The following is a 55,353-nucleotide window of genomic DNA, read 5'->3' on the forward strand; positions in this document are numbered from 1 at the left end:
CTCAACAATGAACGCAACCTTGTGAAAAGATGAAAACCCGCGAGTATGAAGCTCAATGGAACTCACATAAACAGGTTCCGAAAGTTCTAGATGGCTCCATTCTCGGCGAGTTTTTATCGTGTTTTGGCCATCGTTGACGCCCACCAGTTTTGTAGTCTTGTTCCCTCTTTTTCGAAATAACTCGATGGGGACTTCTTCAAGGGAAGGAGGGGAGGGGAGTTCGTCGTTCATGGTAATTGCCTGCGAAATCAAATGAGTTCTCATAAGCGTAGGGTTGTTTCAGGTGGTAGGCAATCACCTTGTGGGCCACTGACAACAAATCTCCCTCAAGGTTCCACTTTTAGGAGTTGAAGGGGGTGTCGGAGTTTGAAGGGAGAAGTGTCCAGAATTTACCCTGGTTCCCTTTATTGGTCACTTTGCCGGGTTTGAAAGACAAAATGCCTGGCGTGCTAGAAAGCAGATTGCCCTCTAGAATAACCTTATTTTCAGGGCTCTATCCGAGTTCTTCCGGGATCATCCGGCCTCTTCCGGTTACTGCAAAATCAAGTGTCTCCTAACAGCTGTAGCTGTAGCTGTAGCGGGACACTTCGCGTTGCAGCAAAATATCCGTCTACCGCATCTTGTCCTGTATCCTCTCTCGCAACTGTACGATTGCAGCTGCCCATTCGTTTTGAAATTCAGTTTTCTCGCTGTTTCTCTTAATTCCGTCCTTGGTTAAGGTTTCGCAGGCCTCTCGACGCTTGGATACGTTTCTTGTCCCGACCACTGAGCGGTAAGAGTCCGGGGCAGGATCCAGGGCCCAAATTGAGAATGTCAGGAACTGAAACAACTCACTCTGAAGCTTTAAGATCGTTTCGGGCCATTGTTGAACCCCAAAAGGCCAGAGGATCTCGGCTTCATCAAGCAAAGATCTAAACTCCGCTAGCGCTTCGTTCACTCTTTTTTGCTGTGCTTCGTAATCAGCCTCTGCGGCGATCAACGATGCCCTACTTATATCGTCTGCGGTAGAGCCCTTTGGTAAGGTCAAACCAGCGAACGAACGTCCAAGCGTGTGCATGGGATCCATTAGGTTTTCAAATTCATGTTCATAGGCTCTAAGCGCTAATAATAGCCTTTTGCCCAGTTCCTGAGAACGCTCCCAAGTTCTATCCGACTTCCACCTACAGACCGCGTACAAAGCGACAAGCGCCGTTAAAGTAGATGCCAACGGGGTCAAAAAATTCGAAAAGTTCTCCAATCCAGCTCTCCAGAACTCTGTATCGTCCAAATCAGGCCTCATTCACAAGTAGCGCATCAGCAATGGACCGACGTCTGTCTCCCGCGTCAACACCAAGCTAATGAAAGCGCAACTTGAGCCCTAGATCCGACATTTGTTGGCCAGCCGTGAACGGCAGCTTCGTCCTGTAGTTTCAACTGGCCGCCGCAACGCTAGCTTTCGATTATGTTTGGTGGCTGCACTTGTGGCGAAGGGTGACTTTTCCCAGTACGCCTAAAGCAAGCCCATTCATGCTCTCGCCAGATTCGGCGGCTTTGCAAAGCCCGCGTCTTGAGCATTGCTGCCTTCCATAGCGACATTTGACAGTTGTGGCTCCTGGCTCAGGCCAGGAACACCTTTTAACTGCCCAGCGGCTGACGGGGGCAAGGGGGGCACCTCTGCGCTCCCTTAATGTGGCCCGCCGCGATAGATAGCAATTCGACGCCCAACGGTGCCAATGACCGTTTCCAGAGCTGCAGGGCCGTCTCCCCCGGTAAGATCTGGACGCGCTCCTGGATCTTTGTCGCTTTGTGGATCTCAATGTTAGGAATGATGCATCCGGCTTTTTTGAGAACCTTTAGGAGAGCGGGTTTCAATGTGCTCCGGTTCGGCCCAACAGCGCTGCACAAAAGCGCGCCTTCCCAACAGAAGACGACAATGATATGTCGCCATCAGGCACTCTGGCGATGGCGTCGCCGGGGATTGTTTTGCCTTTCCCCAGATCCTGTACGCCGGGACTTTCAATCGGGAGATTGAAGGCCCTGCCTTGTCTCCCTCACAACAGGAGACGGTCATGGCCTGGTCACCAGACAAAACTGAAATCAAGAGCTGGAATGAATGGGATACGCTGCGCCACGTGATTGTGGGACGCGCGGATGATTGCCACATTCCTCCGGAAGAACCCGCGCTGGACGCCAAAGTGCCGGAGGACAGCGATATGCGTGGCCAGTGGGGACGCCGCCCGCAGGAAACAATTGATCGCGCCAATGAACTGTTGGACAATTTTGCCAGTCAGCTGCGCGGACGCGGTATTCGTGTCGACCGTCCCGTCTCGATTGACCATTCGCAGCCGGTGACCACGCCCGATTTTCACACCGAAAGCCAGTTTGGCTGTATGCCGCCGCGCGATGTGCTGCTGACGGTTGGGCGTGAAATGCTGGAGGCCACCATGTCCTACCGGTGTCGCTGGTTCGAATATTTGAATTATCGCCCCCTGCTAAAACAATATTGGGAAGAAGATCCAAAGTTCCGCCATGAGGCAGCGCCAAAACCGCGACTGACCGATGCGGATTACCATCCGGACTATCTGAGCGACAAAATCGGGGATGAAAAGCGCCTGCAATGGGCCGCTGAAAAGTTCTTTGTCACCACCGAAGAAGAGCCCTTGTTCGATGCGGCGGATGTGCTGCGATTTGGGAAAGATCTGGTGGTGCAGCATGGCTTTACCACCAACCTCAAGGGCATCGAGTGGCTGCGCCGTCACTTCCCCGACCACCGCGTGCATACGGTGAACTTTCCCGGTGACCCCTATCCGATCCATATCGACGCAACGTTTACCCCTCTGCGCCCCGGCTTGATCCTCAACAACCCGCAGCGTCGTCTGCCAGAGGAGCAGCGCGAGATGTTCACCAAAAATGGCTGGGAAATTGTCGATGCGGTGCGCCCGGCGCATAACACGCCGCCGGCGCTGTGCTATTCCTCGACCTGGCTGTCGATGAATGTTCTGGTGCTGGACCCCAAAACCGTCTGTGTTGAAAAGTCAGAGGTCTATCAGGCCGAGCAGATGGACAAGCTGGGCATGGAAGTAGTCGAAGTCGAACTGCGCGACGCCTATGCCTTTGGCGGCGGGTTGCATTGCTGCACGGCGGATGTTTACCGCGACGGGGAATGTGAAGATTACTTCCCGAACCTCTAAGTTCAAAGCGTTGCATCAGGCCGACCCGCGAGGGTCGGTCTTTTGGTTGTGGCGCCGCGAGAGGTGGGCGCAATTCAAGGCCAGGTTTTTCTGCCCTTGAAAACTCTTTGACCTCTGATCATCGGGGCGCGATAGCTCGTCCTGAGCCGCCCATAGGCAAAGGACCCAGAGCAGATGATTGATACAGATACGGCTTTTGCCAGTTATGAGGACCTGCGCGCAGACCTGCCGCAGGCCAGTTTTCCCAAGCGGTCGCAAACGGGGCGGGATCTAAGCGATACCCTGAGCTGTTTTGATGCCTATGTACTGGATGCCTTTGGTGTTTTGAACCGGGGTGAGGCAGCAATCGCAGGGGCAGTGGAGCGCATGGCGCAGCTGCGGGGGCTTGGCAAGCGTTTGCTGGTTCTGACCAATGCAGCCAGCTATACGCGAACGCAGGTTTTGGCTAAATATCACCGACTTGGCTTTGACTTTTCAGCTGATGAGGTGGTCTCCAGCCGGGATGTGGCCCTAGCGGCATTGCCGCCGTTGCCAGCGGGGCAGGTCTGGGCGGCTGCAGCCGCCGAAGGGGATGATTTTTTGGATGCGTCGCAAGGCCTGCGGATCTTACCATTGGCGGAAAACCCCGAACTGTTGGAAACCGCCGGTGGGTTTATCCTGCTGTCCACGGCGCGGTGGGGGGCGGCTGACAGTGCGGTGCTGACGGCTGCGTTGCAGGCCCGGCCGAGGCCACTGGTGGTGGCCAATCCAGATCTGGTTGCCCCACGTGAAGAGGGGCTGTCGCTGGAGCCGGGTATGTTTGCCCATCAGATCCTACAGGCAACGGGAGCCAAGGCGGGTTTCTTTGGTAAGCCTTACCGCAACGCCTTTGAGGCCGCCTTGGCCCGGCTGGCTGGGGTGCCGCGCGACCGTATTGCCATGGTGGGGGACACGCTGCACACCGATGTGCTGGGTGGGGCCGCTGCGGGCATCGGTACCGTTTTGATCACGGATCACGGGTTGTTTCGCGGCCATGATGTTGGTCCCTATATTGACCAATCCGGTATTCGCCCAGATTGGATCATCGCAACGACCTGACAGCTTTGGCCCCAGATGTCAGCGCTTGCGGCAGGCGGAGGGGCTAAAACAGGCGGAGGGGGTGAAAGGGGGACAGGGCAGCAAAGGATCAGTCCTCGAACCCCAGAAAGCGGGTGGTGTTTTCCACCGGGCGGCGGCGTGAGATCACGGAGTTTGCGACAAAATCCTCATCCGGGTAGCCCAGAGCAACACAGGTGAGAATAACCTGGTCCTCCGGGATCTGGGCGACCTCGCGCACCACCGGGCTTTGCATGATACCCTGGCCATTGATCACCGCGCCAATTCCCTTGCTCCAGGCCGCCAGCACCAGCCCATAGGTCATGGCTCCGGTGTCGAAATGGGCAATCGTATTGTCGAGCAACGCGCGATCAAAACAGACCACAATGGAGACCGGCGCGTCAAACTGGCGAAAGCCACGCATCACCCAATCCTGACGGCGCTCTTTGTCGTGGCGCTCGATGCCCATGGCTTCAAATAGCTGCACGGCAATTTCGATCTGGCGGGCGCGGTGTTCGCCTTCATAGGCGGCATAGTCTTCGATGTCGCGGCTCGGGGGTGTTCCGTCGAGCATACGCTCAGTATTGCCGCGCCGCACCTGTTCCAAAGGCTCCCCAGTCAGCACATGCAGGTGCCAGGGCTGGGTATTCATCGAGGAGGGCGCTCGGTTGGCCAGCGCGATGATCTCTTGCAGGGTCTCTTTGGGGATGGGAGCCTTGGTAAACCCCCGGATCGAGCGCCTCTCGGCTAGTGCCTGTTCAAGTTCCATGATCTCCCCCAAATATTGCCCGGCCAGTTTCTGGCTTGCTGGAGATGATATTAGGCCCCTAGAACTTTGCTTTATAGATGCTTTTGCGGATGTGCCGCAGCGGAACGATTGGTCTTTTTGAGTCGCGGTGTTCTCTGCAGTGGGAGGGCGCAGAATTCGCTGAGCTGTCAACCGCCAGCTTTGAGCCGCTCCAGAAAGCTTGCGGTGGCCGCGTCAAATGGGACGAGGTTGGCGCTGCTGCGCGCTACCAGTTGCGCCCCTTCGACCAGAGCCAGCGTCGCTGCGGCCTCGGCCTTTGGCTCCGCACTCCAGCCGGTGTCACTCCCCTCGGCGCGCAGCTGTTCAAAGCGCAGCTCTAGCCAGCTTTGCACCGTTGCGCGAAACTGGCAGATCTCTTGGCGGGTTTCGGGTGACAGGGCATCCCGCCCAACTGTAAACGCAACGCAGAGACATAGGCCGTGCCCCTCTTGCAGGGCCTGGCGGTAAAACCTGACAAAGGCGATCAGCGCCTGGCGCGGCAGAGGCATTGCAATTGCATAGCGCTCCAGCGTCATCGCCACCTGTTTTGCATAGCGGGCCATAATCGCGTGCAGGAGATCTGATTTGGCCGGAAAGTGATAGTGGATGCTGGCCTTGCGAATGCCGACCTCGGCGCTCAGGTCAGAGTAGCTGAAGCCATCGGCCCCTTTTTGCCGCACCTGCCGTTCCGCGGCGTCCAGGAGACGGCTCCGGGTGTCGGGTTTGGTCATTTTGCGCGCTCCCATAGACGCTTTCATAGACAGGGTTCATCTGGTGGCCCGCACGGTCGAAAGATCCGTCGTGAAGACGCCGACCCCGTTGCATTAGGCGGTGGGCGATCTGGCATAGGGCAGATGGCCCGTTTTCATCCAGACCCGTGCGCCGTCAGGCCCGGTCCGTGCGGTCAGGGGCGACCCCTGGGGCAGCCGTAGCCAGGATCCGGTTTTTAGGAGGTCGCCGCCTTCGCTCAGGCTGCCTTCGAGAACCAGGAGCTCAATGCCGCCGGGGTCGTTTACCTCAAAATGCGTCTCAGCTGCGATGTGATGATAGGTGACGACCTCGCGCGCATCTCGGTGCAGTTCCAGCGTGGCAATGTCTTCAGTCACGGGGCTGCCTGCGACGGACATCTCTTTGCGAAACTGCGTCCGGTCCTCCATGTCAAATTGCCAGAGTTTGACAAAAATGGTGCAACCCTGGTCGGATCCCGGCGTGTGGCTGGTGGTGGGCGGGTTTCGCACATAGCTCCCCGCAGGATAGTCGCCATGTTCGTCCTGAAACACCCCTTCGAGCACAATGAATTCTTCCCCACCGGTATGGGTATGCGCAGAGAAGTGGCTCCCTGGCGCATATCTGACAATAGAGGTTGCACGGGCCACTTCGGCACCAATGCGGTCGAGCATCCGCCGATCAACTCCCACCATCGGAGAGGCAACCCAAGGCTCATCTGCGGAATGCACAAGGGCACGTTTGCTGAAATCTGCGTTAATTTCCATTTGCTTGTCTCCAAGTGTGACGATCATGTGCCGTAGGGTAGAGCCAGGTCGGCCTGAGGCTTAGCAGGAGGGTAGTTATCTACTAGTTGGTAGATAGCCTGGCATAGCCCAGGGTAAAGATGGCGGCAGTCACGTTTGTGTCATTCTGGGGACTGCCAGACCGTAAGCCACGCCACATGAGCTCGTGGCACAGGGATGCGCAGATCACTTGCGAGGGGCATATCGTCACGAATTCTACTGGGGGGGGCGGTTTTCTGGGGTTGGGCGCTGCTATGATCTTCCCAAAGGGAAACACCTAAACAATACACTGGTCACTCTATTGCAGCATGGAAAAATACCCCAGGCCAAGAGCGCCTTAAAACTTTCACTCGTTAAGCGTTGAAAAACAAAACAAATGGAAGAGCATAGCAGCAAGATTATCTTAATGTTTCTGGCCCCAGTTGTGGAGGCGGGTATTCCTTACCTCAGAATGAGACTTGTGCGCACGGGTCGCACAGACGGGCCGCGATTTCTTGCCACGCTTAGGTGCTTCGCGGATTGACGCCGCTGGTCAGGCGGAACAGTGTTCGGCATGTCTGATCACCTGTACATCACCCGCCTTCCTATTGCCTATGATCCTGATCTCGGCGCCGAGTCCCGTGACCTGGTTTCTGGGCTCTCATCCGAAGCAGGACAGTTGATCGCCGGAGCCGCTGGCTCCAGCCCTTATCTGCGCAGTTTGATTGAGCAGGAGGCAGCTTGGATCGGCGAGGCCTTGAGCGCTCCAAAACAAGCGCTGGCGGGCGTTTTGGCAGAATGCCGGGCACTGGCGCCTGATCAGCTGAAACCCGGGTTGCGGCAGGCCAAACGGCGGCTCGCACTCTTGACGGCGCTGTGTGATCTCTGCGGTGGCTGGTCGCTGGAAGAGGTGACAACGGCCCTGACGGATTTTGGCGCTCTGAGCGCGGATGTGGCGATCAAGGCCGAAATCGCCAGGCTGATCCGCCGCAAGAAACTGCCGGGCCTCACCGAGGCGGATATCGAGACCGCAGGCGGGCTCAGCATTCTTGCCATGGGGAAAATGGGCGCACATGAGCTGAACTACAGCTCGGATATCGACCTGATCTGCCTGTTTGACGAGACCCGCTTTGATCCAGACGATTTTTTCGAAGCGCGGCAGGGTATGGCGCGGGCGACCCGCAATATGTGCACGACGCTGAGCGAACGCACGGCGGATGGCTATGTCTTTCGCACCGACCTGCGGCTGCGCCCCGATCCGGCCGTCACCCCCGCCTGTCTCGCTATGGAGGCGGCTGAGCGCTATTATGAAAGCCTGGGGCGAACCTGGGAGCGGGCGGCCTATATCAAGGCGCGACCCTGCGCCGGGGATATCGCCGCGGGCGAGGCATTCCTCAAAACCCTGCGGCCCTTTGTTTGGCGTCGCCACCTGGATTTTGCCGCCATTCAGGACGCCCATGACATGCGCCTGCGGATCCGCGAAAACAAAGGCACAGGTGGGCCGATCACCGTGCCCGGGCATGATATGAAACTGGGGCGTGGTGGTATCCGCGAGATCGAGTTCTTCACCCAGACCCGGCAGCTGATCGCCGGCGGGCGCGACGAGGAGCTGCGCCTGCGGGGCACCGTTGAAGGGTTGGCGGCGCTGGCGCAAAAGGACTGGATCCCATCTGATGTGGCAGCCCGGCTGAGCGAGCACTATCGCGCCCACCGTGAGGTGGAGCACCGTATTCAGATGGTGCATGACGCGCAGACCCACAGGATGCCAAACTCCGCCGAAGGCATCGCGCGGGTGGCCTGTCTGATGGGGGAAGATCCAGCAGATCTGCAGGCGGTCATCCGCAAACGGCTGGTCGAGGTTCATGACTTGACCGAGGATTTCTTTGCGCCCGATGCGGTGGCCCAAACCAAAGCTGCGATCCCCGATGGCTTTGACAAAAACGTCATTGCGCGCTGGCGCGGCTATCCTGCGCTGCGGTCTGAACGGGGCGCGCAGATCTTTGACCGGCTCAAGCCGGAGCTACTGGATCGTCTGTCACGCACCGCCAAACCTGCCGAAGCGCTCTTGGCCCTAGATGGTTTCTTGGCGGGCCTGCCTGCCGGGGTGCAGCTGTTTTCCCTGTTCGAGGCCAATCCACATCTGATGGATCTCTTGGTGGATATCGTTGGCACCTCGCATGCGTTGGCAGGTTTCTTGTCGCGCAACTCCGGTGTTTTTGATGCCGTGATTGGTGGCAGTTTCTTTGAGGACTGGCCGGGCGGGGACGTGCTGCGCCAAGAGCTGGAGGCGGTGCTGGCGCAGGAAGATGACTATGAAACGCAGCTCGATGCCGCGCGCCGCTGGTGTAAGGAATGGCATTTCCGCATTGGGGTGCACCATCTGCGGGGGCTGTTGGATGCCAGGGCTGCAGGGGCACAGTATGGCGAATTGGCCGAGGCTGTAATCCAGGCGCTGTTTCCACGTGTTGTCGCCCAGTTCTCTGTCAAACATGGGCCGCCTCCGGGAAAGGGACCCATTGTCATTGCCATGGGCTCCCTGGGCGCTGGGCAGATCAATGCCCAGTCAGATCTCGATATCATTGTTGTCTATGATCCCGAGGAAGCAGAGATGTCACAGGGGCGCAAATCGCTGGCCACGCGCCCCTACTATGCCCGGCTGACCCAGGCGTTGATCACAGCTCTTGCGGCGCCGATGTCACAGGGGCGCCTGTATGAGGTGGACATGCGGCTGCGTCCTTCGGGCAATAAGGGACCGGTGGCCACCAGCTGGTCAGCCTTTACTCACTATCAGGAAAACGAAGCCTGGGTCTGGGAACATCTGGCACTGACACGGGCGCGGGTCATTGCTGGTGAAACGGGGTTGATGCAGGCCTTTGAGAGCTTCCGCCATAAAGTGCTTGGAACACCCCGGCAGACCGTAGCCGTGCTGGGTGAGGTGGCGCATATGCGCGACCGTCTGGCAGCGGCAAAAACGCCTTCTGGTGTCTGGGACGCCAAGACTGGTGCAGGGCGGATGATGGATATCGAGCTCCTGTCGCAGGCTGGCGCCTTGCTGGCGAAATCGCTGCAGCGGGATGTGGCCAGCGGGCTGGACAGCGCTGTCGCTGGTGGTTGGCTCGATGCCGCAGATGCAGTGGTTTTGCAATATGCCTATAGCCTATACTGGTCTGTGCAGACGGCGGCGCGCTTGCTGTCTGGCGCTTCTCTGGACCAAGAGACGCTGGGTGAGGGCGGCGCGCAGTTTTTGAGCCGCAGTGCCGCGTTTGAGAGCCTGCAGGAACTGGAAAAGGCTCTGGAGAGGGCCTATGGCAACAGCGCTGCGATTATTTCGCAGACCCTAGAAAAGGAAGCGGCGGATGCAGAGCCTGGCGGAACTGGATCATAAACAGCTCATTCGAGAGGCCTACCGGATTGAGGGCATCACCGCGAGCCAGTGCCGGAGTATCTTTTTGGACTGGGCGCTGAGCCTGCCTGTGCATCTGGAGAACAGGCAGGCCATTACGGATTTGCTGGCGCATTACGGCGGTGAACCGGCGGACCACCCGATGACCCTGGTGCTGCGCGAAGGGTTGGAAGAAACCGTGAAGCCGCGCCGTCGCGGTGGTTGGCGCTCGCGGCCGCGTGACTGAGTGTCTGCAAGCTGCTGCTGCGCCGAACGCGTGTCCCGCTGCAGGCAGTCTTGCCCTGATTTGGGGCCCGTCCAGGAGGGCAAAGCTGCAAGAGTGGCGGTTCGCGAGGCATAGACGGGATTCTGAAATAGATTTCGATTTCGTTAAATTGGACTAAATTTGTCGCAATCCTGCCCCGTTTACGGATCAGATTGGCTTTGAACCACAGCGCCGGGTGTCACCGGTGATTGGCAAGGAGCAGAGCAATGATGACCCTTCGCAGACTTTTCCTCACAGCAATGGCCTGCAGCCTGTCGGCCTGTGCAACGGTAGATATCCCTTCGCGCAACGCGCCCTTCGAAAGCCTGCCGGACAGTTACGGAGCAATTGCTCCGGGCTATGATCCCATCGATACGCAATTGCTGCAGATTCAGCCCCAGTCGGTCACGCCCGTCATTGCGGTCGATACCTTTGCCAGTGAACCTAACCCCGGTCCCACGGCGGGAGTGCTGGGCAATGTTGCCGGTTCTGATATGACGATCTCCAAGGTGACTGTGCGTGTGCCACGTACTTTGGAGGTTTCTGAAGCGAACCGCTATCTGCCTCAGGGCGATATCGTCTGGCGTGAGGATCCTCTGGGGGACCGTCATGCTCAGGTTCAGGCCATCGTACAATCGGCACTGGAGGCAGGTGTGCGCCCCCTGTCTGGTCCGGTACAGGCTGAACTTGATGTCGAGGTCCTACGGTTTCACGCCCTGACCCAAAAGGCGCGCTATACCACCGGTGGGGTGCATTCGATTGCCTTTACCATGGTGCTGCGAGATGTGCAGACCGGAGAAGTCCTCACACAGGCGCGCGAGGTCGAGGCCGATCTGACGGCCTATGGCGGGCGACGTGCTTTGGTGGCCATCGCCGAAGGCCGGACCCAGAAGGTGCGGATCACCGGATTTCTGGCCAAGGTGATCCAACAGGAAATCCTTGCTCCTGGCAGCCGCGAGCCACGGCGTGGTGGGCTGATCCAGGCACTGAACAAGCTCTAAAGAGTTTCTGAGCTCTGCTACTGGTTTTGGGGTCGCATCACGGGTGCTGGCCCCTTTCCCTGTTGACAGGATAGGGCTAAGAGGGGGCATGACAGCCACATCCCCTGCGCCAGAGCGCCCCCGTGTAAAACTCCTGCCCAAAGCCAATGCCCGCGCCCTGCGCCATGGCTTTCCCTGGGTCTATTCCAACGAGCTGGTGACCGACCGGCGCACCCGCAAGCTGGAGCCGGGCAGCCTGGCCGTTTTGCTGGACGAGGCGCAGACCCCCATGGGGACCGTTGCGGTGAACCCAACCAGCAAGATCATCTGCCGGATGTTGGACCGCGATCCAGAGGCGGTGATTGATCAAGCCTGGTTTCAGACCCGGATTGCGCAGGCCTTTGCCCTGCGCTCCCAGCTCTATGATGCGCCTTTCTATCGTCTGATCCATGCCGAAGCAGACGGGCTGCCGGGCGTGGTGATCGACCGCTTTGGAGATACCTGCGTTGTCCAGCCCAATGCGGCATGGGCTGAGACCCATCTGGCTGAGCTGGCGGCGGCGCTGGCAGAAGTTACTGGCTGCAGCACCATTTTGAAAAACGCCTCTGGGCGGACCCGCGGGCTGGAAGGGCTGGATGACGAAAGCCAGACCCTGCTGGGCGCGACACCAACCGCTCCGGTACCCGTTGAAATGAACGGCGCCACCTATATGGCGGATCTGACAGGCGGGCAAAAAACCGGCTTGTTTTATGACCAACGTGAAAACCATGCCTTTGCGGCCCGTCTGGTGCCCGAGGGCGGCGATGTGCTGGATTTGTTTTCTCACGTTGGCGGCTTTGGCCTGGCGATGCGGGCCGCCGGCGCCGGCACCGTGACCTGTGTTGATGGCTCGGCTGCAGCGTTGGATCTGGCCGGGCAGGGGGCGGCTGCTTCGGGCTTTGGCGATAGTTTCACGGCCCGTCAAGGCGATGCCTTTGACCAACTGGCGGCCCTAGCGGAGGAAGGGCGCAGCTTTGATGTGGTGATCTGTGATCCCCCGGCCTTTGCCCCGTCAAAGCAGGCGCTAGAGGCTGGTCTGCGCGCCTATGAACGGATTGCCAAACTCGCGGCGCCCTTGGTGAAACCCGGCGGCTATCTTGGCCTGTGTTCTTGCTCGCATGCCGCAGATCTGGCGCGGTTCCGCAATGCCTCGGCGCGGGGCATTGGTCGGGCAGGGCGGCGCGGCCAGCTGATCTACACCGGCTATGCAGGCGCAGATCATCCGCAATTGCCGCAACTGGCAGAAAGTGGCTATCTGAAAGCCGTCTTCTTCCGGCTGGACTGAACCTGCACATGAAGCTGCTGCTGGATACCTGTGTGCTATACCCTACCGTGATGCGGGAAATGCTGATCGGCGCGGCAGCACAGGGCGCTTTCACACCGCTGTGGTCGGCACGGATTCTGGAAGAGTGGAGCCGGGCCGCGCTAAAACTCGGTCCCGAAGGTGCAGCCCAGGCTGGTGCCGAGGTGGCGTTGCTCAAGGCCAATTGGCCTGGGGCCATCGTCGCTCCGGCCCCAGGGGTCGAGGCGCGACTTTACTTGCCGGATGCCGCCGATGTGCATGTGTTGGCCGCCGCCATCACGGGCCATGCAGATGCCATTGTGACGGTCAATAACAAGGACTTTCCACGCCACACCTTAGCCGAAGAAGGCTTGCAACGTATTGGCCCTGATCAGCTGCTTTATGATCTCTGGCTAAAAGACAATGCGGGATTAGAGGCGCTGGGGCAGAGGGTGCTGGCCGAGGCAAACCGCCTGTCGGGCGGTGGCTGGGAGATCCGGCCCCTGTTGAAAAAGGCGCGGCTGCCGCGCCTTGCAAAGGCACTGGCAGGCCTGTGAGCCGCTACAGGGCCTTCAGCGCTTCAGCTGCAATCTCAAACGAGCGTAGTCGGGCCGTATGGTCATGTATCTGCCCGGTGATGATCACCTCATCCGGGTCAAAGCGCGTCAGGATTGCTGACAATTCACGCTTTACCGTCTCAGGATTGCCGGTGGCAGAGACCGTCAGGGCCTCGTTCACACCCGCCAATACGGGCGGCGGCAGCAGGTTTTCTATATTGTCCACTGGGCGCGGCAGTTTGCCGGGTTGGCCCAAGCGCAGGCGCGCAAAGGCTTGCTGCATGGTCGAGCGCAAACGGATGCCTTCGGCGTCGGTCTCAGCGGCAAAGACATTTACGGCGATCATTGCATGAGGCTTTTCCAGATAGGCCGAGGGGCGGAAGCTGCCTCGGTAAACCTCTAGTGCCTCTTTGAGCGCCTGCGGGGCAAAATGCGAGGCAAAGGCATAGGGCAGCCCCAACTGTGCTGCCAGTTGCGCGCCATAAAGGCTGGAACCGAGCAGCCAGACCGGGACATTGCTGCCCTGGCCGGGAAAGGCGCGGACCTTTGCCTCTGGATCTAGCGGCCCAAGAAAGCCCATGAGTTCAATCACATCCTGTGGAAAACTGTCAGCAGCACTTGGCGCCATACCGCGTCGCAACGCACGGGCGGTCAGCATGTCGGTGCCAGGCGCACGTCCGAGCCCCAGATCAATGCGGTCGCCATAGAGTGCTGCAAGGGTGCCAAAGGCCTCTGCCACCATATAGGGCGCATGATTGGGCAACATGATGCCGCCAGCCCCGATGCGCATGGATTTGGTCTGGCTGGCGATATGGCCAATCAGTACGGCGGTGGCAGCAGAGGCGATGCCGGGCATATTGTGATGCTCCGCCAGCCAGTAGCGGTGATACCCCCAGCCCTCGGCCCGGCGTGCCAGATCAGCACTGTTTTGAAAACTCTGCGGGATTTCGCTGCCCTCAGGCACCGGAGCAAGGTCAAGAAGAGAATAGCGCATGGGGATCCAATCAGGCTTCCAGTCACGGCAAGTTGAGATCTGGGTGTTTATTGCCCGGATGGCAAGAGGCAGAGGTAAAATGACGTGATGTCAGGCGCCGTGCCAGCTGGCCTCCAGTCGTTCCAGTGCCGCGATGCGCTCATCTGTCTTGGGGTGCGACATCAACCAGGCCGGAGCCATGCCCGCCCGCGCCTGGGTCAGCTCTTCGAGCTTGCGAAACAGGCTCTTTTGCGGTTCCAGCCCAATGCCCGATTTGGCCAGCAGCGCAGCGGCATATTCATCGGCTTCATATTCGTCGCTGCGCGACAGGCGTGCCGCCAGCAGATTGGCCAACAACCCGGCAATCCAGGGGCCGACAATAGGAATATAGCGCCCCAGTACCATCATCAGTGCAGTGCGCAGCGCATTCTGGCCTGAAAAATCAATGACACGTTTCTTGGCATGCCCCAGCGCCACATGGCCCAGCTCATGGGCAATGACAGAGGCAAGCTCGGCCTCGGTGACCTCGCCGTTCTGGTATTTGCGGTAAAACCCGCGGGTGATGAAGATCCGCCCATCAGGTGCCGCCAGCCCATTCACCGGGTCGACCTCGTAGATGAACACTGGAATGCGCTCGATCTCCAGCGCGGCGGCCATGCGATCGGTCAGGCGTCGCAGCTTGGCATCGGCCAACTCGGTTGAGCGCGCATCCAGCTCGCGGTGGGTGCGCCAGACGGAAATCCGGTAAGAGATAAGGCCATAGATCACAGCCAGCAGGATAGGGGTAAAACGCAACATCTCTCAGATATGGGGCGGATTGGGCGGCAGGGCAAGAGAGCTGCGCCGGATCTCAAAGGGAATGTCGCCCAAAACGGACCTCGCCTGTCGTTCTCTGGTTGCAGATATCACTTCTGTGTTTCAGGATGGGGGAAATTGCCAAACCGTGAGAATGCAGTGTCAGACCCAGAGAACATCGATGGCCGTTTACACGGCGACCAGTTTGAGCCCGAGGAAAAGGACAACCTGCTAACGCGGCTGATCTATATGATTCTGATTGCGGTGATGATTTCTTTCGCCCAGACGGTGCTCGCAACCGCCACTGTGCTCCAGTTCATTGTCATGGCGATCAGCAAGGAGCCAAACGAGCGGCTGGCGGATTTTGGCACCGACCTCGGCATCTGGATCGCCAAGGCCGCGCGCTATCAGATGGCGGCCAGCAACGTCAAACCCTGGCCTTGGACCGAACTGGACTAAGATCACCCTCGGGTTTGGCCAAAGCCGGACCTTGGCCTAATCCGCTGCCCTGATCCCTGCCATCTGCGCCGCAGGGATACACTGCTATCATCTTTCCAAAAATATTCCCGCCGGAGGCCTTGCCCAAAGGGCAATCCCTTAGGAGGTCGTTTCCAGTCAAGCGGGGCAGTGGAGGATGAGTTTCTAACGCGTCAATTCTTTCATGCCGCGCTCTAACCCGTCCAGGGTCATCGGCACCATGCGGTCCTCAAAAATCTCGCGGACCATGCCAATGGAATGGGTGTAATCCCAATGCTTCTGCGGCACCGGATTGATCCAAAGGTGGCTTTGCCACTGATCCCGGGCGCGCTGCAACCAAACCTGACCCGCCTCTTGGTTCCAGTGTTCATTGGCGCCCCCCGGATAGGCTATTTCATAGGGGGACATCGAGGCATCGCCAACAAAGATGCATTTGTAATCCGGCCCATAGGTGCGCAGCACCTCATGGGTGGGCAGCTGCGCATCCCAGCGCCGCCGGTTGTCGCGCCATACACCCTCGTAAAGGCAATTATGGAAGTAGAAATACTCCAGATGTTTGAACTCGGTTCTGGCAGCTGAAAACAGCTCTTCCACCACTTTGATATGGGGATCCATTGAGCCGCCCACGTCAAGAAACAGCAGGACCTTCACCGCATTGTGGCGCTCGGGACGGGTTTTGACGTCCAGATAGCCATGTTCGGCAGTGGCGCGAATTGTGTTGTCGAGGTCCAGCTCCTCATGAGCGCCCTCGCGCACCCAGCGGCGCAGGCGTTTCAGCGCCACTTTGATATTGCGGGTGCCCAGTTCCACATCGCCGTCGAGGTTCTTGAATTCGCGCTTGTCCCAGACCTTGACCGCGCGCTGGTGGCGGCTTTCCTTCTGGCCGATGCGCACACCTTCGGGATTGTAGCCATAGGCGCCAAAGGGCGAGGTGCCGCCGGTCCCAACCCATTTATTGCCGCCCTCATGGCGGCCCTGTTGCTCTTCGAGCCGCTGTTTCAGCGTCTCCATCAGTTTCTCGAACCCACCCATGGCTTCGATCTCGGCCTTTTCTTCGGCGCTCAGGTGTTTTTCCGACATTTTGCGCAGCCAGTCTTCGGGAATGTCCACCGCCTCCATCACCGCTGAATGCGGGATCGCCTCCAGCCCCTTGAAGGTCGCAGCAAAGGCGCGGTCGAACTTGTCGATATTGCGCTCATCCTTGACCATGGCGGCACGGGCCAGAAAGTAGAAGGCCTCGATGTCATAGGTCACCAGCCCCTTTTTCATCCCCTCCAGAAAGGTGAGGTATTCCCGCAGGGAGACCGGAATCGACGCCTTGCGCAGGTTTTCAAAAAAGGGCTGAAACATAGAAGAGCCTTTCGCGACGGGTTAGGCCAGCATGCGATGGAGCACGATGGTGGCGATGACCCCCACAATAGCAAAAGCGATGGCATAGACAGTGGCATATTGCAGTAAATCAGCTGTATTGCCGCCACGTTTTCGCGCCGAGTAAAGCCCCCATAGAATGCCCAGCAGGACTGCGCCAATTACGATCATGTTTGTTCCGCCTGTTTTTGCGCCCCCCACGGGGGTGCCGGTGTCAAAGGGATCAGGGGCGCAGCTCAGCGACTTCGCGGACCTTTGATTGCACCGCCCAATCCGGGCCAAATCCGTAGCGTGCCCATCCCAGACTGTCCAGTCTGACCCTATTGGCAGTGGCAAATTGGCCCAAAAGATCCAAGGCTTCGGCTTTGATTAAAAGCGCTTCGGCGAGGAGGGCGGCGTTTTCATGCCGCGCCGCCTGCACCAGAACGGGGTTGATCCGTTGCAGGGCAATTTCACCCTCGCCACGGGCGATGTCATAGGCGGCCATACGGGGGCGAATAATCGCTTCGTGTAAATCGGTTCTGGGGTTTTGGTGTAGAAAATCAAGCGCGGTTTGGAAATGGCGCTGCGCCAAATCCGGGTCTGACGCCTGGATCATTCGGCCCAGAACGTAGTGGCTATAGGCGCGGCGATGGTCGGACCATCCAAGATCACGGGCAAGAATAACCGCCTGGTTTGCAGCCCGTTTTCGGTCGTTGAGAAGACTGCCGGGACCGAGGGCAGTTTCGATCGCATTGATCCAGCTGCGCGGGGTCGCGGGCAGGGCGCGCGCGGCAATGGTGTCGCCAGCAGGATTCAGCCGCGACAACAGCGCAGGCAATTGGGCCGCGACCTCGCTGCGGCTCATGCCGGTGCGCAGCTCAGGCGCATAGGTGGTGCGCAGAACCAGCATATCAAAACCGGTAAGCACGGTGTGGACGTTGTCATCATTAAAAACCGAATCCGACAGGCGGTAGAGATCATTGAGCGGGCCAATGGCCTGGGCCAGTTCCTCATGCAGGCAATCGCGGGCCTCTTGGGGGCTGATGTCATTGGGGACAAACACTGCCAGCCGCTCCCGGTGGCGCAGATTGGACCAATTGGTCTCGGGGTTGCGCCGATTGCGGTGCAGATCGGACAGCGAGTCGACATTTGGCACCACAAAACAGGCGGCCTTGGGCAGGGCGCGGTGGATCGCCCGGCTGGATACGGCCTGAACGGTAATCTCAACCGGGCCGCTGTTCACCCGCTGAATGTCGATCCCCGCTTCTGTCCTGAACCGCTTCAACAATTGGTCCAGGTCGCGTTGGAACCCGGCACCGGGGGTGCCGACCACTCGCAGGCGGATAGGCCGCTCAAATCGCGTCAGGACAGGGAGCTGGGTGCCACCTTCGAGCTGAAAGTGCAGATCCAGAAAATCGTTTGCGATATCCCGGTTGGAGCGTTGCGGTGGCTGGGGGCGGGGCGTGGAGAAGCTCTTGGCCGGTGGCAGGCTGTTGCTGGCCAGGGCGGCGCGGCTGGGGGCTTTCTGGCTTTCGGAGACTGCGCAGGCGGAAACCAACGTCGCCAAGCCCAGCGATGCCAACAGACGGCCGGGCCGCGCAAGACGACGGACCTTAGCCAAAACAGCACGCGTTTCGCAGCCTGCAAGGGAACGACTTAGAAAATTCATTGCTCTCACTCAGGGTTCCGGCATGCGTCATGAAAATCGGCGCCAAATAGCACCCGGTCAGTAGACCCCTTTTACTGTGATAGGGCAATGGGGCGCAAATTTGAAGAGATGTGGGCAAGCGCGAGAAACTTGAGAGTTGTAGGCCTGGACTGCTCAAGAGCAGACCAGGCTGCCCCAGGCGCTGGGGCACAGATCGGTGCCAATTGTCGCTCGGTGCGGCTCATCTGAGGCGGCCTTGGGGACAGTTGTCCACCGGTGGTGGACCGCGGCCCCAGAGCCACGAGCCAGAGGCGGCGGTCAGCGACGGCTGCGTGCCATAAAGGCCAGACGTTCAAACAGATGCACGTCCTGCTCGTTCTTGAGCAAGGCACCATGTAGTTTTGGCAGCGCATCCGCTCCGTCGCGCGCGAGGTCTTCCGGGGTCAAGTCTTCGGCCAGAAGCAGTTTTAACCAGTCCAGAACCTCCGAGGTCGAGGGCTTTTTCTTCAACCCAGCCGTGTCGCGGATCTCATAAAACTGGGTGAGCGCGGTGGTCAGCAGGGCTTCCTTGATGTCGGGATGATGCACTGCGACGATCTTTTTCATGGTCGCGGCATCCGGGAATTGGATGTAGTGGAAAAAACAGCGACGTAGGAAGGCGTCTGGCAGCTCTTTTTCATTGTTTGAGGTGATGATCATGATCGGGCGGTTCACCGCGCGTATCGTCTCACCGGTCTCGTATACATGGAACTCCATCTTATCGAGTTCCTGCAGCAGATCGTTGGGAAATTCGATATCTGCCTTGTCGATCTCATCGATCAACAGGACGACTTTTTCATCCGATTCAAAGGCTTCCCAGAGTTTACCCTTTTTGATGTAGTTCTTCACGTCATGGACGCGTTCTTCACCCAGTTGGCTGTCGCGTAGCCGGCTGACAGCGTCATATTCATAAAGCCCCTGCTGGGCGCGGGTGGTGGATTTGACGTTCCACTCGATCATTTTCAGCCCCAGGGACTCAGCCACCTGACGGGCCAGTTCAGTTTTGCCGGTTCCGGGCTCGCCCTTGACCAGAAGCGGGCGCTCCAGTGTGACGGCTGCGTTGACAGCTATTTTCAGGTCGTCGGTGGCGACGTAGTCTTTAGTGCCTTGAAACTGCATAATTTATACACATCCCCTGCTTGCTTACTCGCGATCTGGCGCATTTAGCACGGTTTTAACCCGGTCTCTTTACTATTGTGTAGTGACAATCGGCCTGTCAGGGGATAAACGCAGCGGCATGGGGAGCCAGGATGTATGGCGAAAATTAAAGAGACCTACAGAATGGGCGAGACCGAAGGAGCCGAAATGAAACAAGAAATGTTTCTGCCGGAAGATTACCGTCCGGCCGAAGATGAGCCTTTCATGAATGAACGGCAGCTTGAGTATTTCCGTCGCAAACTTCTGAACTGGAAGCAGGATCTGCTCGCGGAAAGCCGCGATACCATCGAAGGGTTGCAAGACAATACCCGCAATATCCCTGATGTTGCGGATCGGGCCAGCGAAGAGACTGATCGGGCCCTGGAATTGCGGACCAGAGACCGCCAGCGCAAGTTGGTTTCCAAAATCGACGCGGCGATCCGCCGGATTGATGAAGGGGAATATGGCTACTGCGAAGTGACCGGAGAGCCAATTTCGCTGAAACGGCTGGACGCACGTCCCAATGCGACCATGAGCTTGGAAGCACAGGAACGTCACGAACGCCGCGAAAAAGTACATCGCGACGATTGATTTCAGACCAAATATAAAAAACCATCACGCCGGGGCCTTTTGCTCCGGCGATTTTCGTTTATGCACAGATCATGATCGAAAGACAGCGGGCCGCAATGACTCTGAGACATCTCAATATCACCATTGTCGGCGCGGGCATTGGTGGCCTAGCAGCGGCTTTGGTTCTGCGGCGCAAAGGAGCGCAGGTCACTGTGTTGGAACAGTCCGAGGCGGTGTCGGAAGTTGGGGCGGGCCTGCAGATCACCCCCAATGGTATGGCCGTTCTGACAGCGCTGGAGCTGAATGACGCCCTGGCTTGGTGCTCGCAGCGCGCCAAAGCCGTGGTGCTGCGCGAGCACCGACAGGGGCGTGAGGTTTTGCGGTTGGATCTGGACCAATATGCAGCCGATCTGCGCTACTATTTTGTTCATCGGGCAGATCTGATTCAGATCTTGGCTGAGGCCGCGCGCGAGGCGGGCGTTCAGGTGCGGCTTTTGCAAAGGGTCGAGCGGGTTGAGGCTGGGTCAAAACCTGTGGTGCATCTCGCCAATGGCGCCCAGTGTGGTGGCGATCTGGTGATTGGCGCGGACGGGCTGCATTCGCAGGCACGACGGGCGCTGAATGAGACAAACCAGCCTTTTTTTACTCGCCAGGTGGCCTGGCGGGCAATTGTGCCAAACCACAGCAAGCTGCCTGCCGAAGCGCAGGTCTTTATGGGGCCGGGGCAGCATCTGGTGGCCTATCCCTTGCGCGACGGCTCTGTCGTCAATCTGGTGGCGGTGCAGGAGCGTCGCGCCTGGGCCGAGGAGGGCTGGCATCTACCGGATGATCCGGAGAACCTGCGCCAGGCCTTTGCCGGCTTTGGCGGTGAGGCCCATCAGCTTTTGTCACAGGTGCAGGCCTGCGCGCTCTGGGGGTTGTTTCGTCACCCGGTTGCCGCGCATTGGCATCGCGGGGGCCTTGCCCTATTGGGGGATGCTGCCCATCCGACACTGCCCTTTATGGCGCAGGGCGGCAATCTGGCGCTGGAAGATGCCTGGGTGTTGGGAGAGGCGCTGGAGGCCCATGTCGGGGATGTTGCAGCGGCTCTTGCCAGCTATCAGAGCCGCCGACAGGGGCGGGCAGAGCAGGTGGTTGAGGCCGCCAGCCGCAATGCCTGGAAATACCACCTACGCGCCCCTTTGAGCTGGCCTGCACATCAGATCCTGAAATTGGGTGGACGCTTGGCCCCGCAGCGGGTGGTGTCACAATTTGATTGGATCTACCGCCATGACGTTACACAGCAAAGCTGAGATCCACTAGAGCTGCGCGGCAGCCTGGCACCGTAAGGCATGGGCTCAAGGATGAGCGGGGGGCTCCCGCCCGGAGTTGGGCCGCCTCGCGGCCCGGCCTCCCGTTGGGCCCGGCGCCGAGCTGGCGCTCGGCGCGGTTGCGCAGTCCGCAAAGCTGTTGAAACCAGACAGGGCGCGGCCCGGGAGAGTTTAGTCCTGATGGAACGCCGGGCATCTGCCAGAGAGGTTGCGGTGTTACAGGTCCAGTTCCACCCAGATCGGCACATGGTCGGAGGGCTTGTCGCGACCGCGGATTTCTTTGTCGATCTGACAGTCCTGCAGGAGATCTGCGGCCTGTGGTGAAAGCAGGAAGTGGTCAATGCGAATGCCGTCGTCCCGGTTCCAGGCGCCGGCCTGATAGTCCCAGAAGGAGTAATGACCCGGCCCCTGGTGACGGGCCCGAAAGGCCTCGGTGAAACCGAGGTTGACGATACGCTGAAAGGCAGCACGGCTTTCGGGGCGGTGCAGGGCATCTTCGCGCCAAGCCTCGGGGCGTTTGGCGTCTTCGGCCTGCGGGATGATATTGTAATCCCCAGCCATCAGCGCGGGCATTTCGCTGGCCAGAAGATCGCGGGCGCGGGCCTCGAGCCGTTCCATCCAGGCAAGCTTATAGGCGTATTTGCCGCCGGGAACCGGCTGCCCCTCTGCGGTAAGTTCCACCGGGTTGCCGTTTGGCAAATACAGACCACAGATGCGCAGGGCCTGTTTGCCGATCACCGTGGCTTCGATCCAGCGCGCCTGGAGATCCTCGTCATCACCGGGCAGGCCACGGCTCACGTCTTCCAGCGGCAGTTTTGACAGGATAGCCACGCCGTTGAAGCTCTTTTGCCCATGGGTTTCGACGGTATAGCCGCGGTCTTCGAGCAAGTCGCGTGGGAAGGCTTCGTCGACGGATTTGATTTCTTGCAGCAGCACAACATCGGGTTGAGCCTCATCAAGCCATTGCGGCAGTGCGGCAGCACGGGCCTTGATGCCGTTGATGTTGAAACTGGCGATCTTCATGGTGCGTCTCCTGCCGCGGCGGTTTGGATGCTCTGGCTGATCTATCGCTGAATAGGGGGGCGGAGCAAGGGGCGGTTGAAGAGGCGAATCAGAATGTGATGTTTTCTTCGCTTGGATCGCCCGTTTTGCAGCTCTGCGGGGTGCAATCCTGACGAGAGATGATTGTCTTGCATCTACAGAGGTGTGGATAAAGCGGTCTATAGCCTGGGGATCGAATTAGATATTTGAAAAGGAACAATTAAATCTATTTATAAGTTAAGGTGAGTATCTTTTGACTGGCAACTTAAAATTGAATTACTGTGTTTTCAGATAGCAAATGTCGTGCAAGCGTCGAGGGGTGATTATTCATTTCTAACGGAGGTTCCGATGACTGCTTTGCATAAAACCGATACGGCGACACTTTCCCCGGCTCAAACAGCGGGTGAGGTGGAAACACAGGGCTGCAGCCTGTTTCATGGCGACGGGGTCGAGCTCTATTCGTCCGGCTCCGCACCTGAAATGACCAGCTGCTGGACCGGCGAGAGCACAGCTTTGTTCTCATCTGGCTCTGCGCCAACGGCGCGCGGGGATCAGGCCTCCGGCGCTCTGGTTGAGCTCTTTTCATCCGGTTCTGCACCCACTGCAGAGGCCAGGGTGGTGAGCGGCGATCTCTCTGGGTTGTTCTCTTCGGGCAGCTAAGAGCACCAAGAACACTGGCGCGCCCGAATTGGGCGCGCTGCTTTTCGGGCAAGAGGGGGCGCGATGAAAGGCCCCGTGGCTCGGATGAGGTTGAGGCTTGAGGAGCAAAACATGGGGCAAATTCTGCAGTTTCCGGGACGCAAGCGGTTGCCAGGCCGCGCGGAGAACCTATCAAATCTGCTACACGCCCTGTCTTGCCAGCGCCATAGGCAGGAGGATGTCTACTGGCTGAAAGAAAATGCTGAGCTGCTGAATGTTCTGGAATGTACCCGCCTCGTCCCTCACGCTGCAGGGGGGGATGTCAGCGATCGGCAAGGCAGTCAGACGCGCGACCTCGCCGAAATCAGCCCGGTAGCGCTGGCCCCCTTGCGGGCCTTTTATCAGGCGACTGACCGCCATCTGTGCTTTTTTCGCCAATATTACCGGTTCATTCTTTCCATGGCTATGGATCTCGAAGATCTGGGTCTGGTTGACCCCGCGCCGGCGGGGGAGGCAGGCCGGGCAGAGATCTTGGCCGATTGGGTGGTACAGCAGGATTTGCCAGGTCACGAGCTGTCTGACCTGCAGCGCGCCGAGGCCCGGCGATTGCTGGCACGGCGCGGCATCGCCGCGGATTTCCCTGGGCTGGATGCGCGGCTGCATCAGTTTATGGACAATACTGCGCAATTTGCGGTGCCCAATCGCAAAGCGGCTTATGAGCTCACCCATATCGTGTTCTATCTGAGCGACTACGGGCGCCGGGACCCGGCGGTGTCACGCGCAGCAATCCAGAGCCTCACCCATGTTGGGCTACTTGCCTATCTGGACCAGGACGCGGATCTGCTTTCCGAGATCTGTATCGCGCTGCGCTACTGTCAGCTCCATCCGCCTCAGACTTGGGAAGACTGGTTGTTCCGCCAGCATCATAGCTTTGCAATGGTGGATGCCGAGGAGGCCACAGCCCCTGGCCTGCATCACGACGGGTACCATATGTTCCTGGTCAGCAGCTGGTATCAGGAGTTGAGCACAGGATCCGGTTTTGACAGGCGCATTCCGGCCGCCGCTCTGCGGTTCCGACGCCCTGACGCAGGGGGGATTTTGCACCAATTGTCCGAGGCGACTTTTCGGGCGGGAGCGCAGGGCGGCGATTGGCAGGCCATGCGGGCGCAGGTCGCTGCGGGGCTGAGCGACAGTGGCTATGAGATTCTATGCGCGGCTGAGGGTAGCTCTGCCTCTTTTGACAGCTTTTTTGTGGATTTTGCACGCCACGGGACTGTTGGACCGCTGCTTGCGCGGATGGAAACCGCATGAGGTGGTCTGCCTCTCCTGTTCTGGGCGCAGTGATGGTCATCGCCTATACCGGCTTTGTCTCTTCGGCGGATGGGATCATCAAGCTTCTGGCGGGGGGCTATGAGGCGGCGCAGATCTACGTGCTGTCGGGCGGGTTGGTGGCGCTGTTGTCGGTGCTGGTGAGCTGGGGCTGCATCTGGGGGCAGGCTTATCGGGGTAACAGAGGGGTATCACTGCCGCCAAGAGGAGCTGTGTCAGCCCCATGTCGGCCGCCAGAAGTGGTGCCCTGGCGTACCGCTTGCCCGCGCGCTATGGCGCTGCGAAGTCTCGCGGCCCTGCTGGGGGCCATTTGCTTTTTCTACGCCTTTCGCCTGCTGCCTTTTGCGCAGGTTTTCCTGTTTATTGGACTGATGCCGCTGCTGGCGGGGGTTATGTCTGGGCTGATCCTGAAAGAGCGGATTGGGTTTGGGGCATGGATTGCGCTTGGTCTGGGTTTTGTGGGGGTGTTGTTTTTGTTTCCCAGCGGCGTCTCTTCTGTATCGGGAGGGTATATTCTGGCGCTATTGGGGGCGGCGTCGGGGACATTCTCCATGGTGATGGCGCGGTACATCAGTCGCTATGATGCAAATCTTCTGCCGCAGGTTTTTTATCCCAACCTACTGCTCTGTCTTGCGATGCTGCCGCTGTTGCCCTTTGTCTGGCAGCCGATGCCGCTGGGCAATCTGGCCTGGGTCTTCGGGTATGGTGTGCTGCTTTTTGCCGCCCGCTGGCTAGCGGTGTCGGCCCTGCGTCTGCTGCCTGCCTATGTGGTGACGCCTTTGATGAACCTGCAATTTGTCTGGATGCTGACAATCGGGGCCTGGATCTTTGGAGAGATGCCTAGCCAAGGCACCTGGATTGGCGGCTGCATCGTGATCGGGTCAGGCCTGTTCCTGCTCTGGGGGCAGGTACTGAACCCCAGAGGGCGTCAGCGCATGGCCGCATAGCGCACTAGGTTTAGGGAGATCAGTTGGAGGTCGCCTCTGACAGCGGCAGGGCGAGGGGCCTATTTGGGGTTTACCCCTTACATCGAAAACGATGTGCCGCAGCCGCAGCTGGAGGAGGCATTGGGGTTTTCGATGGTAAAGCGCGCGCCGATCAGCTCTTCGGTGAAATCAATCACCGCGTTTTCCAGAAACGGCAGTGAGACGGTGTCGACCACCACCTTTTCGCCCTGACCTTCAAGCACCAGGTCGTCTGCGGCTGGTGCATCCAGGGCGATCTCATATTGAAAGCCTGAGCAACCGCCGCCTTCGACCGCGACACGCAGGGCCAGGCCCTGGGCTGCAGCGCCGATTTCGGTCAGTCGAGCAAAGGCCCGGTCGGTCACTTTTGGTGGCAGGTTCATCTGGTCTCTCCCGATGCTGTATTGCAGCGCATCCCATTATATAGAAAGGTGCAGGCAGATCGACAAGATTTCACGGGAGAAAGATTAGTCATGCATGCCTCTTATGCCACCAAACCGGATCAAAGCCGGGGCAGGCTGATCGCTGAGGAGGAAAGCAGCTTTCGCTCGCCCTATCAGCGCGACCGTGATCGGATCATCCATGCCAGCGCCTTTCGGCGGCTCAAACATAAGACCCAGGTCTTTGTTGAGCATGAGGGGGACAACTACCGCACCCGGTTGACCCATTCGATCGAGGTGGGACAGGTCGGGCGGACCATTGCCGCCGCTTTGGGGCTCAATCAGGAGCTGACCGAGGCGGTGGCCCTGGCCCATGATCTGGGGCATACGCCCTTTGGGCACACCGGCGAGGATGCGCTGCATGCGCTGATGCAGCCCTATGGTGGCTTTGATCACAACGCCCAGGCGATCCGTATTGTGACCAATCTGGAGCGCCACTATGCCGAGTTTGACGGGCTGAACCTCACCTGGGAAACCCTTGAGGCTATTGCCAAACATAATGGTCCGGTAGTGGGAGAGCTGCCCTGGGCCCTGGCGGAATGTAACGCGGCGATGGATCTGGAGCTGCATACCCATGCCAGCGCTGAGGCGCAGGTCGCTGCCCTGTCCGATGACATCGCCTATAACAATCATGATCTGCATGACGGGCTGCGCGCTGGGCTATTCAGAGATGAAGATATCACCCATCTGCCAATTATTGGCGCCGCCTATGCGCAGGTTGACGACACCTATCCTGGCCTTGATCCGCTGCGTCGCCGCCATGAGGCCCTGCGCCGAGTTTTTGGCGTTATGGTCGGGGATGTGATCGACACGGCTCGCGCCAACCTCCGGGACAGCGGTGTTCAAAGCGTCGAAGAGGTGCGGTCGCTGGGGCGCCCGGTGGTGGCCTTTTCGCCGGAGTTGTGGCGGGATCTGAAAGAGATCCGTGCCTTTTTGTTTCGCCATATGTACCGGGCCCCTTCGGTCATGGAGGTGCGCATTCGCATGGCGGCGATTGTCGAAGATCTGTTTCCCTACCTCTTGGCCAATCCGCTGCAAATGCCCGATCGCTGGCATGAGGAAATCAAGGCGGCATCAGATCAGACCACCCTGGCGCGGATTACCTCTGATTACATTGCCGGTATGACGGACAGGTTTGCACTGCAGCAACATGAACAATTGACCCGAGAGGGGAGGCTCTCCTGATCAGCAAGCGGGATCTGGCGCAGATTTATCCCGGGGGTGGGCTCTGGCTGTATTTCTGCTGAAATCTGGCCCTATGCTCCGGCCTGCTGTGGCTTTTTCTTTGGGAAATCGCAGGACAAGACCGGGGCGCGCTATGAAACAATGGACAGTTACTTTTCTTGATGCCCCAGGCATGTCGCGTATCCGCAGTGATAGAGCGCGGCGCAATGCGCATATTGCCTTTGTCCGGAACCGACCCGAGTTGCAGATTGGTGGGCCTTTGGCGATGGTGCCGATGCAGGATTTTCCGGGTGCCATCTGGACAGTTCAGGCAGACTGCCGCGCCGATGTTGAGCGGTTAATCCTGTCGGATCCCTACTATGTCGCCTCGTTGCGTCGCTACACAGTCAGCGCCTGGGGAGATGCCGCCGTGGGCCAGGCGGCGCTTTGACCGCTGCTGGTGTTGCGCTGGGCGCAAGATCGGGGCGATAAAGGCCTCTCGGCCCGTTTATACGCTGGTCTTGTTTCATAGAATGGTTGACCATTGAGCTAGGCATGATAAGCCGCAAAGCCGAACCAATGGGACGCCAGAGATGAACCTTTTTTCCGATATCCGTGCGCTTGTCATCGACAGCCTGACTGCAATGACTGCTGAGGGCGCTCTGCCCGAGGGGCTCGATTTTGCCAATGTCGCTGTTGAGCCACCGCGAGATTCGGCGCATGGGGATATGGCGACCAATGCCGCCATGGTGCTGGCCAAGCCCGCTAAGATGAAGCCGCGCGATATCGCCGATGCCCTGGCCGCCAAACTGGCAGAGGATGAACGCATCACCTCGGCTGAGGTGGCAGGCCCTGGGTTCCTGAACCTGCGGCTGGCGCCGGTGGTCTGGCAGGGCGTGCTGGGTGCGGTTCTGGAGGCCGGGCTGGACTATGGGCGTGCCGATCTGGGCCAGGGCAAGCGGGTCAATGTTGAATATGTTTCGGCGAACCCCACCGGGCCTTTGCACGTGGGGCACACCCGCGGTGCGGTCTTTGGCGACGCATTGGCTTCGCTGCTGAGCTATGCGGGCTATGACGTCACCCGCGAGTATTACATCAATGATGGGGGTGGGCAGGTCGACGTCCTGGCGCGCTCGGTCTACCTGCGTTATCTCGAAGCCCATGGCCAGGAAATCGCCTTTGCCGATGGCACCTATCCCGGTGACTATCTGGTCCCCGTGGGCGAGGCGCTGAAGGACAAGGTGGGCGACACCTATGTTGATCAGCCCGAGGATGTCTGGCTGGCCGAGGTGCGGGAGTTCTCCACCGATGCGATGATGGAGCTGATCCGTGAGGATCTGGCGATGCTGGGCATCAAGATGGATGTCTTCTATTCTGAAAAATCGCTCTATGGCACCGGCCGGATCGAGGCTGCCTTGGCAGAGCTGGAAAGCAAAGGGCTGATTTATCAGGGCGTCCTGGAGCCACCAAAGGGCAAGAAGCCTGATGATTGGGAGCCGCGCGAGCAGACCCTGTTCAAATCTACCGATCACGGCGATGATGTTGATCGGGCAGTGAAAAAATCCGATGGCGCCTGGACTTATTTCGCCCCGGATATCGCCTATCACTATGATAAGGTCTCCCGCGGCTTTGACGAGCTGATCGACATCTTTGGTGCTGACCATGGTGGTTATGTCAAACGGATGAAGGCCGCTGTTTCGGCGCTCTCCGATGGCAAAGTGCCGCTGGACATCAAGCTGTGTCAGCTGGTGAAGCTGTTCAAGGATGGCCAGGAATTCAAGATGTCCAAACGGGCAGGGACCTTTGTCACCCTGCGCGATGTGGTTGATGCGGTAGGCCCCGATGTGACCCGCTTTATGCTGCTCACCCGCAAGAATGATCAGGGCTTTGACTTTGATCTGGATAAGGCGCTGGAGCAATCCAAAGACAACCCGATCTTCTACGTGCAATATGCCAATGCGCGGATCTGTTCGACCCTGCGCAAAGCGGGTGAGGCTGATATTGCCACCGATGACGCGGTGCTGGGCGCGGCGGACCTGGCGCAGGTCTCCCATCCGGCGCAGCTGGCTGTGGTTAAGAAACTGGCAGAATGGCCGCGCCAGATCGAAATCGCAGCCCGCACAAACGAGCCGCACCGGGTTGCTTTCTACCTCTATGATTTGGCGTCAGAGCTGCACGGGCTCTACCACCTGGGCAAAACCGAGTTTGGTTTACGTTTTGTTAACGAGAGCAGCGAAACGGCAACACATGCCAATTTGGCGCTGGCGCGCAGCGTTTCCATTGTTATTTCCGCCGGTCTTGGTATTCTAGGGGTGAAACCGGCGCAGGAGATGCGGTAAAAAACCGCGCACAACCGTCGGACTGAGGCAGTTCAAGAGACCCAAATGCAGTCAGGTGAGAGTTGTCTCGCCTGGCGCTAAGGGCAGCAAGGCGGATTATGGCGTATTTTGCGCAGGCGGGCTCCGGTCAGCCCAACTCCCATAATGGCTCCCCGGATGGGGCGGCTTCTGATGGCTTTGGGCAGCAAGGCGCAGGCCCCAGAGTGACGGTGAACCCGCAGGTTACTGCCCGTCCGTTAGCAGCAGTTCAGCACCCCCCGAGCTTTCAACAGGCGCCTCAGCCTGCGCCTCAGGTGGCTCCAGTGCAGCCGCAGGTGTCGCGCTCTGTCAGTCCCTTTCCCGCGGAAGGGCCTGATCTCTATACCAATTACCAACCCCCTGCGTCAGAACCTGAGGTCGAGCCACAGCCTGTGTCCTTTGCCGCTGCAGCGCCAGTTCAGCAACCCAAATTGCAGGACTATGTGAGTGAAGACTACGCGGTCCCGGGGATTGGCTCACAGACCTACGCTGCACCGGGAGCAGTTTCTACAGGAGCAACGGTTTCGCATCCTGAAGCCACTTCTAGCTATGCGGAGCCAGATTATCTGGCTCAGGGCAGTAGCAGTGAAAGCGGCGCCTATGGCGCGGCCTATGGGGCTGCAGCCGCACAGAACTATGGGTATGAATCGCAGGAAGATGCTGCCGACGATTACGGCTATGACGACGGCAACAGCTTTGCAACACCGATAGCCGCATCGGGCCTGGCCCGTATCACCGGCCTGGTCGGAGCTGCCGCCTCGCTTGCCCTGGTGGTTGGGCTGGGGGTCTGGGGCTATCAGCTGGTCATGCGCGATGTCAGCGGGGTTCCCGTGGTGCGCGCAGTAGAAGGCCCGATGCGGACGCAGCCCGAGAACCCTGGCGGCAGCCAGGCAGACTATCAGGGCCTTGCGGTGAATTCTGTAGCCGCAAATGGCACCGCCGAAGCCGCCGCTGACCGGGTGACCCTGGCTCCGCAGCCTATCGAGCTGTCGCAGGATGATCAGCCCATGTCGCGCCTCTCGGCCCCAGAAGCGGATGTTCCCCCACGGGTGATCGGCCAAGGCGCTGAACCCGCAGCTCCCCAGGTTTCCGAAGCCTCTGTCACCGCCTATCAGAATGGCGATATCGATGCCCTGGTGGCTGAACTTACCGATGGTGTGGCGCCGATTACTGGTGACCCGGCCCAGGACGGGGCTGTAGCAGCGCCGTCGATTGTGCAGCCTGAACCCTTGCAACCTGTTGAGATCGCTGCAATTGGCTCGCCAACTGCGCCCTCTTCAGCTCTGCGGAATGCGCCAGGTGTCAAAATCTCGTTGCGCCCAAACCTGCGGCCCGCACGGTTTAGCCCTGCTGTGGCCCAAACTACCCCCGGGAGTGGTCGCGCCACTTTGGAGGTGGATCCCAATAGTCTTCCGGTCGGCACCCGCCTTGCGCAGCTCGGAGCCTATGAAAGCGCCGCCGTGGCGCGCGCGGAATGGGACCGGATCTACAATCGCTTTGAGGACTATCTGCAGGGCAAGACCCGGGTGATCCAGCGTGCTGAAAGCGGTGGGCGCACCTTCTATCGTCTGCGCGCCATGGGCTTTGACGGGCTTTCGGATGCACGCCGGTTCTGCTCGGCTCTGGTCGCGGGTAAGGCGGACTGTATTCCGGTGACAACTCGTTGATGACCTGCGGTGCTACCATTCTGGATGCCACTGGGCTGGCCCTGACTGCGGAAGAAAAGGCCTTCTTTCGCGACGCCGACCCCTTTGGCTTCATTCTCTTTGCCCGCAATATCGAGAGTGCCGACCAGGTTCGCGCTCTCTGCGCCGAGCTGCGCGAGTCTGTGGGTCGTGATTGCCTCATCACAATCGACCAAGAGGGCGGCAGGGTTCAACGCCTGCGCAGCCCACTCGCCCGTGACTGGATGGCGCCATTGGACCATGTCAAACAGGCGGGCGACGGGGCTGAGCGGGCGATGTATCTGCGCTACCGTCTTATTGCGCAGGAACTGTTGGATCTTGGGGTTGATAGCAACTGCGCCCCCGTTGGCGATCTGGCAACACCGGACACGCATCCGTTTCTAAGGAACCGCTGCTACGGTGACCGCCCCAAACAGGTGGTCCGTCTGGCGCGCGCAGCCGCCCAGGCGCATCTGGACGGTGGGGTTCTTCCGGTTCTGAAACATATGCCAGGCCACGGCCGCTCGGTACTGGACAGTCACAAAGATCTACCGCATGTCACGGCCCCGCTTGATACACTTCAGGAGCATGATTTTGCCGTTTTTTCCGGCCTTTCTGATTTGCCCTTGGGGATGACAGCACATCTGGTCTTTGAGGCGCTGGATGATCAACCTGCCACGGTTTCGCACAAGGTTGTGCAGATGATCCGCCGCGATATCGGTTTTGGTGGTTTGATCATGACCGATGATATTTCAATGAAAGCCCTGGCTGGAACTCCGAGTGAAAAGGCCGCAGCCGCGCGTCGTGCGGGCTGTGATCTGGTGCTGTTTTGCAATGCGTCCCTGGCAGAGCGGCGCGCCGTGGCAGAGGCTGCAGGCAGGCTGGACCAGGCAGGGCAGGAGCGTGCCAATGCGGCCATGGCGCAGCGCCAAGCCCCCATCGCGCTTGACACCGAAGCCGCCGAGGCCGAACTTACCGCCTTGATGGGCGGAAAGGTCTATGTCTGAACAAAATCTGTTTCACGAGGTCACGGCGCAGTCTGTGGAGGAACGGCTAGCAGCCGAAGCCTTGATTGTTGATGTCGATGGCTTTGAAGGGCCGCTCGACCTGTTGCTGACGCTGTCGCGGACGCAGAAGGTAGATCTGCGTCGGATCTCTGTGTTGGAGCTGGCCCGGCAATATCTGACATTTGTCGATCATGCTAAGGAGCTGCGCATCGAACTGGCGGCTGACTATCTGGTGATGGCGGCCTGGTTAGCCTATTTGAAATCACGGCTGCTGCTGCCGCCTGATCCCAGCGAAGAGGGGCCGTCGGGGGCCGAACTTGCAGCGCATCTGGCCTTTCAGCTGGAACGCCTGCAGGCGATGCGCGATGCGGCGGCCCGCCTGATGGGGCGGGATCAGCTGGGGCGTGATTTCTTTGTGCGGGGCCAGAACCAGGATATTCAGCGGATACGGACCGTGACCTATTCCGCCAACCTTCTGGACCTGATGCAGGGCTATGCCCGCATCCGCACCAAGGATGATTTCCGCCCCTTTGTGATGGACCGTGACAGTGTCTTTACCATGGAAGAAGCGCTGGAGCGCATGCGAAGTTTGATAGGTTTTACAGGAAGCTGGACCGATATGCTTAGCTATTTGCCCGATGGCTGGCACAAGGACCCGGTCAAGCGGCGGTCGGCTACGGCGGCAACCTTTGCCGCCTCCTTACAGCTGGTCAAGGAAGGGCGGCTCGAAATCCGCCAAAGCGATAACTTTGCGCCCATTCAGCTGCGCAGTCTGGATGAGGAGAGCTGATGCAACCCGAAAGCCCCCGAGCGGTCAGTGAGCCGCATAGTGACAGCGACAGCCTGTTTGATGCCCCGCCAATCGCGGAGCAGGAGCGCATGGTCGAAGCAGTGCTTTTTGCCAGCGCCACCCCGGTGACCCTGCGCGATCTTGAAGGGCGGATGCCGCATGGGTGCACCCCGGCAGCGGCACTGGAACATCTGCGCAAACGCTACGAGGGGCGCGGGGTGCGGGTCGTGCAGGTGGGCGAGGCCTGGGCTATCCGGACCGCACCTGATCTTGGGTTTTTGATGCAAAAGGAAATCGTCGAGACCCGCAAGTTGAGCCGAGCCGCGATCGAAACCTTGGCGATTATTGCCTATCACCAGCCGGTGACACGTGCCGAAATCGAGGAAATTCGCGGGGTTTCTGTGTCGCGTGGCACGGTGGATCAGCTGCTAGAGATGGAGTGGATCCGCATCGGGCGCCGCCGGATGACGCCGGGGCGACCAGTGACCTTTGTGGTGACGCCAGTGTTCCTCGATCATTTTGGCCTGGAAAGCGCCCGAGATTTGCCGGGGCTCAAGGAGCTGCGTGCAGCTGGCCTGTTGGAAAACAGACCACCTCCGGGCAGCCTGCCCTTGGGGCAGGGCGGTGATGACGGCGATGAGGATGCGGATCAGCCCGAACTGTTTGGCGAGTAAAACTGCCTGAGGCGCCATGTCGCTTGTATCAGTGTGCGGCGCCAAGGAATTGCCAGATTGTTCTGTTAGGTAGAGACCGACGCGGGGCCACATGCGGTCTCGCCCTGGGGCGACCATGAAAGCGCTGGAGTGGGAAAACGGGTATGAACCTTGATATGATTGTAAAAATGGTGATGCGGCGTCTTTTGGGTAAGGCGGTGAATGCCGGAGTAGATGCGGGGCTTGGGGCTCTTTCCGGGCGTAAGTCACGTCGGTCTGGTCACGAGGGCCGCGCACAGGCGGAAACTCCGGCCGAAGCTGAGGCCCGCGCTGAGCGCGAACGGATTCGCGAAATCAGGCAGGCGCGTCGGGCACGGCGGAATTCCTAACCTCTGATCTGGGAAGGTGGCGCAGACTCACAGCGGCTTCAACCGCTTCGAAGAGGCACAGCAGTGCTGATAGAGCCAAACAGCCCATGAGCCCCCAAAGAGGGAAAATCAGCCCGCCCACGAAGGGGGCGGTAAAGACGCAGAGATAGGTGATCGTGCTATAGAGCCCCATGATCGCGCCGCGTTGCCCCGGATCCAGGATTGTCAGCCTTGCCACCAACAGGTTGAGGCCAAGATGCTGAAAGATCCCCCAGATCAGCGAAAAGATCAGCAGCAGCAGGTAATCCGCTGAGGTGGCAAGCATTCCCAGATAGGTCAGCGCGATCAGTACAAAGACGGGTGGTGTCGCCCGCGCCAGCCCCAGCCGGTCCAACAGCGGATCAAAGAGCACAGCCAGCCCAAAACCAATGCCATAAAACAGCGGCAGCAGCCCGGCCTGCGCGGTGCTGAGACCCAGAGTAAGGGTTACATGTGCGCCGGTGAAAAAATAGGTGGCATAAAAGCTGAGCATCAGCAGGCTGGAGGCCAGAAGGCCGCGGCGCATTCCCGGCACCCGTAGGGCCGTCAGTGGCGAGCTGGCTTGCGAGCCAAGGCCAGAGGCCATCCGCCCCATCCGCGCCGAACTGAGCCAGAGCAGGGCGGCCAGCCCTGCGAGCGCGAGATAGACCAGACGCCACCCCGCGAGATCCGCGAGCCAAGCGCTGAGACTGACGCCCAGCACCATGGAAAGCGTCCAGCCGGTGAGCACCAATCCGACAACCCGCGCTTCACGTCCGCGTGGCGCGATGACGGCGGCGAGCGTATAGATTGACGGCAGCGCTGCGCCCCCGGCCAATCCGCATAGAACCTGTGCCGTGATCAACCCCCAAAGACCGGGCGCAGCAGAACTTGCCGCAAGCCCCAGGGCTAGGACCAAAAGTGCATAGCGCAATAGCCGCCCGGCTCCAATGCGATCTCCCAAAGGGGCCAGCGTCAGCGCGGCGGCAGCAACGCCCAGCCCATAGGCGCTGGCAGCCTGCATGACCTCACTCGGATTGGCATCCACTTCACTGCCAACAGCCAGAACCAGCGGCGACAACAACAGCGAATTTGAACCGACAATGCCGATGGCGCTCATCAAGATCGCGATTGACTGCCAGAGCGCTGGTTGGGTCGAGGATGAAGGGGAAGTGGTCATAGGGAATGGTCCGATACATCTATTCTGTTTTTCCCCTTAAATGCCTTATAGTATTCTGTGAAGGCCGTTCTGAAAAGAGATGTGAAATTACAGATATCATTCGGGCGGGTGCTCAGGAGGCTGCAGATGGATGCCATAGACAGAAGAATATTAGGTGAGCTGAGCCGAGATGCCACGCAATCCTATGCTAGAATCAGCGCCAGCGTTGGCCTCTCTGCTCCGGCTGTACACGAGCGGGTCAAACGGATGCGCGCCGCGGGGGTAATCCGCTCCACCGTCGCGCAGTTGGACGGTGCTGCCGTCGGCAAGCCGCTCCTGGCCTTTATCCATGTTGACACCATCGGCTGGGGCAAGACTGCGGAGCTGATGGCGTTGGAGGGCTGGCCAGAGGTTGAGGAAATACATACATCAACCGGCGATACCTGCCTGATCCTCAAGGTGCGCGTGGCCTCACCGCAGGCACTGGAGGGGCTGTTGGCGCAGATCTACGATGTCCAAGGGGTGCGGGGAACGCGCACCTATATGACGCTCTCCACGCGTTTAGAGCGCAGTGTGCAGGCCGAGATTTCACCGGATCTATCAGAAGGGGTGTTTGTAAAGTGAGTTGGGATCAGTCGAGTAGACCCGTGTTCAGGAGGGTATTGATCTCGGCATGGCTGCACAGCGTGACAACGGGCACCTGGGGACCAAAACGATCCAGGGCCTGTTCCAGTCGCGGTGCTTCGCAGCGTTCAAAGTTCCAGATGTAGGAGAGAAATGCGCGGTCCGGGAGCCTCTCTGCACAGCCCTCTGCCATGCCCATACGGGTCCTGCCATAGTTTTGAAGGACCCGCTTGGCGATGCCAACAAGGGCGATACGGCGCGGCACCCGGACCCAGAGCACCAGGTCGGTTCGGGGCAGGCGTAGATCGAGGCTGGAGATGCTGATACCGTCCATGATCCAGCGTTGGCCCCGAATCTTTTCGGCGATCAATCTGCGCTGACTAGGTTTGTCGCGTTGTTTCCAGCCGGGCAGCCAGCGGATGTCACGATCAATCGAGATATAGTCGAAGCTTCCCTGCGTGCAGAGCTGCCGGGATAGGGTGGTTTTGCCACCGCCGCAGCAGCCAACGACCAGAAGGCGATTGGCTTGCTGCAACAGGGCTTTGGCATCAGAACGGGAAACATGGTTTGGCATTAGGTCCTCGGGGTTTTTGAAAATGACGGCAGAGCCCGGTTGGGTCGGCAGTCACCTGGCGAGGAACAGAGGCAAGGCGGCGCCTGTGCAGGCGCTGCCTTGAACCCGGTTTAGCTGGGTGATTTGAAATGTTTGGAGAGCTTGAGCCCTTGGCCCTGATAGTTGGAGGCAATCCCGGAGCCATAGAGCTGCTGGGGAAGCTCAGACATGCGTTCATAGACCAGACGGCCAACCACCTGGCCGTGTTCGAGCACAAAGGGCGCCTCGTGGCAACGCACTTCCAGAACGCCGCGTGAGCCTTTGCCGCCCGCAGCATCATGGCCAAAGCCGGGGTCAAAGAAGCCCGCGTAATGCACCCGGAACTCGCCCACCATGGCCAGATAGGGCGCCATTTCGGCAGCATAGGCCGGTGGGATCTGAACCGCTTCGCGGCTGACCAGAATGTAAAAGGCGCCAGGGTCCAGGATGATGCGACCAGAGGTGCTCTGCACCTCCTCCCAATAGTCCTGCGGGTCGTATTCGCCGATTCGGTCCAGATCAATCACGCCAGTGTGTGGCTTGGCGCGATAGCCCACCAGATCAGAGCCCGGCAGGCGCAGATCAACAGAGAAGCCGAGCCCGTCTTCGATCAGGGCTTTGCCATCCACCAGCGGGCTTTGCTGGTGCAGCTCCGCAAGTTCCGCATCGCTCAGCACCGCCTGGCCCTGACGGAAACGGATTTGGTTCAGGCGCATGCCCGGGCGCACTAGGACCGAAAAGGAACGCGGGCAGATCTCGGCATAAAGCGGGCCAGTGTAGCCGGGTTTGATCCTGTCGAATTCGACACCCCCATCGGTGATTGTCCGGGTGAGCAGGTCGAGCCGCCCGGTGGAGCTTTTGGCATTGGCCACTGCGGATACGTCTTTGGGAAGCGCCAGCCCCTCCATCAGGGGCACCAGATAGACGCAGCCTTTTTCCAAGACCGCGCCATTGGTCAGCTCAATACGATGCATCTCAAACTCGCCGATCCGGTCGGCAACGCTGCAATCCTGCCCGGCCAGAAAGGACGCGCGCACCCGGTACGCAACGCTGCCCAGCCGCAGATCCAGGCTGGCGGGCTGAACCTGACCTTCGACCAGGGGCTCCGCGAGAGTGATCTCGCCCCGGGTGAACATTTTTTCAATCGCTTGGCTGGGTAGAACGCCGGTCATGGTCCATTTCCTTTGGCTTGGAAGTGCCTATAGTGCTGACCGATATCATCTCTTTAGGGTTTTGGCAAAACGGCAAGTGGGAGGGGCAGAATGCAAAAAAACCGTTTGAATGCAAAGCACTCAAACGGTTTTTTTGGTCGGGCTAGCAGGACTCGAACCTGCGACCTTCCGTCCCCCAGACGGACGCGCTACCAGGCTGCGCCATAGCCCGCTGATGACGGGTTCTACTGTATTTCCCGGCGGGGGCAAGGGGGTATTTCCGGTTTTTTTCTGTGGCAGTAGATTTTTATCCGGCAGCCAAGATCGCGCGCAGCTCTGCGGCGCAGTCCGCGACCTCAGCCTTCACATGCGCGGGCAGCCGAGATGTATGTTCGAGAAGAGAGAGAACATTTGTGACGGGATCGGCAGAGGCCTGCGCGGCAATTGGCTCGGGATCCGCTGTCGTGATCTCTGGCGCCTCTTGCTGCACGACAGGCGGGGTCATCTCCTGAGCGAGTTCTGCCAAAGGCGGCTCAACAGCCGCTACATCAGCGGTCTCAGCCTGAGGCGGCGCGGGCTCCAATGTGGCAAGCGGTTGCTGGGGAGCCCCTACTGTTTCTGTTTCGGCCGCAGGGGAGTCGCTTACTGTCGCCACGGAGGGGGCGGTGTCCGCCAGAGAAGGGGCAAGCGGCTCTACCGTATCCTGAAGAGGGGCAGCCGCGCGAGCGGGACCTGATGATTCCGCGGTGGTTTCTTGAGGTGCTTCTTCGGTGTCCAGCGGCACCTGCGCGTTTGGAGCGGCCTCTGCAGGACTGTCGAGCTCCATATGCATCTGCTCAGGTTCCGGCGTGGAAGCTGCCAGTACCGGTTCTGCAGGGGCTACGACCTCTGGGGCAGCATTGGCGACAGGCTGCTCCGTCTGCGAGGGGGTTACCGTTGGCTCAACCACTGAAGCGGCTTGGGCGGCTGCGGGACTCTTTTGCGGCTCTGCGGCAACCTGTGCTTCGGCAGGTGGGGAGGACTCAGCAACCACTTCCGGAGCCGGAGCCGGAGGAGGGGATGATTCGTTTTCAATTCCGGCGGAAACGTCGGGCGCTACTGGTTCGGACTGTGTGGCTTCGGGCTCGGAGGAGGGCGCAGGAGCGGTAACTTCAGGCGGTGCAACTGCAGTTTCCACGCTGGGTTCTGGGACCACCGCGGCAGGAGTTTCAGATTCGGGTGCTACTTGAACTGCTTGCGGCTGCGCAATTTCGGGGTGGGGTTGAGCGGGGGCGGTCGGTTCAACAAATGCGACTTGCGCGCTGGCCACATCGGCCTCGGGTGCGGCAGCGGGGACCTCCTGCGGGGGAATGGCTGCCGGGTCGACTTTTTCCACGGAACGCGCTTTTGGGGCTGCCTCCTCGACCGGAGGGCCGTCTGACTCGAGATCATGGGACATCTGGCTCACATGGGCGATGCCATGATCGCGCAGAATCGCCTGGACCTCTTTGATCGACAGCCCGTCTTTGTGGAGGAGTTTCCGAATGCCCCCCAGGAGCAGCATATCTGCAGGTCGGTAGTAGCGGCGGCCGCCAGCCCGTTTTACCGGCTTAATCTGGGTAAACTTGCTTTCCCAAAAGCGCAGAACATGTGCCTGCACGCCGAGCCAGTCCGCGACTTCGCTGATGGTGCGAAAGGCGTCCGCTGATTTTGACATAGTGATCGTTCCAATGTTCGCGCTCTGGGGAGGCGCGGAGTTTGCTGTTCCCAACCAGGGCGTTGCAGGCAGGCAACGCCGGGCGGATCAGGCAGAAAGAGACAATGCTGGACGGTGCCGCCTTACTTTCGGTTTCCGTCGGCCACCCGGTCCTTCATCAAATGCGAAGGGCGGAAAGTCAGAACGCGGCGTGGCTGAATAGGAACTTCCTCACCGGTCTTTGGATTGCGGCCAATACGAGCGGATTTATCCCGAACGCTAAAGGTGCCAAAAGACGAGATTTTCACCTGTTCGCCTTTTACCAGGGCATCGGACATGTGTTGCAACATGCTCTCTACCAGCTGGGCACTTTCGTTTCGAGACAAGCCCACCTCACGGAAGACCGCTTCGCTCAAATCCATGCGTGTAAGAGTTTTTTCGCTCATGCTTAATCCCCGTTGTTTGTCAAACAATAGGGGCAGGGGAATTTCCCTGTCAATATCAATGAATTGCAAGAGCCTTGTTTCCGGGGGGCGGCGCTACCAGCGCAACACTACCGCGCCCCAGGCCAAGCCGCCGCCAATGGCTTCTGTAACGATCAGGTCGCCGGGCTTGATTTGACCGCGCGATTTCCCGACAGAGAGTGCCAGGGGGATCGAGGCGGCAGAGGTGTTGCCATGGTCCTGAACAGTGACAATCACGTTGTCCATCGGCAGGCCCATCTTTTTGGCCGTGCCCTGAATGATGCGGATATTGGCCTGATGAGGCACGATCCAGTCAACATCTGCGGTGCTCAAATCCGCGCGTTCCAGTGCGGTACTGGCTGTTTTTGCAAGCTTTTCTACGGCGTGGCGGAAGACTTGGTTGCCCTGCATGCGCAGATGGCCGGTGTTTTGCGTGGCAACGCCACCATCCACATAGAGCAGATCCTTGTAGCGACCATCGGAGTTGAGGTCGGTGGACAGAATGCCACGATCCTCTTTGCTGCCGGCCAGGGTCTGTGCCTCCAATACCAGCGCACCAGCGCCATCACCAAAGAGCACACAGGTCGCGCGATCCGTCCAATCCATGATTCGGCTAAAGGTTTCGGAGCCAATGACCAAAACCCGCTCAGCCTGGCCGGAAACGATCAAGGCATTTGCATTGGTCAGCGCGTAAACGAATCCGGCGCAGACCGCCTGGACGTCAAAGGCAAAGCCGCTTGTCATGCCCAGTTTGGCCTGAACCATGGTTGCGGCAGAGGGGAAGGTCAGGTCAGCGGTGGAGGTCGCAAGCACGATGGCGTCGATATCCGAGGCTTCCAGTCCGGCGTCTTTCAACGCGGCCAGGGCGGCTTCGGTTGCCATATCCGAGGTGGTTTCCCCCTCGGCGGCGAAATGGCGCCGCTCAATGCCTGAACGCGAGCGAATCCATTCATCGCTGGTGTCCAGAGAGGCTTCGAATTCCGCGTTTTCCACTACTCGCTTGGGGAGATAATGTCCTGTGCCAACCACTACTGCACGTCGCGTCATTCGATGTCTGCCTTTTGGAGTTATTTGATGGGATGCTCAGCATCCTGGGGAACGATGTCATCTTGGGTAAGCTCGACGACAGATGCAACCCGTGCGGCCAGTTTTTCAGCAAAGCCTTGCTGAGCCAGGAGGAAGGCGAGTTTGACCGCAGCCGAGATTCCGGTGGCATCGGCGCCACCGTGGGATTTGACCACTGTACCATTCAGCCCAAGGAACACGCCACCGTTGACCCGGCGCGGGTCAATCCGTTTGGCCAATCGCGCCAACGAGGTATAGGCCAGAACTGCGGCAATCCGGGAAAGGAACGAATATTCAAAGGCTTCACGCAGGGTGCTGCGCAGCATGCTGGCGGTGCCTTCCCCGGTCTTGATGGCGACATTGCCAGTGAACCCATCGGTCACAATGAGATCAACTGCATCGCCGGGGATATCGCTGCCTTCAACAAAGCCAACAAATTCATACTCGGCCGTTTCCGCATGGGCCGCGATCAGGGCATGGGCTTCTTTCAGCTCTGCATGGCCCTTGTGCTCTTCGGTGCCGACATTGAGCAGCCCAACGCGTGGGCGGCGAATATCCATCGAATTGCGGACATAGGAGGTGCCCATGAGGGCATATTGCAGCAGATCCCGCGCATCGGCGCGCACATCGGCGCCAACGTCCAGCATCACATTGAACCCCTGAGGGTTACGTGATGGCCAGAGAATCGCAATCGCCGGACGGTTCACACCAGGCACTTTGCGCAGCCGCAGCATCGACAGCGCCATCAAGGCGCCGGTATTGCCGCAGGAAACCGCCCCTGCGGCCTCACCTTTCTTGACCGCATCCAGCGTCGACCACATCGAGGTGCCCTTGCCATTTCTCATGACCTGGCTGGGCTTATCCTCCATCGTGACGACTTTTTGGGCGTCCCGAATCTCGACACGCCCGGCCAGAATGCGCCGCTTGGCGACCAAAGCCGCCAGTTCCTCGGCGGGACCGTGCAGCAAAAAGGCGAGCTGGGGATTCTTTTCGGCAGACATGGCAAGACCGGCCACCACAACTGCGGGGCCGGCGTCTCCGCCCATGGCGTCAACCGAGATCACAATGCGGTCGGATTTTGTCACTGATTGATCGGGTTTACCCGTCATGCAAAAATCCGCCCCGCAAATTGTGTGATCGTCGCGATCTTATGCCGCGTCTTCGTCGATTTCGACTTCGTCGTTGATAGCAACAACTTCTTTGCTGTCATAGTGGCCGCAGGAGGGGCACACGTGATGGGGACGCTTCAACTCACCGCAGTTCGAGCATTCGTTCGGGTTTGCAGCAACCAGAGCGTCGTGCGCGCGGCGGTTGTTACGGCGCGACTTGGATACTTTATTCTGTTGGACGGCCATGTCTCAACCTTCGTCTATTGGGGCCTTGGGGTTGATGCCCGCGGCGCGTTTCACATTCGTTCGTTAGATCGGTAGGCGAGCGTTTAGGCCGCAGCCTCTCCGATGTCCAACCAAAAATTCCGATGAGCGCGCGAAAATACTGAGAATCTCCGTCTGCGCAAGCGGTTTTTTAAGCCAGGCGGCCCGGTGATACCACCCGCAAAACCGGTTTTTCGTGAGTTTTTTAACCTTAGCTCTTTGGGTCGAGCTGTTTCTTGAGGGCTGCAAGCCCAGCAAAGGGCTTGGTGTCCTCTTCCCGCATCGGAGCGACCCCCGGTTCAGCGTAGACCGCTTCGCCCAGTTCTGCGCCTTCTTTGCGCGGGTAGGTGGGGATCAGCAGCGACAGGGCTTCGATCATCACAACCGAAGGATCGATTTTGTCCTGGAGGGGTTCAACGCGCTCATCTTCCTCCATTTCGACCTCAGGGTCATCGGGCTCTGACAAGCCAGAGACAAAAATACGCTCGACCTTTTCATCGATTCGCGTGGACATGGGCTCCAGTGTCACCACACAGTCCTGCTGAACCGTGGCGCCCAGGCTGGCAGAAAGTTGCCAGTCGCGCTGGCCCTTGGCCGTGATCTTTCCGGTGAAGCGAAGTTTCTTCAATCCCTTGATTTCCAGCTCCTGTGCCAGTGTTTCAAGCACTTTGGCATCGGGCTGTATGTCAAAGGAAGTTGCCCTGTTCTGTGGCAGATCGGACACCTTAAAGGCGGTGCTGTCAGTCATGATGGCTACTTTCGTTTCTTGAACCGGAGGCTTGCATTAGGTAATCGGGTTCAAAGGCGTGTTCAAGCCAGAGGCAATGCAGTGTTGTGGGGATCATCATGAATGCACAAAAAGACCAGCTGAAGGCAGCGGTGAAATATGCAGCCTGGGCAGTCGCGGCGCTGGCAGTGGCTGGGTGTACAGCGATTTACAAAAAACACGGCTATGTTCCCAGCGAAGAACAGCTGGCAGAAGTTGTTGTCGGCATTGATACGAAGGATTCGGTTGCCGAAACGATTGGCGTGCCGACGGCCTCGGGCGTGTTGAACGATGGCGGCTACTACTATGTCTCAACCCTGATGCGGACCCGTGGGGCAGGGGCAACCAAACCGGTTTCGCGGTCTCTGGTCGCGATCAGCTTTGACTCGCGCGACGTGGTTTCGGGAATCGAACGCTATAGTCTGGAAGACGGCAAGGTGATTCCGCTCGCGCGCCGGGTGACCAGTTCCAGTGTTGAAGACAAAACATTCCTGCGCCAGCTTCTTGGTAGCCTCGGCAACTTTAACCCAGGCTCCTTGTTGGAGGAGTAACATCCGAGATCCGGCCCGGGGCCAGACGCTGCTGGCCGGATTTGTCTGAATTGTGAGTGATTGGTCGCGTGGAGCGGCTACTTCGAGAGGCAAGGAGGGCTAAAGTGAGGGGTGCAAGCGACGGAAAGTCTGTGGCGGATGCGCCAGTTTCAGCTGTGTTGCTGGAACGGGGCGGCTACCGGGCCCGGCTCGCTCAGACTGCGCAGGATCTTTTACAGGCGCAGCAGTTGCGGGGGCGTTGCTTTCGGACAGAGGTTCGGGACCAAGACCCCTATGATGCGGCCTGCCTGAATGTCTTGATCGAATCGCAGGCCAGCGGGGATCTGGTTGGCTGTTTCCGGTTGATGGTGCTGGAGAGTGGTCAGGCGATCGCTGAGAGCTACTCTGCTCAATTTTACGATTTGTCGCGGCTTTCAAAATTTCCAGAGCGGATGATGGAGCTGGGTCGCTTTTGCATTGATCCTGGTGTTCAGGATGCGGATATTCTGCGCCTGGCTTGGGCTGCGGTCACAGACATGGTCGACCAGCAATCTGTTGCCCTGCTGTTTGGCTGTTCGTCTTTTGCCGGAACCACCCCCGAGACCTATACCGAGGCCTTCGCTTTGTTGCAGCGCCGCCATTTGGCGCCTGACCGCTGGCGCCCGGGTCACGCAGCGCGCGAGACCCGCTGCTTTGACGCTCTTCTGCACGACCGCGCCGAAGGGCAGAAACCGGATCTGAAACTGGCCCAGGCGCAGCTGCCCCCCTTGCTGCGCAGCTATCTGACAATGGGGGGCTGGGTGAGCGACCATGTTGTGATCGACGCGGATCTCAACACCTGCCATGTTTTCACCGGTCTCGAAGTCAAGGCAATTCCGGCAACGCGCAAACGGCTCCTGCGGAGCGCTGCGCAACAGTCCTGAGCGTTGACCTTACCGCCTGCGCGGTTTAGCTGGCTCCTATGGCACGTATTCCTCTTTTGCAGATGACCGGGATCTCCCTCACCTTTGGTGGCGATCCCATCTTTTCAGATCTCGATCTGGTGGTTCAACCCGGCGACCGGGTCGCGCTTGTTGGGCGCAATGGATCGGGAAAATCCACCCTTATGAAGGTGATGGCGGGGCTTGTTGAAGCTGATACCGGCAGCCTGGTGGTACCTTCGGGGCGCTCGGTTGGCTATATGGAGCAGGATCCGCAGATGACCGGATTTGCGACCTTGGGCGATTTTGCAGCAAGTGAACTGGACCCGGGCGAGCTCTATAAGGTGGAACGCGCCGGTGAGGGGCTGAAATTCGACCCCGATCGGCCTGTGGCAACAGCTTCGGGCGGTGAGCGGAGGCGGGCGGCCCTGGCCAAGCTGATGGCGGAAGCCCCTGACCTGATGTTGCTGGACGAGCCGACCAACCACCTGGATATCGAGGCAATCACCTGGCTGGAATCCGAGCTGAAATCCACGCGGGCCGCCTTTGTGTTGATTTCACACGACCGGGCCTTTTTGCGGGCGCTGACACGGGCCACTCTTTGGGTAGATCGCGGGCAAGTGCGCCGCCAGGAAAAAGGCTTTGAAGGCTTCGAAGCCTGGCGGGACAAAATCTGGGAAGAGGAAGACCAGCAACGCCACAAACTCAATCGTCTGATCAAAAGCGAAAGCCGGTGGGCGGTTGAGGGCATCTCGGCCCGACGCAAGCGCAACATGGGCCGCGTGCGCGCTCTGCATGAGCTGAAAGACCAACGTGCCAGCCAGATCAAGCGCCAGGGAGCGGCAGAACTGGCCCTGGAGGCGGGACCAAAATCCGGTCGCAAGGTGATCGAGGTCGAGGGGCTGAGCAAGACCTATGGCGACAAGCGAATTGTGCAAGATTTTTCCCTGAAGGTTCAACGCAGTGACCGGGTGGCCTTTGTCGGTCCTAACGGCGCGGGCAAGACCACATTGCTGAAGCTGATGCTGGGGCAGGTCGCGCCGGATGCCGGATCCGTCAAGCTGGGAACCAATCTGGAAATCGCGCTCTTTGACCAGACACGTGACCAGCTGGATCCAGATGCCAGCCTCTGGGAGAACCTGACATCTGACCCCTTGCTGGGGATTTCTGGCAAGGCGGATCAGGTCATGGTGCGGGGCAACCCCAAGCATGTTGTTGGCTATCTCAAGGAGTTTCTGTTTGACGAGAGTCAGGCCCGTGCGCCTGTCAGATCCCTGTCTGGGGGCGAGAAGGCGCGGCTGCTCTTGGCCCGGCTAATGGCGCGACAAAGCAACCTTCTGGTGCTGGATGAACCGACCAATGATCTGGATGTGGAAACCCTGGACCTGTTGCAGGAACTGCTGGATTCTTACGATGGTACCGTATTGCTGGTGAGCCATGATCGGGACTTTTTGGACCGGGTTGCCACCACAACCATCGCCATGGAGGGCGATGGCAAGGTGACTGCCTATGCAGGGGGCTGGAGTGACTATATCAGTCAACGGGGCGATTTTCCTGGGATAGGAACTTCGGAAAAACCGTCTAAAAACAAATCGCAAAAGGCCAAGTCTAAGGCAGCGGCATCAGGTGATGTGGCGGGCAAGGAAAAGCTGAGTTTCAAGGAGAAGCATCGCTTGGAGGCCTTGCCTGCTGACATTGAGCGGCTGGAGCAAGAGATTGCCAAGCTGCAGGACCTGATGGCTGACCCGGAGCTTTTCACCCGCGAGCCGGTTAAGTTCAAAAAGGCCACAGAAGCCTTGGTCGAGCGGCAGGAAAAGCTGGCTGCGGCAGAGGAGGAATGGCTGGAGCTGGAAGAAAAGGCCGAAGGGTGACTGAGTCCACTCTTCGTTAACAAATGGTTATTGGCCACTGTTCATCTAAGGGCCCGGTACCTTTGGTATAGGGATGGCTCAGACCGAAGCAAAGCTGTGACGGGAAAACTGCCGGGCTATGTAGGCGGAAGTATAGGGTGAAACAGCAAATAGGCGCAGGGCTCAACGCTCTGCGCCTATTTTCATTCGGCATTGAAAAGGGCAAAGCCAGCGGAGGCTTTAACGCATGCGCAGGGCACCGTCGATGCGGATGACTTCGCCGTTGAGATAGCCCGCCTCGGCGATGAAACCCGCCAGTTGGCCATATTCAGCTGGATCGCCCAAGCGTGCAGGATTGGGCACATCTGCGGCCAATTGCTGCTGCACCTCTTCGGGCAGGCCTGCCAACATCGGCGTCATGAAAATACCCGGAGCAATGGTCATCACCCGGATCCCGCTAGAGGCCAGATCACGGGCCATGGGCAGGCACATGCCAACAACGCCGCCTTTGGAAGCGGCATAGGCGGCCTGACCCTTTTGCCCATCAAAGGCCGCAATCGAGGCCGTATTGATGATGACACCACGTGCGCCGTCGGATTCGGGTTCATTCTTGGCGATTTCAAGGGCGGCCAAACGCGCCACATTGAACGTGCCTACCAGGTTGATGTCGATGGTGCGTTGGTAGGCGTCCAGCGGGTGGGCACCATCGCGCCCAATGGTTTTAATTCCATAGGCGATCCCGGCGCAGTTCACACAGGCAGAAATGCGGCCCATCTTTTCGACGGCATAGGCGATGGCGGCAGTTACCGACGCCTCATCTGTCACATCGGTCTGCACAAAATGGCCGCCGATCTCTGCAGCGATCAATGGGCCGCGTTCCGCGTCGCGATCCAGGATGGTGACGGCTGCGCCGTTATCGGCAAAATGGCGTGCGGTAGCCTCGCCAAGGCCGGAGGCGCCGCCAGTGATGATGGCGCAGGTCTGTGCAAGTTTCATGAGCAGTGCTCCTTCGGGTATCTGAACATTTGTTCAATAACTACCAGATGGAGCGCTTCTGTCTAGCACGACGTGGCGCTCATCAGTTTTCTGTCCCAGCGCGCCAGCGGAGAGAGCAGTCGCCCCAAGGGTGGCCACAGGACCCAGGTGCCGCCCAATTGCGACAGCTGCGCGCCGGTGCCCAGTTTGAACCGCGCAAGTCCCGGCGCCTCCTCGGTATTGATAAGGCCCAGATCCAATTGCTGGCAGCCCTTGGCCGCGAGCCAGGTCATGGCCTCCCACATCAACAGGTTATGAGCCGAAAGTGACTTTCCAGCCGGTGTTGCATGGGCAATGTGGTAGGTGGCCCCCTGACCGTGGCGCAGGATCAGGATTGCGGCAACGGGTGTGGCTCCGTCAAAGGCCTGAAAAAGTTTCGCCTTTCCTTTGTTTGCTTTTGCATAGGCTAGGGTCAAAGCAACGGGCCAACTGCGGTAGCCGCGGCGGTTCTGCTGGGCTTGATCTGCGGCAAAGAGCCAGTGGTTTTGGTCCAAAGCCATGTTTTGCCGACTGACTCGCAGACCGCTTGAACGGGCACGGTTCAGCCGGTTGCGCCATTTCTGACGCAGGGCGGCAGAGCGCTGCTCACTGGAATTGCTCAGGTCCAGTAGGGCCACATAGCTCGGGCTAACCAGCGGCAAGGCACCAATATCGACAAGTTCTGGGCAGGGGTGCTCTGGCGATAGAATTATCGGGGTGCGGTGGAGCCCATTGGCGCGCAGCGCCTCTACTAGCCGGGAGGGCTGCGGCATGGGCGCACGATTGATCATAGCAAGCCTCAGCCCAGCTGCCAGGCGTCGGGTGGTGACGAGGGTGTCGTGAAGCTCTGGCAGAGGGGTGGGGGCTTGGGCCAAAGCCGTCATGGCACGTTGGAACTCAACAGATTGTGCCAGCGTCACCGGGCGGGAGGGGCGCCTGTGCAGTTGCTGTGCTGGCTTGCTGTGTGCGGCGGGAGAGGGGAAATCCAACATGGGTCTATTTACCAATCAGAAACCTAAATGAGGGTTAATGAAAGAATGAAAAAACAGTTTCAGATTCTGGGCCGGATTGCGCCAAATCCAAAGCTGACTGTTTCAGCAGCTTTCGCATTGGCCTCTATCTTATCCGTTCCGGTTTTTATTGTGTTGAGCTTGGCGGACTGGCTGTTTTTGTGAGGCTCTGCCTCACACTCCGGGATATTTTGGGCCAAATGAAGGAGAAAGCGTATCTTTTACATTTCATTTGGCCCTAAGTATCCTGGGGGTGAGCCCCCCAAGGGGCGAGGGGGCAAAGCCCCCTCAATGCAAGATCGACAGCTCAATTTTCGAAGGCCCTCAGACCGAACAGCAGGCTTTAGGTTATGGAAGTGGTACTATTCTTTAGGTTTCTAGCTGAACCAAGGCATGTCGCTTTTTTCCCGCGCTGAGCTTTATTGGGCTTAAAAGCGCGGTGGCGTCGATCATAAGCCCAGCGTCATTAAGTGGTTTGTCATCCAGCTTGGCCCCGTTTTCATTGATCAGACGCTTGGCATCTTTTCCCGATTTGGCAAGTCCGGATTTCACAATCAGCTGAACGATAGAAATGCCATCGCCAAGCTCGGCGCTCGTTAGGGTCAAGGTCGGAAGGTCGTCGCCAATGCCGCCCTTTTCAAAGACTTCGCGCGCGGTGGCTTCAGCGGCGGCTGCAGCCTCGGCACCGTGAAGCAGCTTGGTTACTTCATTTGCGAGGATGACCTTGGCGGCATTGACTTCGGAGCCAGCAAGGGCGCCAAGTCGCTCGCACTCATCCACAGGCAGCTCGGTATAGAGTTTCAGGAAACGACCAACGTCCGCATCGGTGGTGTTGCGCCAGAATTGCCAGAACTCGTAGGGGCTGCGCATATCGGCATTGAGCCAGACGGCGCCATCCTGGCTCTTGCCCATCTTTTTGCCATCAGAGGTGGTCAGCAGCGGGGAGGTCAGCCCATAGATTGAATTGTCCAGCACGCGGCGGGTTAGGTCGATACCGTTGACGATATTTCCCCATTGGTCCGAACCCCCCATCTGCAGGATACAGCCGTAGCGGCGATTGAGCTCGAGAAAGTCATAAGCCTGCAGAATCATATAGTTGAATTCGAGGAAGCTCAGGCTTTGCTCGCGATCAAGGCGCGACTTAACGCTTTCAAATGCCAACATCCGGTTGACCGAGAAATGGCGGCCAATGTCGCGCAGGAATTCGAGATAGTTGAGATCATCCAGCCATTCAGCATTGTTTAGCATCAAAGCCTTGTTGGGCGCTTCGCTGTCGTAGTCGATATAGGCCGAGAACACCTTTTTGATCCCGGCGATGTTTTCATTGATTGCAGCATCATCCAGCAGCGGGCGTTCATCGGCGCGGAAGGAGGGGTCACCCACTTTGGTGGTGCCGCCCCCCATGAGGGTGATCGGCTGGTGGCCGGTTTTCTGGAACCATCGCAGCATCATGATCTGAATGAGAGACCCCACATGCAGCGATTTTGCAGTGGCGTCAAAGCCGATATAGGCGGGTTTAACACCCTGCATCAGGGCCTCATCCAGGCCTTGATAATCGGTGCAGTCAGCAAGGAACCCGCGTTCCATCATGACAGCGACGAAGTCCGATTTTGGGTGGTAGGTCATAACATGCCTCGGCTTTTGGTTTGCGACCTGCTGTATAAGGTGCAAATGGTCCACATGGAACCTGTTTTGCCGACAAAAATGCACCAGTTTCCTGCAGTGGCGGCGGCTGCTATTCAGGCGCAAAGACACTGAGGGCTTCGAAGCGCGTATCGCATTTCATGGCGGCTCTCACACTGAAAACGGGACATCAGATGAGCAAGGCAATTGCAAAGACCGGATTTCTGCGTGCAATGGGCGCAATGAGTGGCACATCTCTGGATGGGGTGGATGTTGCTGTGCTTGAGACTGACGGCGTCGAGATCGCAGGCTTTGGTCGCTGCGGATACCACCCCTATTCCGAGGCGGAACAGGAGGTCTTGCGTGCTGGTCTTGGGCATTGGCATGGCAAGGAAGTGGTTGCTGCATCTGAAGTGGTTGAAGCGGCGCATATCTCCGCACTTTCAGGAACCGAAGGCATCGATCTGATTGGGTTTCATGGTCAGACTCTGGCTCATGCACCGCGCCTGCAGGGGACGCTACAAGTGGGAGATGGCGCGACCTTGGCTGAGGCGTTGAAGCTGCCGGTTGTTTGGGATTTCCGCAGTGATGATGTGGCAATGGGGGGGGAAGGCGCGCCCCTGGCGCCGTTCTTTCATTTTGCCTGTGCCAAATACATCAAAGCAACGGGACCGATCTGTTTTTTGAATCTCGGTGGGGTGGGCAATATCACCTTTGTTGATCCGCGCTACGATAGCCCCGAGGAACCAGGGGCGTTGCTGGCTTTTGACACTGGCCCGGCGAATGCTCCAGTCAATGACCTTTTGCAGGCTCGGCTGGGTCTGGGCTTTGACGAGGATGGTCGCGTGGCCAGCAGCGGAGAAGTTGAGACTGGGGCGCTGGAGCTTTTCTTGGCTGAACCCTATTTTTCTCGACTGCCACCCAAGTCTCTGGATAGGAACGATTTCTCAGAGATGATTGGGCTTGTGAAAGAGCTGAATGACGCAGATGCTGCAGCCACTCTTACGGCAATGTGTGCAGCTTCGGTCGTTCAGGGGATGGAGCACTGTCCGCAAAACCCATCGGCGGTTTTGGTCACAGGAGGGGGGCGGCACAATCCTGTGTTGATGCAGATGCTGACCGTTTCATTGGATTGCCCGGTTAAAAAGGTTGAAGAGGTTGGACTGGATGGTGACATGTTGGAAGCCCAGGCTTTTGCTTACCTCGCCGTACGAGTGGCCCGGGGCTTGCCAACCTCCTGTCCGGGCACAACAGGCGTCAGTGCTTGTGTTGGCGGGGGCGTGGTGAGTGTGCCAGGTGTTCGTTGAAACGCTGCAGAATTGAGCCATTTGAAGATGCGAACCGTCCCGGCATGATTAAAGAAGGGGATAGCTGATGCGAGGCTCTGCCTCGCGCTCCGGGATATTTTTGGCCAAATGAATAGGACGCCTCGTTTTCATTTGGCCAGAAGTATCCTGGGGGTGAGCGTCGAAGGCGCGAGGGGGCAAAGCCCCCTTTCTTGAGAGGCATGATAGAACTCGAAGACTGTTGGAGCGATGAAGGGTTTTGAAGCGCCAGGCCTTTTGGTTTGAATGCGGTTTGGTCAGAGGGGTTTAAGCAACCGGAATGTTAAATGAGGGGGCGGCCAGCTCAAACCCTTCGAACTGGAAACCGGGTGAGACGGTGCAGCTAACCAATGTGTAGTCTCCGGTGCTGCGGGCGGCTTGCCATTGACCCTCGGGGACGATTATCTGTGGCTCACCGGCTGTCAGGTCCGGGGTTAATAGGTGCTCTCTGGCCGGGCCGTCATCGCTTTCCGAGATTGACAGGATCAAGGGCGCGCCGGCTTGGTAGAGCCAGATTTCAGCTGCATCGACGCGATGCCAATGGCTGGTCTCCCCCCTGCGCAACAGAAAGTAGATGCAGGTGCCGCTGGGGCGGCCCTTATTCTGCGCCACCCAGGTCTGGCGATACCAACCGCCTTCGGGGTGGGGGGAGAGTTGCAGTTTTGTAATGATTTCATCCGCAGTCATCGCGATGGCACCTTCACGCTGGTATTCTTTTGTCTAGGACATATCTTGGGGCCATGGTTTTGCACATCCCCTTTGATAACTCTTATGCCCAGTTGGGTTCCGGTTTCTTTACCAAACAGTCGCCTGAACCGGCGATTGCACCCAGTCTTATCGCTTTCAACCTCCCCCTGGCCGACCTGTTGCAAGTGACAGGAAATGATCGCGCGGAGATGGCAGAGGTCTTTTCTGGCAAGCAGATTCCGGCAGGGGCAGACCCTTTGGCACAGGCCTATGCGGGCCATCAATTCGGCAATTTCAATCCGCAGTTAGGCGATGGGCGCGCGCTTTTGTTGGGAGAGGTCCTCGGCCGTGATGGCAAGCGATATGACATTCAGCTCAAAGGTTCGGGACGTACGCCTTACTCGCGTCAGGGAGATGGGAAGGCCTGGTTGGGGCCGGTCTTGCGGGAATATGTGATCTCGGAAGCGATGCATGCCCTGGGGGTTCCCACCACGCGGACCTTGGCTGCTGTTGCAACGGGTGAGACAGTCTGGCGCGAGGGCGGTTTGCCGGGAGCAGTTCTTACGCGGGTTGCCTCCAGTCACTTGCGGGTTGGCACATTTCAGTATTTTGCAGCCCGCGGTGAGACCGAGGCGCTGAAGAAGCTCACCGCCTATGCGATCCAACGCCACTACCCGCAGGCGCGGGGCGCATTGGAGCTGTTGCGCGCGGTGCGGGATGCCCAGGCGGGCTTGATTGCGGCCTGGATGTCGGTCGGCTTTATTCATGGCGTCATGAATACTGACAACTGCAGTATTTCAGGCGAGACAATTGACTATGGGCCCTGTGCTTTCATGGATCAGTATCGTGCCGACCAAGTGTTTTCCTCCATCGATCGCATGGGACGTTATGCCTTTGCAAACCAACCAAAGATTGCGGTTTGGAATCTGGCTCAGCTGGCCACGGCTTTGATCCAGCAATTGGACAATCCGCAAGAGGCCGTGGAGGAAGCTACGGCAATTATTCACGCCATGCCCTCTTTGATCGAGGTGGAATGGCTGCGCCTGTTCCGCCGTAAGATCGGATTGGAAACCATTGCGACGGGCGATCTGGAGCTCATTTCGGATCTACTGCAGGTGATGTCCGAGGGTGAGGCGGATTTTACCAATATCTTCCGCGCTTTGGCGGAGGGGACTGCGGTGGAGCAATTCAAGGACCCAACGGGCTTTGAAGCCTGGCAGAGCCGCTGGATGAAGCGGCGTCAGGTTGAGCAGAACGCTGAGGCGATCATGCAGGCTAGCAATCCGGTCTATATTCCCCGCAACCACAAGATTGAAGAGATGATTGGCACTGCAGTTGCTGGTGATTTCACCCTCTTTGAGCGGATGGGGCAGGTGTTGCAAACCCCCTATGTCGAACAGGACGGAGCCGAGGATTTGCGGCGCCCACCAGAGCCCAATGAGGTTGTCAGGGCAACCTTTTGTGGCACATAGGGCATATATTTTGCCGAAAATGGTCTGGGATCTCGCGAAATGCGGGGCCTGGAAAAACAAAAAACGGACAGGCTAGGGCCCCACGCCCAACGGCTTTTGTGGCATTTTGATGCAATGGAAGCGGGCGGGGGTACCGTGCGAAGCAGAGGAAGGGCATTTGCCTTTTTCGTGATGGTGCTTGCGGGGTGAGAGACCGCGCGGCAATGGGCGGTAAAAAATACGGCGCCCTATGAATACAGGGCGCCGTCAAGCTGGGTTCGGGAGCGGTGATTGCTCCCAGATTATTCTCCAATACCGCTTGGAATGGGACTAGCCGCGAGACGCTATTGGAGGCAAGGAATCAACGTGCCTCGCGACGGCCTTTGTTGGCTGTGCCGCCACCTGCACCCGCGGTCTTGCCCGAACCACCGGGTTTTCCGCCCCGGCGTGCCCCGCCGCCACGGCGACGGTTGCCACCGCCGGGCCGACCACCTGGTTTGCCACCGGGACGGCCACCACGAGGGGCGTCCGGGCTGGCGATTGCTTCCCAGGGGCTGCCGGATGCGGTGGGGATGGTGATCTTCATCACCTTCTGAATCGCTTTCAGCTCTTCCATCTCATCCGGAGCGCAGAAGGCCACGGCCTGACCATCCTTACCCGCACGAGCGGTTCGGCCGATCCGGTGCACATAGGCATCCGGCACATTCGGCAGCTCGTAGTTGTAGACGTATTTTACGTCCGGAATGTCCAATCCGCGGGCCGCCACATCGGTTGCCACCAGGACCTTAATCTGGCCGGATTTAAACGCCGCCAGGGCACGTTCGCGCTGACCCTGGCTTTTGTTGCCATGGATGGCGGCGGCGGCAAAGCCGGATTTTTCCAGCACTTTCATCAGCTTTTCCATACCATGTTTGGTACGGCCAAAGACCAGCGTGCGCTCATCCTTATGCTCGGTCAGCAGTTCCTTCAGCAGGCTCAGCTTCTCGGCCTTGGCGATGAAATGCACCGATTGGGTCACTTTGGCGGCGGGCTTGCCGGGCGGGGTGACTTCGATGCGCACGGGCCGGTTGAGATAGGAATTGGCGATCTCATTCATCTGCTTTGGCATGGTGGCCGAGAACAGCATGGTCTGGCGTTCCTCGGGCAACAGGGATGAGATCTTGCGCAGGGCATGGATAAAGCCGAGGTCCAGCATTTGGTCGGCCTCGTCCAGCACCAGGAAATCACAGGAGCCCAGATCCAGCGCCTTGCGGTCCAGAATATCGAGCAGACGGCCAGGGGTGGCCACCAGAATATCGGTGCCGCGCGAAATCCGCTGGATCTGCGGGTTGATCGACACACCGCCTACCACCAGACCGATCTTCATCGGGGTGCCTTCGGTCAGCGCCTTCAGGGTTGCGGCGATCTGATTAGCCAGCTCGCGGGTCGGGGCCAGAACCAGGCCACGCACGGTATGCGCGGCGGGTTTGCGGCCATAGTCCAGCATGCGCGAAATCAGCGGCACACCAAAGGCTGCGGTCTTGCCGGTGCCGGTCTGGGCCAGGCCCAGCACGTCTTCGCCGTTTAGCGCATGAGGAATGGCACGGGCCTGGATTGGGGTCGGATCCTTCAGACCCATATCGGCCAGACGGGCCAGAACTTGATCGGGCAGGCCCATGGTTGAGAATTCAGTCACGTATCGTCCTTTCGCGGCTCACTGCCTCTGGCACGAACCGTGTCGGCCAGTCGCAATATGCGCTGGCTTTTGGTGGGGCAACACCCTCTCACGACGCTGGCGACGCCAGCCCGCTGGGAATTGCGAATGCCCCACGCGTGATTTTGGGAACCTTGGTATTTCACTAGACAGCGGGTCTGTCGCGCAGAGGGCGCGTCCGTTCTGTCTCTGCTCACGCGGCAGGGAGGGATACCTGTGGTCCAAATGGCGGTATCTGTGGATAAAGTCAATGACGAGTTCTGGTGGAATTTTGGTTTTCGTCGGCCTCTTGATTGGCTAAACAGGGAGCCCAGAGTTGGATGGAAAGCAAAACGCCATGACGATTATCGCTCGATGTGAGGCCAAGGGCCTGCGGATGACCGGCCAGCGCCGGGTGATTGCCCGTGCCCTGCAGGAGAGCGCCGACCATCCGGATGTGGAAGAGCTCTATGCCCGCGCCAGTGCGCTGGATGCGGGGATTTCTTTGGCCACTGTCTATCGGACCGTCAAGCTGTTCGAAGAGGCGGGAATTCTGGACCGGCTGGAATTTGGCGATGGGCGGGCGCGCTATGAGGATGCGGATCGCGAACACCATGACCACCTGATTGATATCAATACCGG

56 protein-coding genes and 1 tRNA gene (1 of these 57 only partly in view) are annotated in these 55,353 nt (G+C 58.9%); 29 read left to right on the forward strand and 28 right to left on the reverse strand.

Going from position 1 to position 55,353, the window contains the following annotated elements:
* A partial coding sequence (locus AN476_RS23235; RefSeq protein WP_216598387.1) for a hypothetical protein occupies positions 1-231 on the reverse strand: 231 nt, incomplete at its 3' end.
* Between the two features lie 379 nt (positions 232-610).
* Positions 611-1,267, reverse strand: coding sequence for a hypothetical protein (locus AN476_RS15330; protein ID WP_054462479.1), 657 nt, complete (start codon positions 1,265-1,267; stop codon positions 611-613).
* Between the two features lie 781 nt (positions 1,268-2,048).
* Between AN476_RS15330 and AN476_RS15340 the strand changes: the two genes are divergently transcribed.
* Positions 2,049-3,170 (forward strand): serine/threonine protein kinase, encoded by a 1,122-nt coding sequence (locus tag AN476_RS15340; RefSeq protein WP_054462481.1) that lies wholly within the window; start codon positions 2,049-2,051, stop codon positions 3,168-3,170.
* A 174-nt stretch (positions 3,171-3,344) separates the two neighbouring features.
* Positions 3,345-4,247, forward strand: coding sequence for an HAD-IIA family hydrolase (locus AN476_RS15345; protein WP_054462482.1), 903 nt, complete (start codon positions 3,345-3,347; stop codon positions 4,245-4,247).
* Positions 4,248-4,335: 88 nt separating this feature from the next.
* Here the strand turns inward: AN476_RS15345 and AN476_RS15350 are convergent, their stop codons facing one another.
* From AN476_RS15350 to AN476_RS15360, 3 genes are all read right to left on the reverse strand, one after another.
* Positions 4,336-5,013, reverse strand: a complete 678-nt coding sequence (locus tag AN476_RS15350) for a nitroreductase (protein WP_054462483.1) — start codon at positions 5,011-5,013, stop codon at positions 4,336-4,338.
* 167 nt (positions 5,014-5,180) lie between these two features.
* Positions 5,181-5,762, reverse strand: a complete 582-nt coding sequence (locus AN476_RS15355; protein ID WP_054462555.1) for a TetR/AcrR family transcriptional regulator — start codon at positions 5,760-5,762, stop codon at positions 5,181-5,183.
* Between the two features lie 93 nt (positions 5,763-5,855).
* Positions 5,856-6,524, reverse strand: coding sequence for a cupin domain-containing protein (locus AN476_RS15360; RefSeq protein ID WP_054462484.1), 669 nt, complete (start codon positions 6,522-6,524; stop codon positions 5,856-5,858).
* A gap of 571 nt (positions 6,525-7,095) precedes the next feature.
* Here AN476_RS15360 and AN476_RS15365 point away from each other — a divergent pair.
* The 5 genes from AN476_RS15365 (at position 7,096) to AN476_RS15385 (ending at position 13,026) form a co-directional block, all read left to right on the forward strand.
* Positions 7,096-9,906 carry a [glutamate--ammonia-ligase] adenylyltransferase gene (locus AN476_RS15365; protein ID WP_054462485.1) on the forward strand — a complete coding sequence of 937 codons (2,811 nt, stop codon included), beginning with the start codon at positions 7,096-7,098 and terminating at the stop codon, positions 9,904-9,906.
* Positions 9,878-10,150, forward strand: a complete 273-nt coding sequence (locus AN476_RS15370) for a hypothetical protein (RefSeq protein ID WP_054462486.1) — start codon at positions 9,878-9,880, stop codon at positions 10,148-10,150. Before AN476_RS15365 ends, AN476_RS15370 begins: the two co-directional genes overlap by 29 nt.
* 248 nt (positions 10,151-10,398) lie before the next feature.
* The gene (locus AN476_RS15375; protein ID WP_253279912.1) at positions 10,399-11,169 is read left to right on the forward strand and encodes a DUF6778 family protein; all 771 of its coding nucleotides are present in this window, start codon (positions 10,399-10,401) and stop codon (positions 11,167-11,169) included.
* Positions 11,170-11,257: 88 nt separating this feature from the next.
* Positions 11,258-12,472 carry an RSP_2647 family RNA methyltransferase gene (locus AN476_RS15380; RefSeq protein ID WP_054462488.1) on the forward strand — a complete coding sequence of 405 codons (1,215 nt, stop codon included), beginning with the start codon at positions 11,258-11,260 and terminating at the stop codon, positions 12,470-12,472.
* 8 nt (positions 12,473-12,480) lie between these two features.
* Positions 12,481-13,026: an RSP_2648 family PIN domain-containing protein gene (locus AN476_RS15385; protein WP_054462489.1), complete on the forward strand. Its 546-nt coding sequence runs from the start codon at positions 12,481-12,483 to the stop codon at positions 13,024-13,026.
* Between the two features lie 4 nt (positions 13,027-13,030).
* Here the strand turns inward: AN476_RS15385 and AN476_RS15390 are convergent, their stop codons facing one another.
* Complete coding sequence (locus tag AN476_RS15390) at positions 13,031-14,020, reverse strand: LLM class flavin-dependent oxidoreductase (RefSeq protein ID WP_054462490.1); 990 nt, start codon at positions 14,018-14,020, stop codon at positions 13,031-13,033.
* Between the two features lie 90 nt (positions 14,021-14,110).
* Positions 14,111-14,797, reverse strand: a complete 687-nt coding sequence (locus tag AN476_RS15395; protein ID WP_054462491.1) for a M48 family metallopeptidase — start codon at positions 14,795-14,797, stop codon at positions 14,111-14,113.
* Between the two features lie 135 nt (positions 14,798-14,932).
* On the opposite strand from AN476_RS15395, the gene AN476_RS15400 reads away from it, so the two are divergent.
* Positions 14,933-15,253 carry a DUF4389 domain-containing protein gene (locus tag AN476_RS15400; RefSeq protein ID WP_253279913.1) on the forward strand — a complete coding sequence of 107 codons (321 nt, stop codon included), beginning with the start codon at positions 14,933-14,935 and terminating at the stop codon, positions 15,251-15,253.
* Between the two features lie 183 nt (positions 15,254-15,436).
* Here the strand turns inward: AN476_RS15400 and AN476_RS15405 are convergent, their stop codons facing one another.
* From AN476_RS15405 to AN476_RS15420, 4 genes are all read right to left on the reverse strand, one after another.
* Positions 15,437-16,621, reverse strand: coding sequence for a VWA domain-containing protein (locus AN476_RS15405; RefSeq protein WP_054462493.1), 1,185 nt, complete (start codon positions 16,619-16,621; stop codon positions 15,437-15,439).
* Positions 16,622-16,642: 21 nt separating this feature from the next.
* Complete coding sequence (locus AN476_RS23100; protein WP_054462494.1) at positions 16,643-16,810, reverse strand: hypothetical protein; 168 nt, start codon at positions 16,808-16,810, stop codon at positions 16,643-16,645.
* A 52-nt stretch (positions 16,811-16,862) separates the two neighbouring features.
* A complete protein-coding gene (locus AN476_RS15415) occupies positions 16,863-18,290 on the reverse strand; it encodes a DUF2927 domain-containing protein (RefSeq protein WP_083464361.1) in 1,428 nt (475 codons plus the stop codon).
* Positions 18,291-18,587: 297 nt separating this feature from the next.
* Complete coding sequence (locus AN476_RS15420) at positions 18,588-19,427, reverse strand: MoxR family ATPase (protein WP_054462495.1); 840 nt, start codon at positions 19,425-19,427, stop codon at positions 18,588-18,590.
* A gap of 186 nt (positions 19,428-19,613) precedes the next feature.
* Between AN476_RS15420 and dksA the strand changes: the two genes are divergently transcribed.
* Positions 19,614-20,036 carry an RNA polymerase-binding protein DksA gene (gene dksA, locus AN476_RS15425; RefSeq protein WP_054462557.1) on the forward strand — a complete coding sequence of 141 codons (423 nt, stop codon included), beginning with the start codon at positions 19,614-19,616 and terminating at the stop codon, positions 20,034-20,036.
* 95 nt (positions 20,037-20,131) lie between these two features.
* Complete coding sequence (locus tag AN476_RS15430) at positions 20,132-21,307, forward strand: FAD-dependent monooxygenase (RefSeq protein WP_054462558.1); 1,176 nt, start codon at positions 20,132-20,134, stop codon at positions 21,305-21,307.
* Positions 21,308-21,541: 234 nt separating this feature from the next.
* Here AN476_RS15430 and xth read toward each other — a convergent pair whose 3' ends face one another.
* Entirely contained in the window at positions 21,542-22,348 is an 807-nt protein-coding gene (gene xth, locus AN476_RS15435) for an exodeoxyribonuclease III (RefSeq protein ID WP_054462496.1), read from the reverse strand.
* A 366-nt stretch (positions 22,349-22,714) separates the two neighbouring features.
* Here xth and AN476_RS15440 point away from each other — a divergent pair, with 366 nt between their 5' ends.
* The 3 genes from AN476_RS15440 (at position 22,715) to AN476_RS15450 (ending at position 25,281) form a co-directional block, all read left to right on the forward strand.
* Positions 22,715-23,026 (forward strand): DUF6749 family protein, encoded by a 312-nt coding sequence (locus AN476_RS15440; protein ID WP_054462497.1) that lies wholly within the window; start codon positions 22,715-22,717, stop codon positions 23,024-23,026.
* 111 nt (positions 23,027-23,137) lie between these two features.
* Entirely contained in the window at positions 23,138-24,316 is a 1,179-nt protein-coding gene (locus AN476_RS15445; RefSeq protein ID WP_054462498.1) for a hypothetical protein, read from the forward strand.
* Positions 24,313-25,281: a DMT family transporter gene (locus tag AN476_RS15450; RefSeq protein ID WP_054462499.1), complete on the forward strand. Its 969-nt coding sequence runs from the start codon at positions 24,313-24,315 to the stop codon at positions 25,279-25,281. Before AN476_RS15445 ends, AN476_RS15450 begins: the two co-directional genes overlap by 4 nt.
* Before the next feature lie 77 nt (positions 25,282-25,358).
* On the opposite strand, the gene AN476_RS15455 is transcribed toward AN476_RS15450, so the two are convergent.
* The gene (locus AN476_RS15455) at positions 25,359-25,682 is read right to left on the reverse strand and encodes an iron-sulfur cluster assembly accessory protein (RefSeq protein WP_054462500.1); all 324 of its coding nucleotides are present in this window, start codon (positions 25,680-25,682) and stop codon (positions 25,359-25,361) included.
* A gap of 90 nt (positions 25,683-25,772) precedes the next feature.
* Between AN476_RS15455 and AN476_RS15460 the strand changes: the two genes are divergently transcribed.
* The 8 genes from AN476_RS15460 (at position 25,773) to AN476_RS15495 (ending at position 33,763) form a co-directional block, all read left to right on the forward strand.
* A complete protein-coding gene (locus AN476_RS15460; protein WP_054462501.1) occupies positions 25,773-26,924 on the forward strand; it encodes a deoxyguanosinetriphosphate triphosphohydrolase in 1,152 nt (383 codons plus the stop codon).
* A gap of 133 nt (positions 26,925-27,057) precedes the next feature.
* Complete coding sequence (locus AN476_RS15465; protein ID WP_054462502.1) at positions 27,058-27,354, forward strand: hypothetical protein; 297 nt, start codon at positions 27,058-27,060, stop codon at positions 27,352-27,354.
* Positions 27,355-27,496: 142 nt separating this feature from the next.
* Positions 27,497-29,242 (forward strand): arginine--tRNA ligase, encoded by a 1,746-nt coding sequence (gene argS / locus AN476_RS15470; RefSeq protein WP_054462503.1) that lies wholly within the window; start codon positions 27,497-27,499, stop codon positions 29,240-29,242.
* 98 nt (positions 29,243-29,340) lie between these two features.
* Complete coding sequence (locus AN476_RS22480; protein ID WP_083464362.1) at positions 29,341-30,927, forward strand: SPOR domain-containing protein; 1,587 nt, start codon at positions 29,341-29,343, stop codon at positions 30,925-30,927.
* A complete protein-coding gene (nagZ, locus tag AN476_RS15480) occupies positions 30,927-31,931 on the forward strand; it encodes a beta-N-acetylhexosaminidase (RefSeq protein WP_054462504.1) in 1,005 nt (334 codons plus the stop codon). The genes AN476_RS22480 and nagZ overlap by 1 nt, the downstream gene beginning before the upstream one ends.
* The gene (locus AN476_RS15485; protein WP_054462505.1) at positions 31,924-32,721 is read left to right on the forward strand and encodes a ScpA family protein; all 798 of its coding nucleotides are present in this window, start codon (positions 31,924-31,926) and stop codon (positions 32,719-32,721) included. Before nagZ ends, AN476_RS15485 begins: the two co-directional genes overlap by 8 nt.
* Positions 32,721-33,395, forward strand: coding sequence for an SMC-Scp complex subunit ScpB (gene scpB, locus AN476_RS15490; RefSeq protein ID WP_054462506.1), 675 nt, complete (start codon positions 32,721-32,723; stop codon positions 33,393-33,395). The genes AN476_RS15485 and scpB overlap by 1 nt, the downstream gene beginning before the upstream one ends.
* Before the next feature lie 143 nt (positions 33,396-33,538).
* Positions 33,539-33,763 (forward strand): hypothetical protein, encoded by a 225-nt coding sequence (locus AN476_RS15495; RefSeq protein ID WP_054462507.1) that lies wholly within the window; start codon positions 33,539-33,541, stop codon positions 33,761-33,763.
* Here the strand turns inward: AN476_RS15495 and AN476_RS15500 are convergent.
* Entirely contained in the window at positions 33,729-34,940 is a 1,212-nt protein-coding gene (locus tag AN476_RS15500) for an MFS transporter (RefSeq protein WP_054462508.1), read from the reverse strand. The genes AN476_RS15495 and AN476_RS15500 overlap by 35 nt on opposite strands.
* 126 nt (positions 34,941-35,066) lie before the next feature.
* Here AN476_RS15500 and AN476_RS15505 point away from each other — a divergent pair, with 126 nt between their 5' ends.
* Positions 35,067-35,543, forward strand: coding sequence for an Lrp/AsnC family transcriptional regulator (locus AN476_RS15505; protein ID WP_054462509.1), 477 nt, complete (start codon positions 35,067-35,069; stop codon positions 35,541-35,543).
* A 7-nt stretch (positions 35,544-35,550) separates the two neighbouring features.
* Here AN476_RS15505 and AN476_RS15510 read toward each other — a convergent pair whose 3' ends face one another.
* From AN476_RS15510 to AN476_RS15550, 9 genes are all read right to left on the reverse strand, one after another.
* Positions 35,551-36,117: an AAA family ATPase gene (locus AN476_RS15510; protein WP_054462510.1), complete on the reverse strand. Its 567-nt coding sequence runs from the start codon at positions 36,115-36,117 to the stop codon at positions 35,551-35,553.
* 110 nt (positions 36,118-36,227) lie between these two features.
* Entirely contained in the window at positions 36,228-37,307 is a 1,080-nt protein-coding gene (locus AN476_RS15515) for a 2'-deoxycytidine 5'-triphosphate deaminase (RefSeq protein ID WP_054462511.1), read from the reverse strand.
* A 134-nt stretch (positions 37,308-37,441) separates the two neighbouring features.
* Positions 37,442-37,518: transfer RNA gene (locus tag AN476_RS15520), tRNA-Pro, on the reverse strand.
* Between the two features lie 75 nt (positions 37,519-37,593).
* The gene (locus AN476_RS22485) at positions 37,594-38,982 is read right to left on the reverse strand and encodes a MerR family transcriptional regulator (protein WP_083464363.1); all 1,389 of its coding nucleotides are present in this window, start codon (positions 38,980-38,982) and stop codon (positions 37,594-37,596) included.
* Between the two features lie 122 nt (positions 38,983-39,104).
* The gene (gene ihfA / locus AN476_RS15530; protein WP_054462512.1) at positions 39,105-39,407 is read right to left on the reverse strand and encodes an integration host factor subunit alpha; all 303 of its coding nucleotides are present in this window, start codon (positions 39,405-39,407) and stop codon (positions 39,105-39,107) included.
* Positions 39,408-39,500: 93 nt separating this feature from the next.
* A complete protein-coding gene (locus AN476_RS15535; RefSeq protein WP_054462513.1) occupies positions 39,501-40,472 on the reverse strand; it encodes a beta-ketoacyl-ACP synthase III in 972 nt (323 codons plus the stop codon).
* Between the two features lie 20 nt (positions 40,473-40,492).
* On the reverse strand, positions 40,493-41,599 hold the full coding sequence (plsX, locus tag AN476_RS15540) for a phosphate acyltransferase PlsX (RefSeq protein ID WP_054462514.1): 1,107 nt from the start codon (positions 41,597-41,599) through the stop codon (positions 40,493-40,495).
* 39 nt (positions 41,600-41,638) lie between these two features.
* Positions 41,639-41,845: a 50S ribosomal protein L32 gene (gene rpmF, locus AN476_RS22490; protein ID WP_083464364.1), complete on the reverse strand. Its 207-nt coding sequence runs from the start codon at positions 41,843-41,845 to the stop codon at positions 41,639-41,641.
* A gap of 229 nt (positions 41,846-42,074) precedes the next feature.
* Positions 42,075-42,611 carry a DUF177 domain-containing protein gene (locus AN476_RS15550; protein ID WP_054462516.1) on the reverse strand — a complete coding sequence of 179 codons (537 nt, stop codon included), beginning with the start codon at positions 42,609-42,611 and terminating at the stop codon, positions 42,075-42,077.
* A gap of 98 nt (positions 42,612-42,709) precedes the next feature.
* Between AN476_RS15550 and AN476_RS15555 the strand changes: the two genes are divergently transcribed.
* From AN476_RS15555 to AN476_RS15565, 3 genes are all read left to right on the forward strand, one after another.
* Positions 42,710-43,180: an outer membrane protein assembly factor BamE gene (locus AN476_RS15555; RefSeq protein ID WP_054462560.1), complete on the forward strand. Its 471-nt coding sequence runs from the start codon at positions 42,710-42,712 to the stop codon at positions 43,178-43,180.
* 104 nt (positions 43,181-43,284) lie between these two features.
* A complete protein-coding gene (locus AN476_RS15560; protein ID WP_253279914.1) occupies positions 43,285-44,082 on the forward strand; it encodes a GNAT family N-acetyltransferase in 798 nt (265 codons plus the stop codon).
* A gap of 38 nt (positions 44,083-44,120) precedes the next feature.
* Positions 44,121-45,950, forward strand: coding sequence for an ABC-F family ATP-binding cassette domain-containing protein (locus tag AN476_RS15565; protein ID WP_054462517.1), 1,830 nt, complete (start codon positions 44,121-44,123; stop codon positions 45,948-45,950).
* A gap of 219 nt (positions 45,951-46,169) precedes the next feature.
* Here AN476_RS15565 and AN476_RS15570 read toward each other — a convergent pair whose 3' ends face one another.
* Both AN476_RS15570 and AN476_RS15575 read right to left on the reverse strand, forming a co-directional pair.
* Positions 46,170-46,925: a 3-hydroxyacyl-CoA dehydrogenase gene (locus tag AN476_RS15570; RefSeq protein WP_054462518.1), complete on the reverse strand. Its 756-nt coding sequence runs from the start codon at positions 46,923-46,925 to the stop codon at positions 46,170-46,172.
* A gap of 62 nt (positions 46,926-46,987) precedes the next feature.
* Complete coding sequence (locus AN476_RS15575; RefSeq protein ID WP_054462519.1) at positions 46,988-47,935, reverse strand: GNAT family N-acetyltransferase; 948 nt, start codon at positions 47,933-47,935, stop codon at positions 46,988-46,990.
* Positions 47,936-47,980: 45 nt separating this feature from the next.
* Here AN476_RS15575 and AN476_RS23105 point away from each other — a divergent pair, with 45 nt between their 5' ends.
* Positions 47,981-48,118, forward strand: coding sequence for a hypothetical protein (locus AN476_RS23105; RefSeq protein ID WP_172684839.1), 138 nt, complete (start codon positions 47,981-47,983; stop codon positions 48,116-48,118).
* Between the two features lie 204 nt (positions 48,119-48,322).
* Here AN476_RS23105 and tyrS read toward each other — a convergent pair whose 3' ends face one another.
* A complete protein-coding gene (tyrS, locus tag AN476_RS15580; protein ID WP_054462520.1) occupies positions 48,323-49,579 on the reverse strand; it encodes a tyrosine--tRNA ligase in 1,257 nt (418 codons plus the stop codon).
* A gap of 191 nt (positions 49,580-49,770) precedes the next feature.
* On the opposite strand from tyrS, the gene AN476_RS15585 reads away from it, so the two are divergent.
* A complete protein-coding gene (locus AN476_RS15585) occupies positions 49,771-50,883 on the forward strand; it encodes an anhydro-N-acetylmuramic acid kinase (RefSeq protein ID WP_054462521.1) in 1,113 nt (370 codons plus the stop codon).
* Positions 50,884-51,168: 285 nt separating this feature from the next.
* Here AN476_RS15585 and AN476_RS15590 read toward each other — a convergent pair whose 3' ends face one another.
* On the reverse strand, positions 51,169-51,588 hold the full coding sequence (locus AN476_RS15590) for a cupin domain-containing protein (RefSeq protein ID WP_054462522.1): 420 nt from the start codon (positions 51,586-51,588) through the stop codon (positions 51,169-51,171).
* A gap of 53 nt (positions 51,589-51,641) precedes the next feature.
* Here AN476_RS15590 and AN476_RS15595 point away from each other — a divergent pair, with 53 nt between their 5' ends.
* Positions 51,642-53,060 (forward strand): YdiU family protein, encoded by a 1,419-nt coding sequence (locus AN476_RS15595; protein ID WP_054462523.1) that lies wholly within the window; start codon positions 51,642-51,644, stop codon positions 53,058-53,060.
* 340 nt (positions 53,061-53,400) lie between these two features.
* Here the strand turns inward: AN476_RS15595 and AN476_RS15600 are convergent, their stop codons facing one another.
* Positions 53,401-54,714, reverse strand: a complete 1,314-nt coding sequence (locus tag AN476_RS15600) for a DEAD/DEAH box helicase (protein ID WP_054462524.1) — start codon at positions 54,712-54,714, stop codon at positions 53,401-53,403.
* A 355-nt stretch (positions 54,715-55,069) separates the two neighbouring features.
* Here AN476_RS15600 and AN476_RS15605 point away from each other — a divergent pair, with 355 nt between their 5' ends.
* Positions 55,070-55,353 carry the 5' portion of a Fur family transcriptional regulator gene (locus AN476_RS15605; protein WP_054462525.1) on the forward strand. The gene runs 142 nt beyond the window's last position, so 284 of the gene's 426 nt are visible here — the first part of the coding sequence; the start codon lies at positions 55,070-55,072; the stop codon falls past the right edge of the window.

This window comes from Phaeobacter sp. 11ANDIMAR09, from assembly GCF_001294455.1.
GTDB lineage: Bacteria > Pseudomonadota > Alphaproteobacteria > Rhodobacterales > Rhodobacteraceae > Pseudophaeobacter.

Bases quoted from the DNA above. Each gene is read 5' to 3' on its own strand.
- AN476_RS15555 (WP_054462560.1), top strand. From the start codon at position 42,710: ATGAATGCACAAAAAGACCAGCTGAAGGCAGCGGTGAAATATGCAGCC.
- AN476_RS22485 (WP_083464363.1), bottom strand. From the start codon at position 38,982: ATGTCAAAATCAGCGGACGCCTTTCGCACCATCAGCGAAGTCGCGGAC.
- AN476_RS15395 (WP_054462491.1), bottom strand. From the start codon at position 14,797: ATGTTGCGTTTTACCCCTATCCTGCTGGCTGTGATCTATGGCCTTATC.
- ihfA (WP_054462512.1), bottom strand. From the start codon at position 39,407: ATGAGCGAAAAAACTCTTACACGCATGGATTTGAGCGAAGCGGTCTTC.
- AN476_RS15355 (WP_054462555.1), bottom strand. From the start codon at position 5,762: ATGACCAAACCCGACACCCGGAGCCGTCTCCTGGACGCCGCGGAACGG.
- AN476_RS15365 (WP_054462485.1), top strand. From the start codon at position 7,096: ATGTCTGATCACCTGTACATCACCCGCCTTCCTATTGCCTATGATCCT.
- argS (WP_054462503.1), top strand. From the start codon at position 27,497: ATGAACCTTTTTTCCGATATCCGTGCGCTTGTCATCGACAGCCTGACT.
- AN476_RS15370 (WP_054462486.1), top strand. From the start codon at position 9,878: ATGCAGAGCCTGGCGGAACTGGATCATAAACAGCTCATTCGAGAGGCC.
- AN476_RS22480 (WP_083464362.1), top strand. From the start codon at position 29,341: ATGGCGTATTTTGCGCAGGCGGGCTCCGGTCAGCCCAACTCCCATAAT.
- AN476_RS15350 (WP_054462483.1), bottom strand. From the start codon at position 5,013: ATGGAACTTGAACAGGCACTAGCCGAGAGGCGCTCGATCCGGGGGTTT.
- AN476_RS15465 (WP_054462502.1), top strand. From the start codon at position 27,058: ATGAAACAATGGACAGTTACTTTTCTTGATGCCCCAGGCATGTCGCGT.
- AN476_RS15535 (WP_054462513.1), bottom strand. From the start codon at position 40,472: ATGACGCGACGTGCAGTAGTGGTTGGCACAGGACATTATCTCCCCAAG.
- AN476_RS15565 (WP_054462517.1), top strand. From the start codon at position 44,121: ATGGCACGTATTCCTCTTTTGCAGATGACCGGGATCTCCCTCACCTTT.
- AN476_RS23105 (WP_172684839.1), top strand. From the start codon at position 47,981: ATGAAAAAACAGTTTCAGATTCTGGGCCGGATTGCGCCAAATCCAAAG.
- AN476_RS15385 (WP_054462489.1), top strand. From the start codon at position 12,481: ATGAAGCTGCTGCTGGATACCTGTGTGCTATACCCTACCGTGATGCGG.
- AN476_RS15515 (WP_054462511.1), bottom strand. From the start codon at position 37,307: ATGACCGGCGTTCTACCCAGCCAAGCGATTGAAAAAATGTTCACCCGG.
- scpB (WP_054462506.1), top strand. From the start codon at position 32,721: ATGCAACCCGAAAGCCCCCGAGCGGTCAGTGAGCCGCATAGTGACAGC.
- plsX (WP_054462514.1), bottom strand. From the start codon at position 41,599: ATGACGGGTAAACCCGATCAATCAGTGACAAAATCCGACCGCATTGTG.
- AN476_RS15575 (WP_054462519.1), bottom strand. From the start codon at position 47,935: ATGTTGGATTTCCCCTCTCCCGCCGCACACAGCAAGCCAGCACAGCAA.
- AN476_RS15405 (WP_054462493.1), bottom strand. From the start codon at position 16,621: ATGTTTCAGCCCTTTTTTGAAAACCTGCGCAAGGCGTCGATTCCGGTC.
- tyrS (WP_054462520.1), bottom strand. From the start codon at position 49,579: ATGACCTACCACCCAAAATCGGACTTCGTCGCTGTCATGATGGAACGC.
- AN476_RS15375 (WP_253279912.1), top strand. From the start codon at position 10,399: ATGACCCTTCGCAGACTTTTCCTCACAGCAATGGCCTGCAGCCTGTCG.
- AN476_RS15585 (WP_054462521.1), top strand. From the start codon at position 49,771: ATGAGCAAGGCAATTGCAAAGACCGGATTTCTGCGTGCAATGGGCGCA.
- AN476_RS15510 (WP_054462510.1), bottom strand. From the start codon at position 36,117: ATGCCAAACCATGTTTCCCGTTCTGATGCCAAAGCCCTGTTGCAGCAA.
- AN476_RS15450 (WP_054462499.1), top strand. From the start codon at position 24,313: ATGAGGTGGTCTGCCTCTCCTGTTCTGGGCGCAGTGATGGTCATCGCC.
- AN476_RS15415 (WP_083464361.1), bottom strand. From the start codon at position 18,290: ATGAATTTTCTAAGTCGTTCCCTTGCAGGCTGCGAAACGCGTGCTGTT.
- AN476_RS15390 (WP_054462490.1), bottom strand. From the start codon at position 14,020: ATGCGCTATTCTCTTCTTGACCTTGCTCCGGTGCCTGAGGGCAGCGAA.
- AN476_RS15445 (WP_054462498.1), top strand. From the start codon at position 23,138: ATGGGGCAAATTCTGCAGTTTCCGGGACGCAAGCGGTTGCCAGGCCGC.
- AN476_RS15340 (WP_054462481.1), top strand. From the start codon at position 2,049: ATGGCCTGGTCACCAGACAAAACTGAAATCAAGAGCTGGAATGAATGG.
- rpmF (WP_083464364.1), bottom strand. From the start codon at position 41,845: ATGGCCGTCCAACAGAATAAAGTATCCAAGTCGCGCCGTAACAACCGC.
- AN476_RS15460 (WP_054462501.1), top strand. From the start codon at position 25,773: ATGCATGCCTCTTATGCCACCAAACCGGATCAAAGCCGGGGCAGGCTG.
- AN476_RS15500 (WP_054462508.1), bottom strand. From the start codon at position 34,940: ATGACCACTTCCCCTTCATCCTCGACCCAACCAGCGCTCTGGCAGTCA.
- AN476_RS15595 (WP_054462523.1), top strand. From the start codon at position 51,642: ATGGTTTTGCACATCCCCTTTGATAACTCTTATGCCCAGTTGGGTTCC.
- AN476_RS15550 (WP_054462516.1), bottom strand. From the start codon at position 42,611: ATGACTGACAGCACCGCCTTTAAGGTGTCCGATCTGCCACAGAACAGG.
- dksA (WP_054462557.1), top strand. From the start codon at position 19,614: ATGAAACAAGAAATGTTTCTGCCGGAAGATTACCGTCCGGCCGAAGAT.
- AN476_RS15430 (WP_054462558.1), top strand. From the start codon at position 20,132: ATGACTCTGAGACATCTCAATATCACCATTGTCGGCGCGGGCATTGGT.
- AN476_RS15570 (WP_054462518.1), bottom strand. From the start codon at position 46,925: ATGAAACTTGCACAGACCTGCGCCATCATCACTGGCGGCGCCTCCGGC.
- AN476_RS15440 (WP_054462497.1), top strand. From the start codon at position 22,715: ATGACTGCTTTGCATAAAACCGATACGGCGACACTTTCCCCGGCTCAA.
- AN476_RS15495 (WP_054462507.1), top strand. From the start codon at position 33,539: ATGAACCTTGATATGATTGTAAAAATGGTGATGCGGCGTCTTTTGGGT.
- AN476_RS15590 (WP_054462522.1), bottom strand. From the start codon at position 51,588: ATGACTGCGGATGAAATCATTACAAAACTGCAACTCTCCCCCCACCCC.
- xth (WP_054462496.1), bottom strand. From the start codon at position 22,348: ATGAAGATCGCCAGTTTCAACATCAACGGCATCAAGGCCCGTGCTGCC.
- AN476_RS15420 (WP_054462495.1), bottom strand. From the start codon at position 19,427: ATGCAGTTTCAAGGCACTAAAGACTACGTCGCCACCGACGACCTGAAA.
- AN476_RS15345 (WP_054462482.1), top strand. From the start codon at position 3,345: ATGATTGATACAGATACGGCTTTTGCCAGTTATGAGGACCTGCGCGCA.
- AN476_RS15505 (WP_054462509.1), top strand. From the start codon at position 35,067: ATGGATGCCATAGACAGAAGAATATTAGGTGAGCTGAGCCGAGATGCC.
- AN476_RS15455 (WP_054462500.1), bottom strand. From the start codon at position 25,682: ATGAACCTGCCACCAAAAGTGACCGACCGGGCCTTTGCTCGACTGACC.
- AN476_RS23100 (WP_054462494.1), bottom strand. From the start codon at position 16,810: ATGATCGTAATTGGCGCAGTCCTGCTGGGCATTCTATGGGGGCTTTAC.
- AN476_RS15485 (WP_054462505.1), top strand. From the start codon at position 31,924: ATGTCTGAACAAAATCTGTTTCACGAGGTCACGGCGCAGTCTGTGGAG.
- AN476_RS15380 (WP_054462488.1), top strand. From the start codon at position 11,258: ATGACAGCCACATCCCCTGCGCCAGAGCGCCCCCGTGTAAAACTCCTG.
- nagZ (WP_054462504.1), top strand. From the start codon at position 30,927: ATGACCTGCGGTGCTACCATTCTGGATGCCACTGGGCTGGCCCTGACT.
- AN476_RS15360 (WP_054462484.1), bottom strand. From the start codon at position 6,524: ATGGAAATTAACGCAGATTTCAGCAAACGTGCCCTTGTGCATTCCGCA.